This is a genomic window from Faecalibacterium prausnitzii, from assembly GCF_003324185.1.
Taxonomy (GTDB): domain Bacteria; phylum Bacillota; class Clostridia; order Oscillospirales; family Ruminococcaceae; genus Faecalibacterium; species Faecalibacterium prausnitzii.
In genome coordinates this window covers 1-54,401 of the sequence record NZ_PXUP01000009.1, presented here as the reverse complement: position 1 = coordinate 54,401, position 54,401 = coordinate 1, and the positions used below count along the sequence as shown (strand labels likewise).

General features: G+C 59.6%; 55 protein-coding genes, 1 tRNA gene and 1 other annotated feature (1 of these 57 running past the window's edge). Of the genes, 31 read left to right on the top strand and 25 right to left on the bottom strand.

Annotated features, from left to right (window positions below; genetic code table 11):
• Both gpr and spoIIP read left to right on the top strand, forming a co-directional pair.
• Positions 1-116, top strand: partial view of a GPR endopeptidase gene (gpr, locus tag C7J97_RS07550; RefSeq protein WP_044960555.1) — the 3' end only. It extends 670 nt beyond the left edge of the window; 116 of the gene's 786 nt are visible here — the last part of the coding sequence; its start codon lies off the left edge, out of view; the stop codon is at positions 114-116.
• 17 nt (positions 117-133) lie between these two features.
• The gene (gene spoIIP, locus C7J97_RS07545; protein ID WP_113992479.1) at positions 134-1,258 is read left to right on the top strand and encodes a stage II sporulation protein P; all 1,125 of its coding nucleotides are present in this window, start codon (positions 134-136) and stop codon (positions 1,256-1,258) included.
• Positions 1,259-1,435: 177 nt separating this feature from the next.
• On the opposite strand, the gene C7J97_RS07540 is transcribed toward spoIIP, so the two are convergent.
• The gene (locus C7J97_RS07540; RefSeq protein WP_236131566.1) at positions 1,436-1,984 is read right to left on the bottom strand and encodes a hypothetical protein; all 549 of its coding nucleotides are present in this window, start codon (positions 1,982-1,984) and stop codon (positions 1,436-1,438) included.
• A gap of 146 nt (positions 1,985-2,130) precedes the next feature.
• Positions 2,131-2,392, top strand: a binding site (T-box leader).
• Between the two features lie 45 nt (positions 2,393-2,437).
• Between C7J97_RS07540 and asnS the strand changes: the two genes are divergently transcribed.
• The 6 genes from asnS (at position 2,438) to C7J97_RS07510 (ending at position 8,075) form a co-directional block, all read left to right on the top strand.
• On the top strand, positions 2,438-3,826 hold the full coding sequence (asnS, locus tag C7J97_RS07535; protein WP_113992478.1) for an asparagine--tRNA ligase: 1,389 nt from the start codon (positions 2,438-2,440) through the stop codon (positions 3,824-3,826).
• Positions 3,827-3,912: 86 nt separating this feature from the next.
• The gene (gene mutY, locus C7J97_RS07530; RefSeq protein ID WP_113992477.1) at positions 3,913-4,956 is read left to right on the top strand and encodes an A/G-specific adenine glycosylase; all 1,044 of its coding nucleotides are present in this window, start codon (positions 3,913-3,915) and stop codon (positions 4,954-4,956) included.
• A gap of 241 nt (positions 4,957-5,197) precedes the next feature.
• Positions 5,198-5,392 carry a phosphatase gene (locus C7J97_RS07525; protein ID WP_113621577.1) on the top strand — a complete coding sequence of 65 codons (195 nt, stop codon included), beginning with the start codon at positions 5,198-5,200 and terminating at the stop codon, positions 5,390-5,392.
• 112 nt (positions 5,393-5,504) lie between these two features.
• Positions 5,505-6,806 carry a murein hydrolase activator EnvC family protein gene (locus tag C7J97_RS07520; protein WP_113992476.1) on the top strand — a complete coding sequence of 434 codons (1,302 nt, stop codon included), beginning with the start codon at positions 5,505-5,507 and terminating at the stop codon, positions 6,804-6,806.
• Positions 6,807-6,933: 127 nt separating this feature from the next.
• Positions 6,934-7,584: a zf-HC2 domain-containing protein gene (locus C7J97_RS07515; RefSeq protein ID WP_242983465.1), complete on the top strand. Its 651-nt coding sequence runs from the start codon at positions 6,934-6,936 to the stop codon at positions 7,582-7,584.
• A gap of 5 nt (positions 7,585-7,589) precedes the next feature.
• Entirely contained in the window at positions 7,590-8,075 is a 486-nt protein-coding gene (locus C7J97_RS07510; RefSeq protein ID WP_113992474.1) for an RNA polymerase sigma factor, read from the top strand.
• A gap of 190 nt (positions 8,076-8,265) precedes the next feature.
• Here C7J97_RS07510 and ptsP read toward each other — a convergent pair whose 3' ends face one another.
• From ptsP to C7J97_RS07490, 4 genes are all read right to left on the bottom strand, one after another.
• Entirely contained in the window at positions 8,266-9,909 is a 1,644-nt protein-coding gene (gene ptsP, locus C7J97_RS07505) for a phosphoenolpyruvate--protein phosphotransferase (protein WP_113992473.1), read from the bottom strand.
• A 102-nt stretch (positions 9,910-10,011) separates the two neighbouring features.
• The gene (locus C7J97_RS07500) at positions 10,012-10,275 is read right to left on the bottom strand and encodes an HPr family phosphocarrier protein (RefSeq protein WP_112091379.1); all 264 of its coding nucleotides are present in this window, start codon (positions 10,273-10,275) and stop codon (positions 10,012-10,014) included.
• A 282-nt stretch (positions 10,276-10,557) separates the two neighbouring features.
• Positions 10,558-11,211, bottom strand: coding sequence for a DUF4830 domain-containing protein (locus tag C7J97_RS07495; RefSeq protein ID WP_113992472.1), 654 nt, complete (start codon positions 11,209-11,211; stop codon positions 10,558-10,560).
• Between the two features lie 127 nt (positions 11,212-11,338).
• Positions 11,339-12,778: a GH25 family lysozyme gene (locus tag C7J97_RS07490; RefSeq protein ID WP_113992471.1), complete on the bottom strand. Its 1,440-nt coding sequence runs from the start codon at positions 12,776-12,778 to the stop codon at positions 11,339-11,341.
• A 391-nt stretch (positions 12,779-13,169) separates the two neighbouring features.
• Here C7J97_RS07490 and C7J97_RS07485 point away from each other — a divergent pair, with 391 nt between their 5' ends.
• The 9 genes from C7J97_RS07485 (at position 13,170) to C7J97_RS07440 (ending at position 24,031) form a co-directional block, all read left to right on the top strand.
• Positions 13,170-14,228 (top strand): PTS sugar transporter subunit IIC, encoded by a 1,059-nt coding sequence (locus C7J97_RS07485; protein WP_113992470.1) that lies wholly within the window; start codon positions 13,170-13,172, stop codon positions 14,226-14,228.
• Between the two features lie 662 nt (positions 14,229-14,890).
• Positions 14,891-16,123, top strand: a complete 1,233-nt coding sequence (locus tag C7J97_RS07480; RefSeq protein WP_113992469.1) for an argininosuccinate synthase — start codon at positions 14,891-14,893, stop codon at positions 16,121-16,123.
• Between the two features lie 134 nt (positions 16,124-16,257).
• Entirely contained in the window at positions 16,258-17,658 is a 1,401-nt protein-coding gene (gene argH / locus C7J97_RS07475) for an argininosuccinate lyase (RefSeq protein WP_113992468.1), read from the top strand.
• Complete coding sequence (gene argC, locus C7J97_RS07470) at positions 17,655-18,596, top strand: N-acetyl-gamma-glutamyl-phosphate reductase (protein ID WP_113992467.1); 942 nt, start codon at positions 17,655-17,657, stop codon at positions 18,594-18,596. The genes argH and argC overlap by 4 nt, the downstream gene beginning before the upstream one ends.
• A gap of 33 nt (positions 18,597-18,629) precedes the next feature.
• Positions 18,630-19,859 carry a bifunctional glutamate N-acetyltransferase/amino-acid acetyltransferase ArgJ gene (gene argJ, locus C7J97_RS07465; RefSeq protein ID WP_113992466.1) on the top strand — a complete coding sequence of 410 codons (1,230 nt, stop codon included), beginning with the start codon at positions 18,630-18,632 and terminating at the stop codon, positions 19,857-19,859.
• 16 nt (positions 19,860-19,875) lie between these two features.
• Positions 19,876-20,730, top strand: a complete 855-nt coding sequence (gene argB, locus C7J97_RS07460; RefSeq protein ID WP_113992465.1) for an acetylglutamate kinase — start codon at positions 19,876-19,878, stop codon at positions 20,728-20,730.
• A 319-nt stretch (positions 20,731-21,049) separates the two neighbouring features.
• Positions 21,050-22,252, top strand: a complete 1,203-nt coding sequence (locus C7J97_RS07450; protein WP_113992464.1) for an aspartate aminotransferase family protein — start codon at positions 21,050-21,052, stop codon at positions 22,250-22,252.
• On the top strand, positions 22,249-23,163 hold the full coding sequence (gene argF, locus C7J97_RS07445) for an ornithine carbamoyltransferase (protein ID WP_113992463.1): 915 nt from the start codon (positions 22,249-22,251) through the stop codon (positions 23,161-23,163). Before C7J97_RS07450 ends, argF begins: the two co-directional genes overlap by 4 nt.
• Before the next feature lie 631 nt (positions 23,164-23,794).
• Positions 23,795-24,031: a hypothetical protein gene (locus C7J97_RS07440; protein WP_112121438.1), complete on the top strand. Its 237-nt coding sequence runs from the start codon at positions 23,795-23,797 to the stop codon at positions 24,029-24,031.
• A gap of 187 nt (positions 24,032-24,218) precedes the next feature.
• Here C7J97_RS07440 and C7J97_RS07435 read toward each other — a convergent pair whose 3' ends face one another.
• From C7J97_RS07435 to C7J97_RS07425, 3 genes are all read right to left on the bottom strand, one after another.
• Positions 24,219-24,512 (bottom strand): GIY-YIG nuclease family protein, encoded by a 294-nt coding sequence (locus tag C7J97_RS07435; RefSeq protein WP_113992462.1) that lies wholly within the window; start codon positions 24,510-24,512, stop codon positions 24,219-24,221.
• Positions 24,496-25,326, bottom strand: a complete 831-nt coding sequence (locus tag C7J97_RS07430) for an MYG1 family protein (protein WP_113992461.1) — start codon at positions 25,324-25,326, stop codon at positions 24,496-24,498. Before C7J97_RS07430 ends, C7J97_RS07435 begins: the two co-directional genes overlap by 17 nt.
• 335 nt (positions 25,327-25,661) lie before the next feature.
• Positions 25,662-26,297 (bottom strand): phosphoribosyltransferase, encoded by a 636-nt coding sequence (locus tag C7J97_RS07425; protein WP_055186688.1) that lies wholly within the window; start codon positions 26,295-26,297, stop codon positions 25,662-25,664.
• Between C7J97_RS07425 and C7J97_RS14835 the strand changes: the two genes are divergently transcribed.
• Together C7J97_RS14835 and C7J97_RS07420 are read left to right on the top strand one after the other, a co-directional pair.
• Positions 26,287-26,640, top strand: coding sequence for a hypothetical protein (locus tag C7J97_RS14835; protein ID WP_147232753.1), 354 nt, complete (start codon positions 26,287-26,289; stop codon positions 26,638-26,640). The two genes, C7J97_RS07425 and C7J97_RS14835, sit on opposite strands and share 11 nt — an antisense overlap.
• 39 nt (positions 26,641-26,679) lie before the next feature.
• Positions 26,680-28,047: an MATE family efflux transporter gene (locus C7J97_RS07420; RefSeq protein ID WP_113992460.1), complete on the top strand. Its 1,368-nt coding sequence runs from the start codon at positions 26,680-26,682 to the stop codon at positions 28,045-28,047.
• Between the two features lie 55 nt (positions 28,048-28,102).
• On the opposite strand, the gene C7J97_RS07415 is transcribed toward C7J97_RS07420, so the two are convergent.
• The 4 genes from C7J97_RS07415 to C7J97_RS07400 form a co-directional block, all read right to left on the bottom strand.
• Positions 28,103-29,374, bottom strand: a complete 1,272-nt coding sequence (locus tag C7J97_RS07415; protein ID WP_113992459.1) for an ATP-grasp domain-containing protein — start codon at positions 29,372-29,374, stop codon at positions 28,103-28,105.
• Positions 29,375-29,502: 128 nt separating this feature from the next.
• Positions 29,503-30,261 carry an esterase family protein gene (locus C7J97_RS07410; protein WP_113992458.1) on the bottom strand — a complete coding sequence of 253 codons (759 nt, stop codon included), beginning with the start codon at positions 30,259-30,261 and terminating at the stop codon, positions 29,503-29,505.
• 41 nt (positions 30,262-30,302) lie between these two features.
• Positions 30,303-31,073: an alpha/beta hydrolase gene (locus C7J97_RS07405; RefSeq protein ID WP_113992457.1), complete on the bottom strand. Its 771-nt coding sequence runs from the start codon at positions 31,071-31,073 to the stop codon at positions 30,303-30,305.
• Between the two features lie 171 nt (positions 31,074-31,244).
• Positions 31,245-32,324: a branched-chain amino acid aminotransferase gene (locus C7J97_RS07400; protein WP_015537652.1), complete on the bottom strand. Its 1,080-nt coding sequence runs from the start codon at positions 32,322-32,324 to the stop codon at positions 31,245-31,247.
• A 252-nt stretch (positions 32,325-32,576) separates the two neighbouring features.
• Here C7J97_RS07400 and C7J97_RS07395 point away from each other — a divergent pair, with 252 nt between their 5' ends.
• A complete protein-coding gene (locus C7J97_RS07395; protein WP_113992456.1) occupies positions 32,577-33,230 on the top strand; it encodes an HAD family hydrolase in 654 nt (217 codons plus the stop codon).
• A 52-nt stretch (positions 33,231-33,282) separates the two neighbouring features.
• On the opposite strand, the gene C7J97_RS07390 is transcribed toward C7J97_RS07395, so the two are convergent.
• The 7 genes from C7J97_RS07390 to C7J97_RS07360 all read right to left on the bottom strand — a co-directional run bounded on the left by C7J97_RS07390 (position 33,283) and on the right by C7J97_RS07360 (position 39,551).
• Positions 33,283-35,235 carry a bifunctional metallophosphatase/5'-nucleotidase gene (locus tag C7J97_RS07390; RefSeq protein WP_113992455.1) on the bottom strand — a complete coding sequence of 651 codons (1,953 nt, stop codon included), beginning with the start codon at positions 35,233-35,235 and terminating at the stop codon, positions 33,283-33,285.
• A 260-nt stretch (positions 35,236-35,495) separates the two neighbouring features.
• Complete coding sequence (locus tag C7J97_RS07385) at positions 35,496-36,446, bottom strand: ROK family glucokinase (RefSeq protein WP_242983464.1); 951 nt, start codon at positions 36,444-36,446, stop codon at positions 35,496-35,498.
• 150 nt (positions 36,447-36,596) lie between these two features.
• Positions 36,597-37,481 (bottom strand): fumarylacetoacetate hydrolase family protein, encoded by an 885-nt coding sequence (locus C7J97_RS07380; protein WP_113992453.1) that lies wholly within the window; start codon positions 37,479-37,481, stop codon positions 36,597-36,599.
• Positions 37,482-37,496: 15 nt separating this feature from the next.
• A complete protein-coding gene (locus C7J97_RS07375) occupies positions 37,497-38,048 on the bottom strand; it encodes a DJ-1 family glyoxalase III (protein WP_113992452.1) in 552 nt (183 codons plus the stop codon).
• Between the two features lie 74 nt (positions 38,049-38,122).
• Positions 38,123-38,416: a YerC/YecD family TrpR-related protein gene (locus C7J97_RS07370; protein WP_112121429.1), complete on the bottom strand. Its 294-nt coding sequence runs from the start codon at positions 38,414-38,416 to the stop codon at positions 38,123-38,125.
• Positions 38,417-38,526: 110 nt separating this feature from the next.
• The gene (locus C7J97_RS07365; protein WP_055186462.1) at positions 38,527-39,021 is read right to left on the bottom strand and encodes a GNAT family N-acetyltransferase; all 495 of its coding nucleotides are present in this window, start codon (positions 39,019-39,021) and stop codon (positions 38,527-38,529) included.
• An 8-nt stretch (positions 39,022-39,029) separates the two neighbouring features.
• Complete coding sequence (locus C7J97_RS07360) at positions 39,030-39,551, bottom strand: nitroreductase family protein (RefSeq protein WP_113992451.1); 522 nt, start codon at positions 39,549-39,551, stop codon at positions 39,030-39,032.
• Between the two features lie 225 nt (positions 39,552-39,776).
• On the opposite strand from C7J97_RS07360, the gene C7J97_RS07355 reads away from it, so the two are divergent.
• The 4 genes from C7J97_RS07355 to nagA all read left to right on the top strand — a co-directional run bounded on the left by C7J97_RS07355 (position 39,777) and on the right by nagA (position 44,153).
• Positions 39,777-40,367, top strand: a complete 591-nt coding sequence (locus tag C7J97_RS07355; RefSeq protein ID WP_005925429.1) for an RICIN domain-containing protein — start codon at positions 39,777-39,779, stop codon at positions 40,365-40,367.
• Between the two features lie 192 nt (positions 40,368-40,559).
• A complete protein-coding gene (locus tag C7J97_RS07350; RefSeq protein WP_005925435.1) occupies positions 40,560-41,069 on the top strand; it encodes an NUDIX hydrolase in 510 nt (169 codons plus the stop codon).
• Positions 41,070-41,355: 286 nt separating this feature from the next.
• Positions 41,356-42,822 (top strand): PTS transporter subunit EIIC, encoded by a 1,467-nt coding sequence (locus C7J97_RS07345; protein WP_113992450.1) that lies wholly within the window; start codon positions 41,356-41,358, stop codon positions 42,820-42,822.
• Between the two features lie 203 nt (positions 42,823-43,025).
• Positions 43,026-44,153 carry an N-acetylglucosamine-6-phosphate deacetylase gene (gene nagA, locus C7J97_RS07340; protein ID WP_113992449.1) on the top strand — a complete coding sequence of 376 codons (1,128 nt, stop codon included), beginning with the start codon at positions 43,026-43,028 and terminating at the stop codon, positions 44,151-44,153.
• A gap of 120 nt (positions 44,154-44,273) precedes the next feature.
• Here the strand turns inward: nagA and C7J97_RS07335 are convergent, their stop codons facing one another.
• Complete coding sequence (locus C7J97_RS07335) at positions 44,274-44,786, bottom strand: PTS sugar transporter subunit IIA (RefSeq protein ID WP_015537663.1); 513 nt, start codon at positions 44,784-44,786, stop codon at positions 44,274-44,276.
• A 381-nt stretch (positions 44,787-45,167) separates the two neighbouring features.
• Between C7J97_RS07335 and C7J97_RS07330 the strand changes: the two genes are divergently transcribed.
• Complete coding sequence (locus C7J97_RS07330) at positions 45,168-46,403, top strand: DUF3048 domain-containing protein (RefSeq protein ID WP_005925456.1); 1,236 nt, start codon at positions 45,168-45,170, stop codon at positions 46,401-46,403.
• Positions 46,404-46,415: 12 nt separating this feature from the next.
• Complete coding sequence (locus tag C7J97_RS07325) at positions 46,416-47,492, top strand: DUF3048 domain-containing protein (RefSeq protein WP_113992448.1); 1,077 nt, start codon at positions 46,416-46,418, stop codon at positions 47,490-47,492.
• A 207-nt stretch (positions 47,493-47,699) separates the two neighbouring features.
• On the opposite strand, the gene C7J97_RS07320 is transcribed toward C7J97_RS07325, so the two are convergent.
• The 3 genes from C7J97_RS07320 to C7J97_RS07310 all read right to left on the bottom strand — a co-directional run bounded on the left by C7J97_RS07320 (position 47,700) and on the right by C7J97_RS07310 (position 49,677).
• Positions 47,700-48,305, bottom strand: coding sequence for a hypothetical protein (locus tag C7J97_RS07320; protein WP_015537666.1), 606 nt, complete (start codon positions 48,303-48,305; stop codon positions 47,700-47,702).
• A 92-nt stretch (positions 48,306-48,397) separates the two neighbouring features.
• Entirely contained in the window at positions 48,398-49,072 is a 675-nt protein-coding gene (locus C7J97_RS07315; protein ID WP_015537667.1) for a histidine phosphatase family protein, read from the bottom strand.
• Positions 49,073-49,110: 38 nt separating this feature from the next.
• The gene (locus tag C7J97_RS07310) at positions 49,111-49,677 is read right to left on the bottom strand and encodes a leucine-rich repeat domain-containing protein (RefSeq protein WP_113992447.1); all 567 of its coding nucleotides are present in this window, start codon (positions 49,675-49,677) and stop codon (positions 49,111-49,113) included.
• Between the two features lie 416 nt (positions 49,678-50,093).
• On the opposite strand from C7J97_RS07310, the gene C7J97_RS07305 reads away from it, so the two are divergent.
• From C7J97_RS07305 to C7J97_RS07285, 5 genes are all read left to right on the top strand, one after another.
• Positions 50,094-50,789, top strand: a complete 696-nt coding sequence (locus C7J97_RS07305) for a helix-turn-helix domain-containing protein (RefSeq protein ID WP_055186477.1) — start codon at positions 50,094-50,096, stop codon at positions 50,787-50,789.
• Positions 50,790-50,905: 116 nt separating this feature from the next.
• Positions 50,906-51,523 carry a twin-arginine translocation signal domain-containing protein gene (locus tag C7J97_RS07300; RefSeq protein ID WP_097785767.1) on the top strand — a complete coding sequence of 206 codons (618 nt, stop codon included), beginning with the start codon at positions 50,906-50,908 and terminating at the stop codon, positions 51,521-51,523.
• Between the two features lie 173 nt (positions 51,524-51,696).
• Positions 51,697-52,185 (top strand): twin-arginine translocation signal domain-containing protein, encoded by a 489-nt coding sequence (locus C7J97_RS07295; protein ID WP_113992446.1) that lies wholly within the window; start codon positions 51,697-51,699, stop codon positions 52,183-52,185.
• Positions 52,186-52,220: 35 nt separating this feature from the next.
• Positions 52,221-52,760: a twin-arginine translocation signal domain-containing protein gene (locus tag C7J97_RS07290; RefSeq protein ID WP_113992445.1), complete on the top strand. Its 540-nt coding sequence runs from the start codon at positions 52,221-52,223 to the stop codon at positions 52,758-52,760.
• A gap of 198 nt (positions 52,761-52,958) precedes the next feature.
• Positions 52,959-53,049: transfer RNA gene (locus tag C7J97_RS07285), tRNA-Ser, on the top strand.
• A gap of 74 nt (positions 53,050-53,123) precedes the next feature.
• On the opposite strand, the gene C7J97_RS07280 is transcribed toward C7J97_RS07285, so the two are convergent.
• Positions 53,124-53,561, bottom strand: a complete 438-nt coding sequence (locus C7J97_RS07280; RefSeq protein WP_113992444.1) for a YaiI/YqxD family protein — start codon at positions 53,559-53,561, stop codon at positions 53,124-53,126.
• Positions 53,558-54,226, bottom strand: a complete 669-nt coding sequence (locus C7J97_RS07275) for an alpha/beta hydrolase (protein ID WP_113992443.1) — start codon at positions 54,224-54,226, stop codon at positions 53,558-53,560. Before C7J97_RS07275 ends, C7J97_RS07280 begins: the two co-directional genes overlap by 4 nt.
• Between the last annotated feature and the right edge of the window lie 175 nt (positions 54,227-54,401).

Sequence of the window (54,401 nt, the reverse complement as noted above, 5' to 3'; positions counted from 1 at the left end):
CGCCCCGCGCACTGGACAGCGTCATCGCCCACGGCGCGGCTCTGCTGGCGGGCAGCGTCAACCGCGCCTTGCAGCCCCGCCTTACCGTGCAGCAGCTCTGCTGGCTGACGGGGTGAAGAAAGGAGGTCTTGCCATGCGCAGCAGAGAGCCTTGGCGTCTGCCTGCGGGGCAGAGCAGAGCAGTGCCCTTTTTGCAGGCTGCGGTGCTGTTTGCAGCGCTGTGCATCTTTGCCCGCAGCGCCGCGCTGGTGCTGGCGGCCTTTCTGGCAGCGCCGGTGCCTGCCGCGCAGACTTTGCTGCATCTGGGACAGCAGGCCGTGGAGAGCCGCGCTGCGGCATCTGCGGAAAGCGTGCCGGAGGACGTGTCCGCGCCCTCTCCGGCGCAGGAAGCTGCCGTCCCGGTGCAGACCGGAGTGGAGCGGTATTTTGTGGCGCTGCAGCCGGACGAAGCCCGCCCCGCCGATGCAGGTACGGTGACGGAGCAGCAGTTTGGGCACGGCAGCGGCGAAAAGTACATTCCCTGCGGTGCGGGCAGCATCAAGAATAACACCCGGCAGACGGCGGCAGACATTGCCGCCGAGGCGGCGCAGCCCCTGCCCTTTGCCATCGAAAAAGACAGCGCCGCGCCGCAGGTGCTCATCATGCACACCCACGCCACCGAGGACTACCGCCTTTCTGCCGGGCTGTGGTTCACCCCCGGGGACGGGGCGCGCAGCACCGACCGCAGCATCAATATGTGCGCGGTGGGGCGGGTGATGGCCGATACCCTCAACGCGGCGGGGATCTGCACCCTGCACGACGAGACCCTGAACGACTACCCCAGCTACACCGGCAGCTACGCCAACAGCCGGGCGGTGGTGCAGCAGTATCTGGCGCAGTACCCCAGCATCAAGGTGGTGCTGGACGTCCACCGCGACGCCATCGAGCGGGAAAACGGCACCCGCTGCGCCCCGGTATGCACCATAGACGGACGGCAGGCGGCGCAGGTGATGATCATCTGCGGGTGCGACAACGGCACCAGCGTGCAGCTGCCCGCATGGCGGCAGAACCTGCGCTTTGCCGCTGCGTGGGAGCGCAGCATGGAAGCAAAATACCCCGGCCTTACCCGCCCGGTGCTGTTCAGCTACCGGTTCTATAATCAGGACCTGACCACCGGCAGTCTGCTGATCGAGATCGGCGGGCACGGCAACAACTTAAATGAGGCCCTGTACGCCGGATATCTGGCAGCACAGGGCCTCGCGGAAACATTATTAGGCTGAGGCAACACCGCACAATTCCCGCCTTACGGCTTAAGCACCACTCCGGCGGCTGCGGCACGGCATCTGCGTTGCCAAAATGCTCGATAATACACAAAGTATTATCTGTGCTTTTGGCTTAGCATCTGCCGCACCTCACTCGCCGTATCGGCACTTAGAATTATGCGGTATTGCCCTGAATCAGCCGCCAAGGCTGGAGATCATGCTGCTCTTGGCAGACTGATAGTAGCTCCAGGCCTGATCGGCTATGGTCTCGGGCTGGTTATACTCCCGCAGCACACTGCGCATCTCGCTGACCACCGAGGAGACGGCACTGTCGTAGGTGCTCTCCACCGAGGAAAGATGCTTGTAGGCGATGCTGACTTTATTGGCAAAGGTCCGCTGAGAGGCGGGCAGAGCGTGGTATTCATCCTTTGCGCTCTGGATGGCACTGCTGACATCCGACCGTGCAGAGGACTCCAGCGAGTACAGCTCGCTCATCAGCGACGAGATCTTGGCGTCGCACTCGGGGTTGGGCTCGGCGTAGACGTGACCGGAGTCCCCCGATGCGGAACCTTCCGCAGCGGTGGTCTCCCCGGCGCTTGGGGGAGAGGGGAACCAGTCGCCGAACAAAAACTCGTTGTACCCGGCAATGAATTCCTCTTTGGTGCAGCCGCTCAGCAGGGCGGCCAGTGCGCAGCTGACCACAGCGAGGGTCAGCAGACGGATGATGCGGTGTGTGTGCTTCATGATCTCCTCCAGAATCTGTTTTTGCGGAATACCGCTTTTTCCCATTTTATCAGAGAAAAGGCGTTCTGACAAGAAAAAACACAGAATTTTCCCCGATGCCGCGCGGTAAGGTTGACAAAATGCCGCCAACGTGCTATTTTAAAACAGCAAATGCAAGGAACGGGAAAAGTAGCGCGGGCCGTCCGGCCCAGAGAGTGCGGCACAGCTGAGAGCCGCGCCCGTGCGCCGCGTGAACGAACACCCGGGAGCAGCAAACTGAACACGGCAGTGTGTCTGCCGTTAAGTAGGTGCGCCGCAGGTCCAGCGTTACAGGGACAGCGCTTAAACAAAGAGCGCGTGAGCGACCGGACACTTCCGGTAATTCAGGTGGCACCGCGGACATTACAAGACAGCTTGTTCGCCCTGAACTTTCAGGGCAAAAGCTGTCTTTTTTGTTTATAAAGGAGAACTACTATGGAACGTACCGAGATCCTTTCGCTGTTCAAGAACACCCCGGCAGACGGCACCGAGATCACCGTCTGCGGCTGGGCAAAGAACATCCGCGACTCCAAGAACATCGGCTTCATCGCCCTGTCGGACGGCGGCTGCTTCAAGACCCTGCAGGTCGTGCTGGAAGCCGGTAAGCTGGCAAACTACGATGAAGTCATCCACACCGGTCTGTACAGCAGCCTGCGCATCAAGGGCAAGCTGGTGCTCACCCCGCAGGCAAAGCAGCCCTTTGAGCTGAACGCCGAGAGCGTGGAGATCTTGGGCGACTGCCCCGCCGACGAGTACCCCCTGCAGAAAAAGAAGATGAGCATGGAGTATCTGCGCACCATGCCCACCCTGCGTCCCCGCACCAACACCTTCAACGCCGCTTTCCGCGTGCGCAGCGTGGCTGCCTATGCCATCCACAAGTTTTTCCAGGAGAACGGCTTTGTCTACGCCCACTCTCCGCTGATCACCGCCTCCGACTGCGAGGGTGCAGGCGAGATGTTCCGCGTGACTACACTGGATCTGGACAATGTGCCCAAGACCGAGGATGGCGCTGTGGATTACAGCAAGGACTTCTTTGAAAAGCCGGTCAACCTGACCGTTTCCGGTCAGCTGGAAGCCGAGGCCATGGCGATGGCCTTTGGCAAGGTTTACACCTTTGGCCCCACCTTCCGCGCCGAGAAGAGCTTTACCACCCGCCACGCTGCGGAGTTCTGGATGATCGAGCCGGAGATGGCCTTCTGCGACCTGAACGGCTATATGGACAACGCCGAAGCTATGATCAAGTACGTCATCCGCTATGTGCTGGACAACTGCCCGGACGAGATGGCCTTCTTCAACCAGTTCATCGACAAGGGTCTTGTCGAGCGTCTGGAGCTGGTGGCAAACAGCGAGTTCGGCCGCATCAGCTACACCGAAGCCATTGAGATCTTGGAAAAGAACAACAAGAAGTTCCAGTACCCCGTGGAGTGGGGCGTGGATATCCAGACCGAGCACGAGCGCTACCTGACCGAGGTGGTGTTCAAGAAGCCGGTCTTTGTCACCGACTACCCCAAGGAGATCAAGAGCTTCTACATGAAGCAGAATGCCGACGGTAAGACTGTGGCAGCAGCAGATATGCTGGTGCCCGGCATCGGCGAGCTGATCGGCGGCAGCCAGCGTGAAGAGGACTACGGCAAGCTGGTGGCTCGCATGGACGAGCTGGGCATGGACAAGACCAACTACGAGTGGTACCTGAATCTGCGCAAGTTCGGCGGCGTGGAGCACGCAGGCTACGGCTTGGGCTTTGAGCGCATGATCATGTACCTCACCGGCATCCAGAACATCCGTGACGTGCTGCCCTTCCCCCGCACCGCATACGGCTTCTGAGAAGCACGCATACTGTAATCAAGAAAGCCGCCGCCTTTGCGGCGGCTTTCTTAGTTCTTTATTTTTCAACAAGGAGCACAAAACAAGTGGAAAACATTTCGCCTGCCCTGCTGGAGTGGTTTTACAAGAACCGCCGCAGCCTGCCCTTCCGGGAGGACCCCACCCCCTACCATGTGTGGCTCAGTGAGGTGATGCTGCAGCAGACCCGAGTGTCGGCGGTGCTGCCGTATTACTACCGCTTTCTGGAAGCGCTGCCGGATATCCCGGCGCTTGCCGCCTGCGAGGAAGAAAAGCTGCATAAGCTGTGGGAGGGGCTGGGCTATTACAGCCGGGTGCGCAACCTGCAAAAGGCCGCAAAGCTCGTCTGTGCGCAGTACGGCGGGCAGCTGCCCGCCGACTACGCCGCCCTGCTTGCTTTGCCCGGCATCGGGGAGTACACCGCCGGAGCCATCGCATCCATCAGCTTCGGACTTCCCGTGCCCGCCGTGGACGGCAATGTGCTGCGGGTGTTTTCCCGTCTGTATAATGACCCGGGTGTGATTACAGAACCGGCGGTAAAAAAGGCCTTTACCGCCCGGGTCATGGAGCATCAGCCGCCGGAAAAGGCCGGGGACTACAATCAGGCGCTGATGGAGCTGGGTGCGCTGGTCTGCGTACCCAACGGCGCACCCCTGTGCGGACAGTGCCCGCTGGCGGCGCTCTGCCTTGCCCGGGCGGCGGGCACCACCGCCCAGCTGCCCCAAAAGGCAAAGCCAAAGCCCCGCAAGATTGTGCCGGTAACGCTGGCACTGGTGGAAAGCCCGGCGGGCTTTCTGGTGCAGCAGCGGCCGGAAAAAGGCCTGCTGGCCGGGCTGTGGCAGCCGGTCTTGTGGGAGGGCGAGCATCTTTTGCAGGCCGAGGTGCTGGCGCGGCTTGCGGCACTGGGGCTGGACACCGGCACGGCAGCTCCCGCCGCCCTGCCCGCCGCAAAGCACATCTTTACCCACATCGAGTGGCTCATGTCCGGGGTACAGCTGCACGTTCCGGTGCAGAGTGCCCCGGCAGGCTATGTCTGGGCAAGCCGGGAGCAGCTGCGCACCACCTACACCCTGCCCGGGGCGTTCCGAGCATATAAGCCGCTGCTGCTGTGATATTGGCATTCTGCCGAAAAGCACCGCGCCAAAACCGGCACACTGCCCAAACTGCGCCCCGCAGCACTTTCGGGGCGTGAAAATTGGGGTGCAACGGTTGTAATTTTGGGCGGGAACGGGTATAATAAAAGCTACAAAGCGGCGCTGATCGCCGTTTGCATCAAGATCCTTTTGCGGGACGCCCGCTGGAAAAATCAAGCTGAAACAACGTTTCAACTGCAAAAAGGAGTGTACTGAATCTATGAAAAAATCTTGCTTGGTCGCTGTGATCGCCGTTCTGGCTGCTGTGGCTGGTGCGCTGGCTGCTGTGGCACTTTACCTGAACCGCCGCGAGAAGGAGCTGGACGAATACGAGCGTCTGCTGTTCGGCGAGGATGACGCAGAAACCGTAGAGCCGGAGGAAGCCGCTGCCGAGGACGAGACCGACGCAGAATAATTCCCTGAAATACCGGAAACTGCCGGGAAGATGAGCACATCGGGGCGCACGGAGCAGTCTGTCTGAACGGACTTGCCCCGGTGCGCCCTTTTTGTACATAAGGAGAAGGAACATGAAGCGTTTTTTGCTCTGGATCATCAGTGTGGCGCTGGGTGTGGTGGTGCTGCTGGCGGCTGTGATGGGGGTAAGCTATGCCTTTACCACCGAGGGCGGCTGTCCGGACGGTGCGGCACAGTTCGGCGGGCAGGCGCTGGAAGCCAACGGCTCCTGCTGGCAGGTGCCGTTGCTGGGTGGTCAGCTGGATAAGGTGTTCGCCAGCCCCGCCACCCTGAGTGTGCAGAAGCTGGGTGTGCTGTACACCGCTCACCCGGAACTTGCCTTGCCGGAGTGGACCTGCTACACCGCCCTGACCATCCAGAATGCGGCGGGGGATGTGCTGTTTGCGGGCAGCGCGGGGGAGTACCAGAACTTCCTCTTCCCTGCGAACGGCGAGTATAAGGCGGAGCTGACCGCGTGGCGTGTGCCCAAGGGCGGGGTCATCACCCAGTTCGAGGGCGGCAGCACCGGACAGCTGCGCAAAAACTTAGGTCTGGAGCGCCCCGCAAAGCCCACCGGCTGGTACCGGTACAGCTTCCGGTTCACCCTGCAGGCCAGTGCGGAGGTGGAGCTTTCCGCCGAGCGGGTGGAGCAGGGCGGCACGGTAGGCGTGCGCATCTCCGGCATGACCGGAGACGCCGTGCCCACCATCGAGACCGACCTTGGCAGCGTGCAGTGCGTGCGCGCCGCCGAGGGCTGGCGCGCCTATATCCCGGCAGCCTATAACGCCTCCTCCGGCGGGCACGAGATAAACATCACGGTGAACGGCGAGACCATCACCCGCACCCTGACCGTGCTGCCGAAGGACTTCGGCACGGTGGAGGTGGAAGCCGAAGAACCGGCTGCGGAGAGCGCCAACGCCCAGTTCCGCAGTGCCATCTGGCCGCTGTACGAGGCTGCCGTCACCGCCAAGCAGTGGCAGGGCGGCTTTGTGCCCCCGGCTGAGGACTCCATGACCTTGGTGGACTACGGGCAAATCAAGGTAACGAACGGCCAGCAGGGCAGCCGCTCCAACTCCACAAAGCTGTACACCATCCCGGGCGCGCCCTGCCGCGCCGCAGCCAACGGCACGGTGGTGTTTGCGGGCAGTCTGGAACTTACCGGCAACACGGTGGTCATCGACCACGGCTGCGGGCTGCGCAGCTACCTGTACGGCTTGCAGGAGCTTTCGGTCAGCAGGGGACAGACCGTGGAAAAGGGACAGGCTGTGGGCGCACTGGGCGAGGAGCTGACCATGGACTTCAAGCTGGGCAGCAGAAGCGTGAACCCGCGCCTGCTGTTCCAGACCTCCGGCGGGCTGTTCTGGAAGGAAAACTGAACAAACTCCCTCAGTCTTCGCTTCTGCGTGGCTGGGGGAGTTTTTTGAAAAAACCTGTAACGTTTTTCCTCTTTGTGCGTTATTGGGGTGAAAGGGCGCACGAAAGCCCGCAAAGGAGGAAATGACCATGAAGCTGGAATGTGACGTGATCCGCGACTTACTGCCCCTGTACGCCGAAAAGCTTGCCAGCCCCGCCAGCAGTGCGCTGGTGGAGCAGCACCTTGCAGCGTGCCCTGCCTGCCGTGCAGAGCTGGAACAGATGGAAAAGCCGGTGCCGGTGCAGCCGGAACCCCAGCCGGATGCACCGCTGAAAAACATCCGCAGCAGCCTGAACCGCCGCCGTCTGCGCACCATGCTGTGCAGCTTTGCGGCAGCGCTGGCGCTGGCGGCGGTGTGCGGCTTTGGCTGGTACGGCTACACCGCCTGCGACCGGGTATCCTTTTTTGATGCACGATTGCAGGCTTACTACCAGCAGGCGGAAAACGGTGCAAACGGTTGGGTGCTGGAGACCCGCGCCGAGGACGTATACCTGAAGCCGACCCATGCCGACTGGCACTACGAGGCCATCCGCTACCGCATCCCGTGGGTGCACGATACCCTTGACAAGCTGTTGAAAAAGGACACAGACCTGCTCCGTAGCACCGGATGGATGCGCACTGACCACTCGGCGGTGGTGGATGCAGCGGACATGACGGCGGCGTTCAACGGTCAGGACGGTACATGGTATGCAGTGGGCAGCGAGCCTGCGGCATGGGATGAGGTCGAATGGCCGGAGTGATGCCTATGGACATTGAAACCATCTATCGGCTCTACTTCCGGGACGTCTGCCTGTTTTTGCAGGGACTTACCCGCAGCGAAGCGCTGGCCGAGGAGCTGACGCAGGAGAACTTTTTCCGGGCACTGGATGGCCTGAAAGACTATGACGGCAAGCAGGATGTGCGGGCGTGGCTGTTTACGGTGGCGCGCAACGCCTACTACGACCACTGCCGCCGCGCAAAGCACGCAGCCCCGCTGGAAGATGCCGAAACAAAAGCCGCCGACAGCCCGGATATCGCGCAGCTGCTGGTGGACAAGGATGCCGCCTTTACGGTGCATCAGTGTCTGCACGCGCTGGAAGAGCCTTACAAAGAGGTGTTCAGCCTGCGGGTGTTTGGCGAGCTGCCCTTTGACCGCATCGGGGCGATTTTCGGCCACAATGCCGCATGGGCGCGGGTGACCTATTACCGCGCCAAGACCCGCATCCAGACCATGCTGGAACAGCGGAAATGATTGGGTATGCGCATTGCGCGAACCCTCTCAGTCACGCCTTACGGCGTGCCAGCTCCCCCGAAAGGGGGAGCTTTTTTGTGTGGCGGCAAGGTTTGCCTGTCCGGGAGTTACCCCTTCTGTGAAAAAAGTGGCTCAGAAACGCCCGCAGGCGTTTCGGAGCCACAAATTATAATAATATTTTTTCCGCGGTTCAAGCCTTCTCAGAGGGCTTGCTCAGGTCTACGCTGCGGATGATCTTGCGCACCGGCAGGATGCTCTTGGCGTTCATGGACAGCTCGTCCACGCCCATGCGCAGGAAGGTCTCGGTCAGGGCGGTGTCAGCGCCCAGCTCGCCGCAGATGCCCACCCAGATGCCGTGGCGGTGACCGGCTTCAATGGTCATCTTGATGGCGCGCAGCACGGCGGGGTGATGGGGGTTGAAGAAGGGCTCCAGCTTTGCGTTCTGGCGGTCCAGCGCGCAGGTGTACTGGGTCAGGTCGTTGGTGCCGATGGAGAAGAAGTCGCACTCGGCGGCCAGCTCGTCCGCGATGAGCACGGCGGCGGGGGTCTCGATCATGGTGCCCACTTCAATGTTCTGCCCCATCTTGACGCCCTCGGCGGTCAGCTCGGCGCGGCACTCTTCCAGAACAGCCTTTGCGTCCTGCAGCTCCCGCAGGCTGGTGATCATGGGGAACATGATGCTCATGTTGCCGTAGGCGGAAGCCCGCAGCAGTGCGCGCAGCTGGGTCTTGAAAAAGTCCTTGCGGGTCAGGCAGATGCGGATGGCGCGGTAGCCCAGTGCGGGGTTGTCCTCGTGGTCCAGCTTCATGTAATCCACGGTCTTGTCTGCGCCGATATCACAGGTGCGCACCACCACCTTGCGGGGTGCAAGGCTTTCCACCACCTGCTTGTAAGCCTCGAACTGGTAGTCCTCGGTGGGGAAGTCCTTGCAGTTCAGGTAGACGAACTCGGTGCGGAACAGACCTACGCCGCCGGCGTCGTTCTGCTGCACTGCGCCCACGTCGCCCATGCCGCCGATGTTGGCGAACACATTGATGGTCTTGCCGTCCAGCGTGGTGTTGGGCTTGCCCTTCAGCTCCTGCAGCAGAGCCTGCTTTTTCTGGTCCTCCTGCTGGCGCTTTTTCAGGCTCTTGAGCAGGTCGGGGGTGGGGTCCACATACACACAGGCGTTGTAGCCGTCCACCACAGCCATCTTGCCGTCCCAGTCCTCCTGAATATCCTTGCACTGGATCAGGGCGGGGATGTTCATGCTGCGTGCCAGAATGGCGGTGTGGCTGTTGGAGCTGCCCTCGCGGGTGATAAAGCCCAGCAGCAGGCTCTTGTCCATGCGCACGGTCTCGGAGGGAGCCAGATCCTCGGCTACCAGAATGCTGGGCTCGGTGCCCTGCAGGGAAGCGTTGTCCACCCCCTGCAGAATGTCCAGCATGGCCTGCGCAATGTCCAGCACATCCGCGCTGCGGGCCTGCAGATACGGGTCGTCCATGGCAGAGAACACCGCAGCCTGATTGTTGCCGGCGGTCTTGACGGCGTACTCGGCGCACATCTTCTGCCCGTTGATGATCTCCTTGATGGCATCCACAAAGTCGTCGTCATCCAGCATCATGGCGTGGATGTTGAACACCTCGGCGATGTCCTCACCGGCCTCTGCCAGTGCCTTTTCGTACAGGGCGGTCTGCTGCTCAATGGCCTTCTGGCGGGCAGCTTCAAAACGCTCCAGTTCTGCGGCAGTATCTGCCACAGGAGCGGTGGAAATCGCGGTATCTTTTTTCTTATAGATCTTCAGCTTGCCAATGGCGATGCCATTGAGCACGCTCTTGCCGGTGCCTACCTGCATAGCACGTTCTCCTTCCACTTACAGCCGGGCGTGCAGCGCCCGGCGTTTTGTCAAAAAAGCCCCCGCAGTTTTCCCGCGAGGGCTCGGCTTTTAAGCCGCGGCTCAGACGTTCTCGCTCAGGAACTTCTGGATGGCCTCTGCGGCTGCTTCTTCATCATCGCCTTCGACCTTGATGGTCACGGTCTCGCCCTGCTTGACGCCCATGCCCATCAGAGCCATCAGCTTGCGCATATCGCAGCTCTTGCCGTCCTTCTCGAGGGTAGCGGTGCTTGCAAAGCCCTTCACGGTCTTGACCAGCAGACCGGCGGGACGGGCATGGATGCCGCAGGCATCCTTAACAGTGTACTGAAATTCCTTCATAATCATTTTCTCCTTACTTGATCCCTCTGCCCGGACTGCACATTCAGCCCCGGAACATGGCTTTGCCAATGGGGATTGGTATACTACTATTATAAACCCGTCCCGGTATTTTTGCACCGTTTCATATTGCCGATTTTTACAAGAATTTTTTGTTATATTTGAACATACGGATGCTACAAAAATCCGTGTTTTGCCTAATTTTTGCCGAATCGTTTGTAAAAACTAGGCAGTTTGTGCAACTGCCGGACAAGAGCTTAAAAAAGGTCGTTTTTCCCCCGGATGCCGTCCCTATTCCACGGGGTAGCCTTCTGCGTCCAGCGGCAGCTCGGTGTAGGGGGCTGCCTGCGGGGCGGCTTCGGGCTCTGTCTCCGGTTCGCCGGAAGTCTGCTGTGCGGTGCTGTTGGTCAGCTGCTCGTCGTGCCGCTCGCCCCAGTCGCCGCTGTAATCCTCGCCGGAGGTCTGCTTTGCCAGCTCGTTCTGGGCGTCCTGCAGCCCCAGCACCGTGCCGGAGGGCTTTTCCAGCAGATACGCGCCCACGGCTTTCTTTTTGTACACCAGCAGCACCCCGTAGCGGCTGGTCTCGCCGTTGCTTGCCGCCGGGAGCAGCGCCGACCATTTTTCCACCGTTTTGCCCTTGTAGCGGGCAAGATCCATGCCGCTTTGCTGCACCACCCCGTTGAAAGCGGAAAAGCTGTCGTCCCACCTGCGGGGAATTTTGACCTTATCCGCCGTGATGGACGCGCCGTCCACCTCCAGCCCGTAGCCGGTGAACCATGTCTGGATGTCCTGTGCGCTCTCGATACGGTTCACCGGGGCAGCCACCGCCACCGTCCGGGTACTGATGAACCGCCCCAGCATGGCGCTGAACACCACCAGTGCGCAGCACGCCGCCCCTGCTCCCAGTTTTTTCAGGCTCGTCTTGCTCAGTGTTACCACAAACATATCCCCATGCCTCCCCGCCATTTGCGCTTGCATACTCTGCCACCAGCTTATGCACAAAAACAGGGAAGTATGATAAAAACACCCCCGGTCAGGGCTTGCGCCGCTGACCGGGGGTGTTTAGTCTCTTTTACCCGATATAGCTGATATTGGCGTCCAGCTCGCCGCTGTAACCGTTGATGCGGGCTTTCTCGGTGCCCTGCCACAGATCGCAGCCGATGGGGCTGGAAGAGACGCCGTAGTGGGCGTTCCAGATGGTGTAGCGGCTGCGCAGGGTGTTATAATCCACCCGCTTGCGGTACCATGTGGTGGAAGCGTACACGCCGGGCTTGTAGCCCAGTTCCTTTACCCGCTCGCAGAAGGCGATGGCGCACTTGGTGCGGTCCTCAGCGCCCAGACCGTCGGCGCGGCCGGTGCCGCCCGGGGCGGTGGAAGCCTCGGTGTCATAGAAAATGGGGTAGTCCAGCATCCGGCCGTTCAGCGCCCAGTTGCAGCCCTCGGCCTCCTCCTGCGCTTCGGCCTCGTTTACGGCCTGCGTAAAGAAATACACGCCAACCTTCAACCCCGCGTTGCGGGCATTGGTGAAGTGCTCTTCGAACATGGGGTCCTTGACCAGGTTTCCCGCAGCACCGTAGCCCCGGTAGCCGATGCGGATGATGACGAAGCTCACGCCGGATTTTTTGATCTTGTTCCAGTCCAGCCCGGACTGATACTTGGACACATCGATGCCAAAAGTCACATTGTCCTGTTTAACGCCGTTGGCATCGAAATAATACAGCTTGCCGTCAATGGAGCGCAGCCCGGTGACCTTTTTGTTGGTGTCCTGCGCGTAGTAGTAGGTCTTGCCGTTCTCGGTGCGCCAGCCGGAGTACACCGGCTCTTCTTCCCTGTCTTTGGTGCCGAACAGCCAGTTGAACAGCCACCGGAAAAAGCCGTTTTCATCGGTCAGGTCGATGCACTGCGCTTCGGCATCCTCCAGCGCGCCGGAATCCAGTGCCTGCTGGATCTGCTCCGGGGTCAGCAGCACGCTGCCCTCCGGGGTGTGCTGGCTGGCGGTATCGTTCTGGGCGGTGCCGTCCGCTGCGGGAGCCTGCGGGTCCTGTGCGGCCAGCTCCGGGGTCTCCTCCAGCAGCCGTGTGGGAGAGTTTTCCTCTTCCAGGGCGGTATCCTCAGCGGGCTGTGCCGGTGTTTCCGGCGTTTCAACAGCTTCTTCCGGTTCAGACGGGGCGGTTTCAGTGGTTTCCGGCTTTTCTGTCTGTTCCGGGGCGGGCGCAGTCTGCTGCGGCTGTGCGGCGCTTTCTGCTGCCGGCTCCGGGGCGGCGGTCACTATGCTCTCGGCTTCCGGGGCGGTGCAAACCTCCCGGTCAGCCGCTGCCGGGCTGCTTGCCTGCGGCGTCCCGGCGGTGATGTGGGGCACGACTGCGCCCACGGTCAAAGTTTCCGGCTGTGCAGACAGCAGGGTCGCTGCCCCTGCGCCGCCCACAGCCAGAACCAGCGCCATGGTCAGCGCTGCAACGGCTGCCGCCGCTTTGCGGCGGGCTGTGCCGGATCGGTCAAATCGTTTTTTCATCTGTCGTCTCTGCCTCCGAATCTCCCGGTGGTGCAGCGTAGCGCTGCCCGGGTCTTTGCCCCCTTGCCCGGGGCGGGCCTGCTTTTATTCCACGCCGCCCATGGATTCAGGATAAAAAGGACGGCGGATGATAACTTTACGTTTCCTCTAGTATACACCCGCACGCGGGGAGCAGTCAACGGCACAGCGGGCTTCTACACAAATTCTCCACCGGGGCAGTGTGTCGGAAAATGTTCCAAATGGAATACGTTCCGGTGGGGCAGAACATTGCACAAAGCCGAAATTTCACATTTTTTCCAGCAACCCCTTGCTGTCTTGACAGGTGTATGGTATGATACAGGGCATACGTTCGTAACTTTAACGATCTGTTTTGGATAGAAAGGCAAGTTTTATGTCGAAGCTGAAAGAATTTTTGGCGCGGAAGGATATCGTCATCTCTCCGCAGCGTTACCTCATTGACGCGCTGGGCGCAATGGCACAGGGTCTGTTCGCCAGCCTGCTGATCGGCACCATCATCAAGACGGTGGGTCAGCAGACCGGTCTTGCCCTGCTGGTGGATCTGGGCGGCTACGCCACTGCCATGAGCGGCCCCGCCATGGCCTGCGCCATCGGCTGGGCACTGCATTGCCCGCCGCTGGTGCTGTTCAGCCTGATCACCGTGGGCTACTCGGCCAATGCGCTGGGCGGCGCAGGCGGCCCGCTGGCTGTGCTCATCATCGCCATTGTGGCGGCAGAGCTGGGCAAGGCCGTGAGCAAGGAGACCAAGGTGGATATCCTTGTCACCCCGCTGGTGACCATCTTTGCGGGCGTCGGGCTGTCCATGCTCATCGCCGCCCCCATCGGTGCAGCCGCAAGTCAGGTGGGCACCCTGATCATGTGGGCCACCGAACAGGCTCCGCTGGTCATGGGCATTCTGGTGTCGGTCATCGTGGGCGTGGCGCTGACCCTGCCCATCTCCTCCGCTGCCATCTGCGCCGCACTGGGTCTGACCGGCCTTGCAGGCGGCGCTGCCGTGGCAGGCTGCTGCGCCCAGATGGTGGGCTTTGCCGTGATGAGCTACAAGGAGAACGGCGTGGGCGGCCTTGTCAGTCAGGGTCTGGGCACCAGTATGCTGCAGATGGGCAACATCATCAAGAACCCCCGCATCTGGATCGCCCCCACGCTGGCCAGTGCCATCACCGGCCCGCTGGCTACCTGCCTGTTCCACTTTGAGATGAACGGCGCAGCGGTCTCCTCCGGCATGGGCACCTGCGGTCTGGTGGGTCAGATCGGCGTTTACACCGGCTGGGTCAGCGACATTGCCGCCGGTACCAAGGCCGCTATCACCCCCATGGACTGGGCTGCCATGGTGCTGCTGTGCTTTGTGCTGCCCGCCGTGCTCAGCGTGGTGTTCTGCGCGGTGGAGCGCAAGCTGGGCTGGATCAAGGAAGGCGATTTGAAGCTGAACTAAATAGTTATAGTAAAACCACCGGAGCGTCTGCGGATGCTCCGGTGGTTTGTTTGTGGGGGGATGAACTCCCCCAGTCACGGCTGCGCCGTGCCAGCCCCCTCTGGGATGGGGCCTTTGGCATGGCGGCACAGTTTCCGGCTAAACCGCAAAGTTTGCCGCTACCGCTGAAGCCTTCCCCCCTTGGGGGGAAGGTGGCGCGCAGCGCCGGATGAGGGGTAATTTGCCGTAAGCTGCTGCTTGCCTGCGCCCTCATCCGTCTGCTCACTGCGTTCGCATCCACCTTCCCCCGACCGGGGGAAGGCTTTAGCGCACCCATAAGATTTATGGTTTGACCGCAAACTTTACCGCCGCGCCAGAGGCTCCCTCCCCGAGGGAGCTGGCAAAGCCGTCAGGCTTTGCCTGAGGGAGTCCCCGCAAAATCCCATGAAAAAATACACTCAGATTGCATAAAATACGCATATATTTAAAAATATTTGCATAAAGATACAGATTAAACCAAAAGAAAAGCGAAACGGGCGCTATGTTTGGCAGTTTTTAGCATTGACGGAAAACCCGCGCTGCGTATAATAAAAGCATCAACCGCAAACGAAAGACAGAGGATGCGAAGGGAAATGCGCATCAGAGAACAAAAGTGTATTTTTATTAAAAGGAGCGCGTTTATCATGAAAAAGGAAAACATCAAAAAAGTTGTGCTGGCTTACTCCGGCGGTCTGGATACCTCCATCATCATTCCCTGGCTGAAGGAAAACTACAATAACTGCGAGGTCGTTGCTGTTTCCGGTGACGTGGGTCAGGGCACCGAGCTGGACGGTCTGGAAGAAAAGGCCAAGGCTACCGGCGCATCCAAGCTGTATGTGCTGGACCTGAAGAAGGACTTTGTGGAGAACTACATCTTCCCCACCCTGAAGTTCGGCGCTAAGTACGAGGACTACCTGCTGGGCACCAGCTTTGCACGTCCGTGCATCGCCAAGGCACTGGCTGATATCGCCATCAAGGAGGGTGCAGATGCCATCTGCCACGGCTGCACCGGCAAGGGCAACGATCAGGTGCGTTTTGAGCTGACCCTCAAGGCACTGTGCCCGGATATGGCCATCATCGCTCCGTGGCGTGAGTGGGACATCGAGAGCCGTGACGAGGAGATCGACTACGCCGAGGCGCACAACATCCCCCTGAAGATCAACCGTGAGACCAACTACTCCAAGGACAAGAACCTGTGGCATCTGAGCCACGAGGGTCTGGATCTGGAGAACCCCGCCAACGAGCCCCAGTACAATAAGCCCGGCTTCCTGGAGCTGGGTGTCAGCCCCGAGCAGGCACCCGATGTTCCCACCTATGTGACCATTCACTTTGAAAAGGGCATCCCCACTGCCGTGGACGGCAAGGAGATGGGCGCTGTGGAGCTGGTGGAGTACCTGAATAAGCTGGGTGGTGCAAACGGCATCGGTCTGCTGGACATCGTGGAGAACCGTCTGGTGGGCATGAAGAGCCGCGGCGTGTACGAGACCCCCGGCGGCGCTATCCTGTACAAGGCCATCGACGTGCTGGAGACCATTACGCTGGATAAGGAGAGCGCTCACTTCAAGGCACAGCTGGCACAGAAGTACGCCGACATCGTGTACAACGGCCAGTGGTTCACCCCGCTGCGCGAGGCACTGGATGCCTTTGCCGACAGCCTGGAGAAGACTGTGACCGGCGATGTCAAGCTGAAGCTCTACAAGGGCAACATGATCAACGCCGGTGTGACCTCTCCGTACACCCTGTACGATGAGCAGACCGCTTCCTTCGGCGTCGATAAGGATTACGACCAGTCCGATGCCACCGGCTTCATCAACCTGTTCGGCCTGTCCATCAAGGAGCGCGCAAAGCTGTCCAAGAACTGGCCGGAGGTCAAGTAATCGCAACATTTTCGACTGCGTGTGTTTTCACACTTTCACACGCGGGTTCTCACACCGGCATCGTTGCCGGCGGCACCGCCGCAGGAGCGTTTTCCCCTGCGGCGGCTTTGCCGTTTTTATAAGGAGTTTATATTATGGCAGAACAACTCTGGAAGGGTCGGTTTTCCAAGGCGGTGGACAGCCGCGTCAACGACTTCAACTCCTCCATCCGCTTCGACCAGCGGATGATCGCGCAGGATATGCGCGGCAGCGGCGTCCATGCCGCCATGCTGGCACGGCAGGGCATCATCTCGGAGCAGGACTGTGCGGACATCCTCAGCGGTCTGGCTTCCATCGCGGACGACCTGTCCAGCGGTGCGCTGACCATCGACCCCGCCGCCGAGGACGTGCACACCTTTGTGGAGCAGACCCTGACCGCCCGCATCGGGGATGCGGGCAAGCGGCTGCACACCGGCCGCAGCCGCAACGATCAGGTGGCGCTGGATATCCGCCTGACTTTGCGGGATTACAGCAAGACCCTGCAGGCTTACATCGTGGAGCTGGTGCGGGTGCTGTGCAAAAAGGCTGCGGAGAATACCGCCGCCGTCATGCCCGGCTATACCCACCTGCAGCGCGCCCAGCCCATCACCTTTGGTCACGCGCTGATGGCCTACGCTTCCATGCTGCTGCGCGACCTTGACCGCTTTGCGGACGCCACCGCCCGCATGGACAGCCAGTGCCCGCTGGGCTCTGGCGCTCTGGCAGGCACCACCTACCCGCTGGACCGGGATTTCACCGCCGAAAAGCTGGGCTTTGCCGCCCCCTGCGCCAACAGTCTGGACGGCGTGTCTGACCGTGATTTCTGCATCGAGCTGGCAAGCGCCATCTCCATCTGCATGATGCACCTGTCCCGCCTTTCGGAGGAGATCATCCTGTGGTGCAGCTGGGAGTTCAAGTTCATCGAGCTGGACGATGCCTTTACCACCGGCTCGTCCATCATGCCCCAGAAGAAGAACCCCGACGTGACCGAACTCATCCGCGGCAAGACCGGCCGGGTGTACGGCGACCTGAACACCCTGCTGGTGATGATGAAGGGCCTGCCGCTGGCCTACAACAAGGATATGCAGGAGGACAAGGAAGCCATCTTTGATGCAGTGGATACCTTGGAACTCTGTCTCAAGACCATCACCCCCATGCTGGATACCATGAAGACCCTGCCCGCCAATATGCGCCGCGCCGCCGCAAAGGGCTTTATCAACGCCACCGACTGCGCCGACTACCTGACCAAGAAGGGAATGCCCTTCCGGGATGCCTACAAGCTGACCGGCTGCATGGTGTCGGACTGCATTGCCGCCGACAAAACGCTGGAAGAGCTGACCCTGACCCAGTTCCAGACCTACAGCCCGCTGTTTGAGGACGATATCTATGATGCCATCGACCTTGTGCACTGCTGCGAGGGACGCACCAGCTACGGTGGCCCCAGCGCCGCCAGCGTCCAGCGCCAGATCGCGCTGGCAACGGCGCGGCTGGACGCATGGGAGGAGGAAAACGCATGAAGGTAAAGGTATTTATTGATGGCTCTTCCGGCACCACCGGCCTGCGCATCGCCGACCGTCTGGCAGTCCGGCCGGAGATCGAGCTGCTGTCCATCTCTGCCGAAGGGCGCAAGGACGTGCACGAGCGGGCAAAGGTCATCAATTCTGCCGACCTTGCCTTCCTCTGCCTGCCGGATGCGGCTTCTAAAGAAGTCATGCCCCTGCTGCGCCCGGACGTGAAGGTGCTGGACACCTCCACCGCCTTCCGCACCGACGCCGCATGGGACTACGGCTTCCCGGAGCTGAAGGGACAGAAGGAAAAAATTCAGAACTCTTACCGCGTGGCAGTGCCCGGCTGCTATGCCAGCGGCTTTATCAGCATTGCCCGCCCACTGGTGGAGCTGGGGCTGGTGGCAAAGGACTACCCCTTTAGCTGCACCGGCATCTCCGGCTACTCCGGCGGCGGTAAAAAGATGATCGCGGACTACGAAAGCCCCGACCGCCCAGCGCACAGCAAGCTGGATGCGCCCAAAAGCTACGGCCTGAGCCTTGGCCACAAGCACCTGCCGGAGATGCAGAAGATCAGCGGCCTTGCGCACACGCCGATGTTCGTGCCGGTGGTGTGTGACTACTACTGCGGGATGCAGGTGCTGGTGCCGCTGGATCTTGGCCTTGCGGGCACCACTGCCGAAGCCGTAGCTGCCGCCCTTGCGGACTACTACAAGGACGCCGCCACCGTCAAGGTGCACGGCCTGAACGAGCCGCTGCCGGAAAACGGCCTGTACTCCAATGCCATGGCGGGCACCGACCGCATGGAGCTGTACCTGACCGTGAACGCCGCCGGAGATCAGATGATGCTGGTCTCGTTGTTTGATAATCTGGGCAAGGGCTCCTCCGGTGCCGCCGTCCAGTGCATGAATCTGATGCTGGGTCTGGAAGAGACCAAAGGGTTGGAATAAACTTGTTTTTCTTTGTGGGAAAGGAAAATCGTTATGCAGTATAAGAAAGTTGCGGGCGGCATCTGCGCGCCCAAGGGCTTTGCCGCCGCCGGTGTCCATTGCGGCATCCGGGCAAATCACAGCGAAAAATACGATCTGGCGCTCATCAAGGCCGAGGTGCGCTGCGCTGCTGCGGGCGTGTACACCACCAACAAGGTCTGCGGTGCGCCCATCAAGGTGGACCGCGCCCATCTGGCCGATGGCTATGCACAGGCCATTGTGGTAAACAGCGGCAACGCCAACACCTGCGCCGCCAACGGCGTGGCGCTGGCTGAGGAGTGCTGTGCCCTGGTAGGCAAGGCGCTGAACATTGACGAAAAGGACGTTCTGCCCGCCTCCACCGGCGTCATCGGTCAGCCCATGGTCATCGACCCCTTTGCCCGGGGAATCCCGGCGGCGGCGGAAAAGCTGGCTGCCACCGCGCAGGGCAGCACGGACGCCGCCACTGCCATCATGACCACCGACACCCATAAAAAGGAGTACGCCATCCAGTTCGAGCTGGGCGGCAAGGTGTGCACCGTGGGTGCCATCGGCAAGGGCAGCGGCATGATCGCCCCCAACATGGCTACCATGCTGGCGTTCTACACCACCGACGCCGCCGTCTCGCCCGCGCTGCTGGAAAAGGCGCTCAAGACCGTTGTGCCCGGCACCTATAACCAGATGAGCGTGGATCTGGACACCTCCACCAACGATACCCTCATCATCATGGCATCCGGTCTTGCGGGCAACCCGGAGATCTGCGAGGAGAACGCGGACTACGCCGCCTTTGTGGCAGCGCTGACCGCCATTGCAGAGCACATGTGCGCCGAGCACGCCGGAGACGGCGAGGGTGCCACCCACCTGATCACCTGCGAGGTGACCCACGCGCCCGACCTGAAAACCGCCCGCGCCGTCAGCCGCAGCGTGGTCTGCTCCAACCTGTTCAAGGCAGCGGTCTTTGGCCGCGATGCCAACTGGGGACGCATCCTGTGCGCCATCGGCTACACCCCCGGGGATTTCTCCATTGATAAAGTCTGCGTCTGGCTTTCCAGCAAGGCGGGCGAGGTGTATGTGTGCGAGAACGCCGCCTACCACCCTTACAGCGAGGACGAAGCCGCCAAGGTGCTGGCTGAGCACGATATTCTGGTCAAGGTGGATATGGGCACCGGCGATGCAAGCGCCAAGGCATGGGGCTGTGACCTGACCTACGACTATGTGAAGATCAACGGCGATTACAGAACCTGACAGGAGCGCGAAACAGATGAAAAACGAAGAAATGGCGCGGCTTTTTTCGGAAGCCACCCCTTATATCCAAAAGTACCATGGCAGGACCATGGTCATCAAGTACGGCGGCAACGCCATGATCAACGAGAGCTTGAAAAACGCCGTGATGAACGACCTTGTCACCCTGACGCTGCTGGGCGTGCGGGTAGTGCTGGTGCACGGCGGCGGGCCTGCCATCAACGAGATGCTCAAGAAGGTGGGCGTGGAGAGCCACTTTGCGGGCGGTCTGCGGGTGACGGACGATGCCACCATGGAGATCGTGCAGCAGGTGCTGGCCGGTAAGGTGAACAAGGACCTTGTGGCAAAGCTGCGCGGGCGCGGCGTGGGTCTGTGCGGCATGGACGGACAGATGCTCCGCTGCACCGAGCTGGACCCCCAGCTGGGTCATGTGGGCGAGATCGTCCATGTGGACGCCACCCTGATCGAAAGCCTGCTGGACGGCGGCTTTATCCCGGTCATCGCCACCGTGGGCATGGATGACCTCGGGCAGGCGTACAACGTCAACGCGGACACCGCCGCGGCGCAGATCGCTATTGCCCTCAAGGCCGAAAAGCTGGTGTCCATGACCGATATCGCGGGTCTGCTGCGGGATAAGGAGGACGAGACCACCCTCATCCCCGAGGTGGAAGTGACCGAGATCGAGGGCTACAAGTCCGCCGGCATCATTGCGGGCGGCATGATCCCCAAGATCGGCGGCATGGCGGATGCCATCTATCAGGGCGTGCACGAAGCAGTCATCATTGATGGCCGCGTGCCACACTCCATCCTGCTGGAACTGTTCTCCGACCGCGGCTCCGGTACCCGCTTCTACCGCCGCAGCCACCGCGAATAAAAAGATTGCGCAATCGCCGGCGGAAAGTTATAATAAAGGCAACGAGCCCGATCCGCTGCTGCGCGGCGGTTGGCATAATGCTGATGCTTTTATTTTAGCGGGCTCGCCCTCTCAGTCATCGCTGCGCGATGCCAGCTCCCCCAAAGTGGGAGCCCTTGGCAGTCCACGCAAGGTTCATCTTTTTGCCAAGGCCTCTCCCTTTGGGAGAGGTGTCACCGTAGGTGACGGAGAGGGCGAGGACGCTGCCCGTGTGCAGCAATGTTCCGAGCGTCAGCCGCAAGGCTTTGCGCAATCGCTCCATGTTACAGGAGGTACACCTATGGATTCTGAAAAAGTCATCAAGCGGGACAACGAGTACGTCCTGCACACCTATAACCGCAGCCCCATCGTGCTGGAAAAAGGCCACGGGCTGTACGCCGAGGGCCCTGAGGGACAGAAGTATCTGGACTTCACCAGCGGCATCGGGGTAAACAGCCTTGGCTACTGCGACCTTGCTTGGGCAGAAGCCGTGTCCCAGCAGGCACACAAGCTGCAGCACACCTCCAACCTCTACTATACCGCGCCCTGCGGCAAGCTGGCGAAAAAGCTGTGCAAGCGCACCGGCATGAGCAAGGTGTTCTTCGGCAACTCCGGCGCCGAAGCCAACGAGGGCGCCATCAAGGCCGCCCGCAAGTACAGCGTAGACCACTATGGCAAAGACCGCTACAACGTCATCACGCTGGTCAACAGCTTCCATGGCCGCACCCTTGCCACCCTGACCGCCACCGGGCAGGAGGTGTTCCACAACTACTTCGGCCCCTTCAACGAGGGCTTCCAGTACGTCCCGGCGGGGGATATCGAGGCGCTGCGGGAACTGGTAGACCGCCACACCTGCGCCGTGATGATGGAGCTGATTCAGGGCGAAGGCGGCGTGATGGCGCTGGACCCGGAGTATGTGCAGGCCGTGCGCGCTTTGTGCGACGAAAAAGACCTTGTGCTCATCGTGGACGAAGTGCAGACCGGCGTAGGCCGCACCGGCACCTTCCTGTGCTGTGAGCACTATAACCTCAAGCCGGATATCGTCACCCTTGCCAAGGGGCTGGGCGGCGGCTTGCCCATCGGCGCGGTGCTGATGAATGAAAAGGTAGCCGAGGGCATGGGCCCCGGCACCCACGGCTCCACCTTTGGCGGCAACCCGGTGGTCTGCGCCGGTGCCAACGTGGTGGTGGATCGTCTGGACCAGAGCTTCCTTGCACAGGTCAGCGAGCGCGCCGTACAGCTGCGCACCGGTCTGGCAAAGCTGCCCCACGTCAAGAACATTTCCGGCATCGGCCTGATGGTGGGCATCGAATTCTTTGACGTGCAGGCTGCGGATGTGCTGGCTGCCTGCCGCGAAAAGGGCTTGCTGGTGCTTACTGCAAAGACCCGGCTGCGTCTGCTGCCGCCGCTGACCGTCTCCGAGCACGAAGTAGACATGGCGCTGGAGGTGCTGGCCGAGGTGCTGGGCACGATGGAGCCGACGGCTCCGAAGGAGCAGGCATGAAAAATCTGCTGAAAATGAGCGACCTTTCCCCCGCCGAGCTAACCCACATTCTGGATGTGGCAGACCAGCTGAAGGCGGACTGCAAGGCGGGCCGCACCGAGCCGCTGCTGGCGGGCAAAAGCGTGGCGTTGCTGTTCTCTAAAGCGTCCACCCGCACCCGCACCAGCTTTGAGGTGGGCGTGTACCAGATGGGCGGCCTTGGCAACTACATGAACACCGCCGAGCTGCAGGCCGGGCGCGGCGAGCCCCTGCGGGACACTGCCCGGGTGCTGGGGCGCTACTACGACTGCGCCGTCTGGCGCACCTACCGCCAGCGGGACTTGGAGGAGCTGGCGGAGCTTTCCGGCATTCCGGTGATCAACGGCCTGACCGACTACGCACACCCCTGTCAGGTGCTGGCTGACCTGATGACCATTCGGGAGCGCCGGGGCACGCTGGCAGGGCTGAAGCTCTGCTTTGTGGGTGACGGCAGCAACATGGCCAACAGCCTGATCGTGGGCGGCCTTTTGGCGGGGATGCAGGTATCCTGCGTCTGTCCTCCGGGCTACCGCCCGGCAGCGGATGTGCTGATGTTTGCCCACAAATACGGCGATGCCTTCCACCTGACCACCGACCCCGCCGAGGGCCTGCGGGATGCGGATATCGTGGCCACCGCCGCGTGGAACACCACCGCCCCCGGCACTGCCGAGAGCGAGCAGCGTCTGCGGGATTTTGTGGGCTTCCAGCTCACCGGCCGTCTGCTGGAAAACGCAAAGCCCAACGCGCTGGTGCTGCACTGTCTGCCCGCCCACCGGGGCGAGGAGATCTCCACCGCCCTGTTCGAGCAGCATGCGGACGAGATCTTTGACGAGGCGGAGAACCGTCTGCACGTCCAGAAAGCCGTGCTGGCGGTGCTGCTGGCGGGCAAGTAAAACGATTTTGAATGCCCGCCGCTATCGGGTTGCGGCACCCAGCATCCGCATCGTGCCTTGGGCGGCACGCGCGTCTTGCTGGCCGCTGCCCCAACAACTCCTCCCTGTTTCCGCCGCTGGCGGCGGTCGTCGTTGCACTTTGGGCATAAAGAGCGGAAAGAGTATTTTTTATTTGCAGTTCCGAAACGCCTGCGGGCGTTTCGGAACTGCTTTTTTATGGGAGAGATTGCGGTGGAAAGCCTCTCAGGCGCACATTCGTTTGCAACCCTTTTTTTGCGTCCCAAAAGGGTGCGCAAGGGCTTTTTTGGGGTTTTTCAGGGCGATTCGATGCATTTCAGGGGCCATTCACGCAGAATTGCTCTACTTTTGCCGCCGTTCGTGGTATACTACAGACACAGAGCAGTGCTCTGTTCAATATGCCATTCCCGTAATTCCTATAGAGCAGAAAACCGTCCGGTAACCGCAAACCGGGCGGTTTTCTGTTTTTTGCGGGTGCGTGTGGTGCACCGGGTCGTTTCAGCGCATTTGCGGGGCGATTCGTGTCCAAAACCGTCCAAAGCGGGCAAAACGTGGTACACTGGGTACAACAAAAGCGCCCGGCTTGGAGGGCGCTTGAGAAGGAGAGAATCTTATGCAAAAACGGCTCATCAGCATGGTTCTGGCGCTGAGCATGGCACTGACCGCAATGCCGCTGCCCGCCCTTGCCCAGAGCGCCCCGCCCGACACCGCCAAGGCAGCCCGCTGGGCTGTGGAGGCCGGGCTGCTGCCCGACATGGGCGAGGGCGCCTTTACGCCCGGCAAGCGTGTGACCAAGGTACAGGTCATCCGCGCATGGAACCGGCTGAAAAAGCTGGGTCTGGCGAAATAACAATTGCCATCTCCCGATCGATCCTTTCCAATAAGCGCAGCAAGGCCGTCCGGCATTCGCCGGACGGCCTTGCTGCATTGCCCCACCCGTGAAAATGGGATAGCGGAGCGTCCGCAGACGCTCCGCTATCCCGAAAATTAAAATAATTCTTCCGCTGAATATGCCCAAAGCGCAGCGGAGGGCATTTTCAATCGTTCTCCACCCCGGGGCACCCGGCGGTGCGCCATGCGGCGCACAGTACCTCTTTTTCCGGCTTGGAGAGCTTTTTCAGGGCGGCTTCCCGGCGCAGGGCGGTGCGTTTGTCCGCGCAGCGCTCCAGATAGGCAAAGCCTACCGCGCCGTGGGCGCGGGTGTAGCGGGCACCCTTGCCGCTCTGGTGCGCTTTCAGCCGGGCGGCGGGGTGGTTCGTCCAACCGGTGTACAGCTGCCCGCCGGTGCAGCGCACCATATAGACGTAGGCGACGTCAGGCAAGGCGTCCATTGTTTTTCAACACCTGACGGCAGGCGGCAAGGGCGGTCTCCTTGTCCTTGGCGGTGATGAGGAAGCGGCTGGCGTGGCAGAAGCTGATGCCCGGGATGCCACTCTTCTGCTCGATGACCTCCTGCGGCTGCCCCGCCCAAGACTGGGGAAAGGGCAGCTTGGACTTTTTGGTCTTGTGGTCGGTGACGCACTGGGCGCTCCACCCGCCGCGCTGGCTGGGGTACACCACAAACAGAGCATCAGTCTTGTACAGGCCGTTTTTCCACGGCAGATAGCAGGGCAGCACCACGATGCCGTCGCGGGAGCTGCGGTAGGCCTGCTGCACTTTTTCGTCCGCGCGGTTCACGGCGTTGGCGCTGTCGATCTGGTTTTCCAGGATCTGCTTTGCCACAGCAACCGCCTTGAAAAAGCAGCTGTCCTGATCCTCCTTGGAGTCCCACACCGGGTTGAAAAAGCCAATGGCATCGCACAGGCTGTTCTGCTCGCCGGTGTTGTCGTTCAGGTCCAGCGGCTGGATGAAGTTTTCGTCAATGAGCCGCGCCTGCCGCTCGCCCACAAGGCCGGGGCCCAGCACCCGCCACAGCAGGCCAAAGGCCGCGTAAGGCACGCCGTTGGCGCGGTACTCCCGGGGCTCCTGATGGTGGTCGAACATCCCAAAGCCGATATCGTACACGATGCCGTAAAAATCGTCAGGCACGGTAAAGCCGCGGGTGATCTTGATATCCGGGCGCAGAATTTGCAATAGCGCCGTAGCAAACACGTCATCGGCATGGAACTTGCCGGCGTGGGTAAAACCGTTTGCGGGAATTTTCATGGACTTGATACCTCGTTCTCCTAGTTTCGTCTGGTATCAGTATAGCACAATCCCGCCCATGGGACAACAAAAAGGAACGGCGGCGCTGCCGTTCCTTTTGTGTGGGACGATTTGGAATGCGCTTCCACTGGAAGCGGCGTTGTAGATGCCGTTTGCCTTTACGACCCCTCCCGTGAAAATGGGATAGCGGAGCGTCCGCAGACGCTCCGCTATCCCGAAATAAAAATAATATTTCCGCTGAATATGGCTAGAGCGAAGCGGAAGCCATTTTTGATCGTTCTGCAACAAAAAGGCTGCTGCACAGCGGTTTGTGCAACAGCCTATAACAGTTTTGCTTACAGCGCCGAGTAGCCGAAGCTGTTCACCAGCGCGTCAATGTGCTGCCCGGCCTTGCACAAGGGGCAGTCGCGGGAGTCGAAGCTGGCGTAATCCGGCAGGCTGGTGGGGTCGAAGATAGAGGTGACCGGGTAGCCAAGGCACTCGTGGGTGGTGGCAAAAATCGCCGAAAGCCCAGCCACGATGCCGCCGTAGTAGTTTACGGCTTCCACGGCTGCCTGAATGGTGTAGCCGGTGGTGATGGATGCGGCCAGAATGAGGACGTGCTTGCCCTTGACCATGGGAGCAAGATTATCCCGCAGAATGATCTGGCTGCCGGAGGTGTATTCCGGCGTGACGATGTAGATGGTCTTGTGGGCGTTCATATTGGTAAAGCCGTCCTTGGTCAGCTCGTTGGCAAGGCAGGTGCCAATGACCTGCGTGCCGTCCAAGCAAAGCACGGTATCCACGATGGTGCTGTGCTGATAAGCGCTGACCAGCTCCTTTGCCACGGCTTTTGCCTCGGAAAGGCGGGTCTTTTGGGTGGTCACGTCGATGTAATAGTTGATGTGGCTGTGGCTGGTGGCAAAATGTCCCTTGGCCACCCGCAGGAACAGTTCGCTTTTGCTGGTGGGAAGCTTGACCATGTTGATCATTGTACAGCACTCCTTTTTTCACCGGGCGCAGCTGCGCCGCAAAATACAAAACAGCGCGGCAACCCGTTCCGGTCGCAGCGCTTATTTTTCTTCTCTGCCTCTTTATTGTACTGAAAAATGCCGCTGTGCACAAGACACAAACCTGACGAAAAACCTTGCTTTTTTACAGACATATCGCCGAAAACTTGGATGCAAAGGCCGCTGCCGCCCGGAATGCCGCACCGCAAAGGGGGCACAGCGGCAAGCCCGGCGCTATGACAGGGGAGAAGTGTGCCTTTTTGCGCAACACGGAAAATTTTGCAAAAAGGGACTGGTATTTTTGCGGGTTTTGAGTATAATATAAGAGATAGTTCAAATTTGAAGTAAAAGGAGAATCACATCCATGGCACAGGCAAAACAGGATATGGGTTCCGGCAGCGTAAAAAAGCTGATGCTGCAGCTCATGATCCCGGCGGTCGTTGCACAGGTGGTCAACCTGCTGTATAACATCGTGGACCGCATTTACATCGGACATATTGCCGGCATCGGCGCGGCAGCGCTGACCGGCGTGGGACTGTTCACCCCCATCCTTATGCTGCTGAACGCATTCGCCATGCTGGTGGGCGCGGGCGGCGCACCCCGCACCGCCATTGCGCTGGGACAGGGCGACAAGGAGCAGGCGGAGAAGATCATCTCCAACAGCTTTACCATGCTGCTGCTCTTTTCGGTGGTGCTGACCGTGGTGTTCTACGCCGGAGCACCCACCCTGCTGCGGCTCTTTGGTGCCAGTGACGCCACCCTGCCCTATGCGCTGAGTTACAGCCGCATCTACATTCTGGGCTCGGTGTTTGTGCTGCTGGTGCTGGGCATGAACCCCTTCATCACCACGCAGGGCTTTGCCAAGACCAGTATGCTTACCACCGTCATCGGTGCGGTCATCAACATTATTCTCGACCCCATCCTGATCTTTGGTCTGGGTCTGGGCGTGCGGGGCGCTGCCATTGCCACCGTGCTCAGTCAGGCTGTGGGCGCGGTGTGGATCCTGCACTTCCTCACCGGCAAAAAGACCATCCTGCGCCTGCGCAAGGACTATATGCGCCCGGAAAAGAAGGTCATTCTGCCGGTGATGGCGCTGGGCGTCTCCACCTTTGTGATGATGTCCACTGAGAGTCTGCTGTCCATCAGCTTCAGTTCCAGTCTGGCGCGGTACGGCGGCGACGTGGCTGTGGGCGCCATGACCGTCATCACCAGCGCTTCCCAGCTGTGCACCCTGCCCATTCAGGGCATCTGTCAGGGCGGTCAGCCGGTGATGAGCTTCAATTTCGGCGCGGGCAAAAAGCTCCGCGTCAAGGAGGCGTTCCGCTTCCAGCTGCTGCTGTGCAGCTGCTACACCTGTCTGTTCTGGCTGCTCATGATGCTGGCGCCGGGGGCTGTGGCGGGCATCTTCACCTCGGATACGGCGCTCATTTCCTACACCACATGGTCCATGCGCATCTACATGGCCGGTATCTTTGCCATGGGCTTCCAGATCGCCTGTCAGCAGAGCTTTATGGCGCTGGGTCAGGCCAAGGTCAGCCTGCTGCTGGCCTGTCTGCGCAAGATCATTTTGCTGATCCCGCTCATCTTCATCCTGCCGCACCTGCTGCCGGACCCGGTATTCGGTGTTTTTCTGGCAGAGCCGGTCAGCGATATTCTGGCAGCCACCATTACCACCATCACCTTCTTCTCCCGCTTCAACGGTATTCTGGAACGGGGCGCTGCGAAGGTGTAATGAAATAGAACAAGCCCGGAAAGTCTGCGGACTTTCCGGGCTTGAATTTTTGGCTTTAAACGGCCTCCGGCTCACCAAGAGCCAGTACTTTCGTCAGCTCGGCCTGCACCTTTGCGTTGGTGGCATCGGTGACGGCCAGCACATCGGAATAGAACTTTTCCATCTCGTCACGGGTGGAGAAGGTGGCCACATACATCTGGTTGCCCATGGCACCGGACAGGGCCTCGGGGATGCGGTCTACCATGCGCATGTTGTCCTGATACTTCTGCATCAGCTGCTCGTGGCTGTAAACGAAGCTCTTGCCGTCCCGGCGGCCGGCAAAGGCGCAATAGTAGTGCTCACCCACCGGCATATCGGTGCCGCCGAAGGCAATCATGTCCGCCCAGATCTTGTACACGTTGGTGGAGCGGGCAAAGTCGATCATGTCCGGGGTAAAGCCGCCGCAGGGACGCATGTTGACTTCCAGCGCCACGATTTGACCCTTTTTGCCCATGCTGGACTGATTCTCGGTCATGCGGAAGAACTCGAAGTGGACAAAGCGGCTCTTCACCCCAAAGCTCTTGACGGCGGCACGGCCCGCAGCGCGGGTGTCCTCCGGCAGATCTTTGATGATGTAGTAGATGGAGTTATCGTCGTTGTTCACGATGTCCATGATGGATACCGGGCTCACGTTGCCCGCCTCAAAGATGGGGTTGCCGTGGGCGTCAATGATGGCATCGTAGCTGTTCACCTCGGCACGGACGAACTCCTCCATGATGTAAGCCACATCCGGGTGCTCTTTTTCCTTGTAGGTCAGAAATGCCTCCAGCTCCTTGTCGCTGGAAAGGCGGTGGGTATCCGAAGCGCCCACGCCATTGTCCGGCTTGACCACCACCGGGTAGCCCACCTGTTCCACAAAGGCCTTGCAGCCTGCAAGGTCATCCACCATGTGGTAGCGGGCGGTGGCGATACCGGCCTTCTGATAGTACTCCTTCATCTTGCTCTTGTACTTGATGCGGGGCATATCAGAGGTCTGGAAGCCGCTGGTAATGTGGAAATCGGTGCGCAGGGCGGCATCTCGCTCCAGCCAGTATTCATTGTTGGACTCCAGCCAGTCGATGCGGCCATACTTGAAGGTGAAAAAGGCCACGGCGCGGTATACCTCGTCGTAGTTTTCCAAGCTGTTCACCTTGTAGTACTCGTTCAGGCTTGCCTTCAGCTCCGGCTTCAGCTCCTCGTAGGGCTGGTCGCCGATGCCCAGCACGTTCAGGCCGTTGTTTTTCAGCTCCCGGCAGAACTGCCAGTAGTTCGTGGGGAAGTTGGGGGAGATAAAAATAAAGTTCTGCATAGTATTTGTTGATTCCTCTTTCCGTTACCTCTATGATTGCAATGCCCCTGCGGGGCGGGACAGATTTTAATATTGGGAAACAACGGCGCGTCCATGGACGCGCCGTTGTGCCATTTTCACAGGATGGGTCACTGCTGGCCCAGAACGTAGGGCATATAGTAGGCCACCTGCTTGTACCACCAGTTCCAGTCGTGGTTGACATCGTGACCCCACAGGTCTACCCAGATGGGGATATGCTTTGCCTCAAAGATGCGCTTGAGCAGCCATGTGGTGTCCGGCTGTTCCCAGTCGCCCTGACCGCAGCAGATAACGGCCTTCTGGCTGCGGAACAGCTGCATATAGGGGTGATCCTCCGGGAAGTTCTTCATGTAGTCCACGGGGGAGTTCATGTACACCAGCTCGTCCATATAGTCGCCAAAGCCGTAGTGAGCAGTGTAGATGCCGCTGAGTGCCAGACAGCCGCAGAAGATATCCGGGCGGCGCAGGTACAGGTTTACCGCGTGGGTGGCGCCCAGACTGCACCCGAAGGCGATGATGCCGGGCAGGTCGCTCCAGCCGTTGCGCTGCTGCGCCAGATGCTGAAGCATCGGAGCGACCTCGCGGGTGATGTAGCGCAGCCACTGCTCATAGCGGCGGATGCGCCAGTAGGGGTTGCCCTGCGCGTCCGACCAGGTTTCCTGATCCATGGTGTCGATGGAAAGCACCATGATCTGCCCGGACTCGATCCACGGGGCAAGGGCATCGGTCATGTGGAAGTTTTCAAAATCGAAGAATCGACCGTCCTGACAGGGGATATACAGCATCGGGCGGCCTGCATGGCCGTAAAGCTTGCACTCCATATCCCGTCCCAGTTCCGGGCTGTACTCCTTGAAATACTGCATCTCCATGGTGTTTCCTCCTTTGGTGTGGTGATGGTGTCACCCTTCTTTTATTCCTCCACCTCATACAGCAGGGTGTGGAACACGAAGGGCAGCTGTTTTTCCCAGCTGGCCTCGCAGTGGGTGCCGCCGGGCACGATGCGGCTGGTCAGGTGGATGCCCCGGGTCATCAGCTTGCCGCTCAAGTTGGAAAACTCCCGGCGGATGCCATCGTGGTTGCCCATCTCCCGGGAGCCGTAGTCCATGTACAACACCGTGCCGGGGGCAAGTTTTGCGCGCCCCACAAGGCCGGAAAGCTTATCCGGTGCCACCCAGATAGAGGGCGACAGCGCTGCGGCGCGGCTGTAAGTATCGTTATATTGCAGCAGGGCGTACAAGCTCATCAGTCCGCCCATGCTGCTGCCGCCGATAAAGGTATTTGCCCTGTCCGGCAGGGTGCGGAAATTCTGGTCGATCAAAGGCTTGAACCGGTGGACGAACCAGCTCATGGTGGCCTGTCCCTTGCCGTCAAAGTGGCCGTAGGTGGGGTCATCGAAGCGGTAGGGGGAATACTCCACCAGACGCTCGTTGTTCGCCCCGGCGTTGCACTCGATGGCCGCCACGATCAGCGGGGTGTCGGTATAGTCCAGATAATCTGCCACGCCCCAGCTTTTGCCGTAGGTGGCATCTTCGTTGAAAAACACGTTCTGCCCATCGAACATATACAGCACGGGAAACCGGCGCTCCGGCTGTGCCTCGTACATGGTGGGCAGATAGACATACGCCCGGCGCTGTTCGGTGCCGTTGACCGCCGGGTAACTCATGCTCCATTTTTTGATCATGGTGCTTCTTTCCTCTCAAATCTTCCTGCAAGGGGCACAGGCGGCAAGCCCACGCCCTTTATAGGTAGTGTAGCACCATGCGGCGGGAATTGCAATGATTATAGAGCAAAGGGACTGCTGCCCCAGACGGTGTGCAACAGTCCCTTTAAAAGCCGTAGGGTGACAGGCGGCTCAATATTTCTTTTCCACAGGCACGATCCAGCCCTTGGTATCGGGGATCTTGCCCCACTGCATACCGGTCATGGTGTCGTACAGCTTCTGGGTGACAGGGCCGATCTTGCCGTCACCGATGAAGGCGTGCTCGCCCTTCCAGACCAGCTCCTTGACGGGGGAGACGACAGCAGCAGTACCGGTGCCGAACACCTCTTCCAGCTTGCCTTCGCGGGCAGCAGCCATGATGTCGGCAATGGCGATCTTGCCCTCAACGACCTCGTAGCCCCAGTCCTTCAGCAGCTCGATGCAGCTGCGGCGGGTGACGCCGGGCAGCACGGTGCCTACGGTAGCGGCGGTGTACACCTTGCCGTCGATCTTGAACATGATGTTCATGCTGCCAACTTCTTCAACGTACTTCTTCTCCACGCCGTCCAGCCACAGCACCTGTGCGTAGCCCTGCTCCTCGGCCAGCTCGCCGGCCTTGATGGAAGCTGCATAGTTGCCGCCGCACTTGGTAAAGCCGGTCAGGCCCGGGGCGGCGCGGATATACTCATCTTCCACGTAGATGCGCACGGGATTGATGCCCTCGGCGTAGTAAGCACCGGAGGGAGCGCAGATGATGCAGAAGATATAGTGCTTGGAAGCGTGCACGCCCAGACCCACATCATTGGCAAAGATGAAGGGACGGATGTACAGGGAAGCGCCGTCGGTGTGGGGCACCCAGTCGCGGTCCACGTCCACCAGAGCCTCAACAGCCTGAATGTAGTCCTCTACCGGGATCTTGGGGATGCACAGACGGTCAGCAGAATCCTGAAAACGCTTGGCGTTGCAGTCCGGGCGGAACAGCTGCACGGTGTCGTCGGCGGTGCGGTAGGCCTTCATGCCCTCAAAGATCTCCTGTGCGTAGTGGAACACCACGGTAGCGGGGTCCAGCTCAAAGGGGCCATAGGGGACGATGCGGGCATCGTGCCAGCCCTCGCCCTCGGTGTAATCCATGACGAACATGTGGTCGGAGAACTTTTTGCCGAAGCCGAGCTTCGTCTCATCGGTGGGCTTTGCCTTGGGCGTAGCCGTGCGGGTGATCTTGATATCCAACATAGTGAGTTTCCCTCTTTCCTTTTATGCGCGTGCGCACGATTTCCGGCGCTTTATGACACAAATGTTGGTTTCTATTATAATATTCCGGAGCGGTTTTGCAAGGAATCAAAAAATGTTTCATCTTTCCACCGGTAAAGTTGCACCAGATTGTGAGCACAATGGTGTGCAAACTGCCAAATCTATGGTACAATAGGGGCACAGAGCACTTTTGCGGAGCACAGCTCCGCTTTTCTACGGAAGGAGCATACTGCCATGATCGACAGCGTTATTTTTGATATGGACGGTCTGATGTTTGACACCGAGCGGGTCTGGGCTACCCTGTGGGAGCCTGCACTTGCCACCCTTGGGCTTTCTTATAAGGAAGGGCTGGACGTTGCCGCCCGCGGCACGGCAGGGGACACCATGCGGGCGGTGCTGCGCCGCTTCTACGGGGAAAACTGCGACACGGACGCCATCATCGAGGCGCTGCACGCACAGGCGGAAAAGGCGTTTCAGGCACCGCCGCCCAAAAAGCCCGGACTGGACGAAATTCTGACATGGCTGGACGCGCAGCACATCCCCATGGCAGTGGCCTCCTCCAGCCGGATGGCGTCTATCCGGCACCATTTGGACGGCTGGGGCTTGACCCACTACTTCAAGGTGATCGTCTCCGGCGAGCAGTTCTCAGCCTCCAAGCCCGACCCGGAAATTTTTTTGCGGGCAGCGGAGGCGCTGGGCACCCAGCCCGGCCGCACCCTTGTGCTGGAGGACAGTTACAACGGCGTGCGCGCCGGTGCCGCCGGGCACTTTGTCACCGTGATGGTGCCGGACATGGCCCCCGCCAACGACGAGATGCGCCGTCTGTACACCGCCGAGTGCTGCGACCTGTACGAGGTGCTGGAAGGCTTGCAGAAGGGGAGATTCTGATTGTGAAAATACAATGCCGGACAGCCCGCAGGCTGTCCGGCATTGTGCTATTTTAACGTGCTTTTTTTCTGCGGCGGAGTTTGCGCACCAGCTTACGGAGCAGCAGCACAAGGCACACCACCAGCAGAATGACGGTGAGGATCAGACCAAGGAGGATAAAGGTAAAGCGGTTGGGCTTTTTCAGCAGCGCGGAAAGGCTGCGGCTGTCCTCTACCTTTTTGCGGTCGTGCAGGGTGCTGTAGTAGTCCGGCACGTTGCCGATGCCGTCGCCGTCGGTATCCTCGAACGAGGCCATGTACCGCGCAATGGCGTCCCAGCCCTTCAGCTCTTTGCCGTTTTCGGTCAGGATCACATCCTCAAAATCTTCGATGGGAGTGCCGTCGGCGTACTTCGGCACGATGGACAAAATGCCGTAGGACATATCCGTCACAGCGCTCAGCATCTGCCCGCTGTAAAGGTCTGCTACGATGCGGTACAGCTTGTCGTCCTGCAGCTCCACACGCTGACCGTCCTTGACCAGATAGACGTCCGTCACCTTGTTCAGCAGCAGACGGTGGGGGTTGTAGGTAAAGTTCAGGCCGCTGCAATACAGTCGCGCGGTGGTCATGAAATCCGACACGGAAGCGTCGATCTCGGCGGCGGTGCGCAGTTCCTTGCCGGTGAGGTAGACTTCGATGAGAGGATAGCCCGGCACGCCGTCCGCGCCGATGCCCAGCGAGAAGGAGTTGAACACCTGCTCCACCGTGATATCGCCCCGGGCGTAGGTGTCGCGCACGGTGCCGCTGGGCACCACCGCCAGATCTACCGGCACGCCGTCATAGTCGGCGGCGTTCTCCACCGCGTACACATAGGCATCCGCGATGAGATCGCCCAGATTGTGCTCGGTGTGCACCTTGCCCAGATCTTTCAGGTTGGAGAAAACAACGTCATTTTCCGCCAGAACCTGATCCTTGGTGTAGCCGAACTGCGCCAGATAATCTTCGTCCACTGTGTCCATAAAGCGGTCGATGACCTCTTGCGTTTCCACATCGGCGGGAATATCGGAAGTGATGGGGATCAGCTGGTAATCGGTCACCTGCCAGCGTCCGTCCGCTTTTTGCGCCATGGACAGGCTGCCCAGATTTTTGCCGTATTCGCCGCAGGATACCACATAGGTGTCCCCGTGCCGGATGGGTTCCTGAATGCGGCTGTGGGTGTGGCCGCTCAGGATAAGGTCGAGCTCAGGCACACCTTTAGCCAGCAGCTCGTCCTCAGACTTTTTGGGGTCGTCCCATGTGCCGCTGTGGGAAACGCAGACGATCATGTCCGCGGTTTCGTTCGCCTTGATCTCTGCCACGGTGGCTTTTACCGCCTGTACCGGGTCCTTGAATTTCAGTTCACAGGTGGGCGCGCAGGAGAGGGCATCCTTGCCGAAAACGCCCACCACGGCAATGCGCACATCGCCCTTCTGCACCACGGTGTAGTCCTGCACGCCATAGGCGGCAAAGGCGTCTTTGAGCAGCTGCTGACCCTCAGTGAGGCCGGCGGCCTCCATGGCATCCCAGTCCACATTGCAGACCACGATGGACGGGACGGCATCGCCGGAGGTGCGGGCGCTGGTAAGCATATTGGCAAGACCCTTGGAGCGGTAATCGAACTCGTGGTTGCCGAAGGTGGTCACATCGTAGCCCATGTAGCCCAGCATCCGCAGCTCTGCGGCCTGCGTTTCAAACACGGTCTGGATCAGGGTGCCCATGGAAAAGTCACCGCCGTCGATCACAAGGGTGTCCGGGTCTTTGGCGCGCTGTGCCTTGATGAGGGTGTTGGCGCGGGCAAAGCCGCCGATGTCCGTTTCCTCGTCCTCCACAACGGTGGTGAAGGCGTTCAGGTGGGAGTGGGTGTCGTGGCTGAACAGGATGTCCAGCGTTTTGCCTGTCTCCGGTGCCTGCCCATAGGCGGCGGGAATGCCCAGCAGCACTGAAAACAGCAGCAGCACGGCCACCGTCATGGCAAAAAGTTTTTTCATGGCGTGTTCTCCTTTGTTGCGTCCTTATTTTTTCGGCTCAGCCGAATTTTTACAGCATCAGAAAAAGTAATACCACTCTATAAAAATCAACTATCTGCACGCTATTTTAGCATAAATGCACAAAATAAACAAGACGGCAGTTGCCTTTTTGCGCCGATATGCAACGCTTTTGGAAAATCAGACTTGTTTTGTCTCCTGTAAAAACAAAACCAGCCAAGCCCGCAGGCTTGGCTGGTTTGAAAGCGATCGCTATTCCCTGATCAGGCACCCACGATCAGGCGCACGGCACCGTAGATGCCGGCGTCGTTGCCAAGGCTGGCGGCCTTGATGGGGGTCTCCTTGCAGGACTGGAAGGCGTACTCCTTGTAGTGGCGCACCAGCGGGTTGAACAGGACTTCCCCGGCGCGGGCCACGCCGCCGCCGATCATGAACATTTCGGGGTCGGTGGTGGCGGCAATGTTTGCCAGTGCCATGCCCAGCGTGGAGGCCATCTCGTCCACCTCACGGGCAGCCAGTGCGTCCCCGGCGCGGGCGGCGTCGAACACGTCCTTGGCTTCAAAGTCCTTGCCGCGCAGGGTGCAGGCGGTGTCCGGGTTTGCGTCCAGCAGTTTCTTCATGCAGCGCACAACGCCGGTGGCGCTGGAGTACTGCTCAAGGCAGCCGTGCTTGCCGCAGCCGCAGACGGCGGTCTCGTGGGGGTTGACGGTGATGTGGCCGATCTCGCCGCCGGCACCATGAGCGCCGTCGATGACCTTGCCGTTTACGATGACACCGCCGCCCACGCCGGTGCCCAGCGTGACCATGACGGCGCTGCGGCAGCCCTGTGCCGTGCCCATCCAAATCTCGCCCAGCGCAGCCACGTTGGCGTCGTTGCCCACCAGCACCCGGATGCCGCCCAGCAGCTCGCTGAGCTCAATGGAGACGTTGCGATTGCCCCAGCCGCCAAGGTTTGCACACACGATGGGCACAATGCTGGAATCCAGCACCGGGCCGGGCACACCCAGACCGACACCCTCGACCTCGTCTGCGGACAGACCCTTTTCCTGCATCTTCTGCTGCACGGCAGCAGCCAGATTTTCCAGAATGTGAGCACCGTTATTAGAGGTATCGGTGCTTACCTCCCACTTTTCCAGCAGCTTGCCGCTGGTGGTGAACAGGCCGACCTTGGCGGTAGTGCCGCCCAGATCGATGCCAAATGCATATTCCTTCATGTCATTTACCCCTTTGATGCGGATGCGCCGCATTTTTTATCAGTATTTTATAGTATACCATATTTTTCCGCAAAAGAGCAGTACTGCGGCGGCATTTCGTGCAATCGGACTGAAATCTGTGTAAAATTTTGGGCAGTTCCACAAGGGAATTCAGCGCACGGTGTTGGTCAGCGTGCCAATTCCTTCGATCTCGCACTGCACGGTGTCGCCCGGGTGCAAAAATTGCGGCGGGTCCATGCCCATGCCCACCCCGGCAGGGGTGCCGGTGGCGATGATGGTACCGGCTTTCAGGGTCATGCCCTGCGAAAGCTCGTGGATGACATGGTCGATATCAAAAATTTGCAGCTTGGTGTTGGAATCCTGCCGCAGCTCGCCGTTCACCCGGCTGCGGATAGGCAGTGCGGGCGGGTAGGTGTCAAATTCATCGGCCGTGACGATGCAGGGCCCCATGGGGGTAAAGCCGTCCAGACTTTTGCCGAAGTACCACTGCTTGTGGGCGGTCTGCACGTCCCGGGCGGAGACATCGTTCAGGATGGTGTAGCCGAACACATAGTCTTTGGTCTGCCCGGCGGGCACATCCTTGGCATCCTTGCCCAGCACCACAGCCAGCTCACACTCGTAGTCCAACTTCTGCACAAGGTCGGTGTGCGCCTCGATAAAGCCGCCGTCCGGTACCGCGCGGCTGACCCGCTTGGAGAAGTAGATGGCGTCCTGATGCTGGGTGGAAAAGGCATCCGCAGAGTATTTTTCGGCTTCGTCCGAGTGCGCCATATAGTTGATGCCCAGACAGACCACGTCCTGCGCGGGGCAGGGGATGGGGCTTTGCAGGGTGACGGCCTCCACCGGCAGTGCGGGGATGCCGCTGATGGCCAGCTGCAAACCGAACCGCACCTGCGGGGTGAGAAAGGGGATGGCGTCAGACAGGGTCTCGTAGGAGAGCCCCAGCCAGCTCAGCGGCCAGACCTGTGTGCCGTCCTGCGAGAGGATGGCGGGGTCCTCCACACCGTCCGGCAGGCGGCAGGTGACAAAACGCATATAGTCTCCCTCCCCTCAGTGCCGGTAGGCGATGGCGCTGCGGATGCGGTCGGCTTCCGCTTCTCCCGCCAGCTGGCGCACCAGCTCCAGCGCAAAGGGGATAGCGCCGCCCAGACCGTAGCTGGTGGTGATGTTGCCGTCCACCACGACCTCGGTGTCCAGCACATGGGCGCCGGCCAGCTTGTCCTGAAATGCGGCGTGAGCGGTGGCGTTTTTGCCCTCCAGCAGACCCAGTGCTGCCAGCACGCTGGGTGCGGCACAGATGGCGGCTACCTTTTTGCCCGCCTTTGCAAAGGCGATGCAGGTGTCGGTCACCGTCTTGTTGGCGGCAAGGTTCGGCGTGCCGGGAATGCCGCCGGGCAGCACCACCAGATCCACATCGGAATAATCGACCTCCTCTGCCAGCGCATCGGCGGTGATGTGCACCTTATGGCTGCTCAAAATCTCCCGGCTGCCGGAAGCACTGGCCACCAGCACCTCCACCTTGGCGCGGCGGAGCAGATCCACCACCAGCAGTGCTTCGCACTCCTCGGTGCCCTCCGCAAAAAATACAACAGCTTTTGCCATAAGAAAAACCTCCTGTTCAAATCTTAAAAAGAAAAGCCGCGTGCCGCAGCTTTGGGCGGTACGCGGCTTTTGTATCAGTCAGCGGACTTTTTTTCAGCTTCCAGCAGCGCACGCAGCACACTGTCGTCCGCGCTCAGCACCCGGCTGACCCGGCTGATGATGGCGCTGGACGCGCCGGTCTTGTCCATGATCTCGGTGTAGATGCACTTGTCGGCCAGCAACTCGGCAATGTTGTAGCGCTGCTCCATTGCGCTGAGCTCCGAATAGCTGCACACGTCCTGCAGAAAACGATAGCATTCCTCCGGGGTCTTGAGCTGCAGAAAAGCCCGGTACAGGCCGGAGTTGCCGGTGGGATGATCTTTCGCCATGATAGTCTCCTTTTTGCACAGAATGCCCGCAAACAGCGGCTTTATTACACTACATCAGTGTAGTACAAACGCGGATAAATTTCAATGGCTATTTTGTGATTTTTCGGAAATCAACTCAGGGTGTGCTCATACACCAGCTCGTTGCGGGGCACGGTGCCGTTTTCCTGCTCGGCGGGGCGCAGTTCACGGTAGCGCAGTGCCTTGAAGAACTGCTGCACCGGCAGTGCCTTGGCATGGATGGTGCACCACACCCGGCCTTTGCCCTCGCCCTTGGCCAGCCGCTCACAGGTCTGCACGATATCCCGGCCGATGGCTTTGCCGCGGTATTCCGGCTTGAGGTACAGGTGCATCAGGTGCAGGGCGGTGTTCTCCATCTTCCACGCAAAGTAGCCGATGAGCTTGCCCCCCAGAAACACCAGAAAATAGTTCACGTCATTGTCGATGTCCGCTTCAATGGCATCGGCACTTTGCAGCTCCTCCACAAGGGTGTCCAGCTGCTTTGCGGGGTAGTAGCGCTTGTAGACCTCGTGCCACAGCTCGCTGGCAAGGTCGGCGGTGTTGTGGATGTATTTGGCCTTTGCGACCAGCTTGTAATCAGGCTTCATAAAACTCCTTATACTTTTACGATGTAATTTGGCTTGCGGGGCGCGGCGGGCTTGGGCGCGGCGGCGGGGTAGCCCAGAATGCAGTGGCCTACGCCGATCCAGTCCCCCTCGATGCCCCACTTTTTCAGCAGTGCCTTGCCCTCGGCGGAGTCGAACTCCTCCCGGGCACGGTTGATCCAGCAGCTGCCCAGCCCCAGCGATGCAGCAGCCAGCATCAGGTTGCCCATAACAAGGCTGCCGTCCTGCACGGCGCAGTTTGCGTGTGCATCGGCCAGCACCACCAGAATGGTGGGTGCGCCGTACATGGGGTCGCTGTCGGTGCCCATGACGGCGGCGTTCATCCGGGTCAGCTGGGCGCGGGTGGCGGCATCCTGCACGACCACGATCTTAGCGCTCTGGCGTCCCATAGCGCTGGCGGCGTAGGTGCCGGCCTCCAGTACGGCGTCCAGCTCTGCATCCGTGATCTGCCGGGGCTCGTAGGCGCGGCAGCTGCGGCGGCTGCGAATGGTTTGTAAAGTCTCGTTAGTCATGAAAGATCCCCTCCTTAATAGTGGATGGCTTTATTGTACCACAACCTGCGCCGGAGTGCAAAGTGCCCGCCGGTAAAAATCATGATCGGCTTCCGAAAACGTTTGCGCTGCAAAAACACGACAGAATGCACAAAAAACAAAAGAAAGATTATGGAAAAGCATTCTTGTTGCCAGCGGACAAATCGGGTATAATAGGGCTACCATAGCGGAAAGGAGTTGTGCTCTATGGCAAAGGCATCGCAGGTCGTCATTATGGAGGGGGAATACTACATTATCAAGTCCCCCAACGGGAAGGTACTGGAAGTAAAGGATTTCAACACGGAGAACGGCGCCGGCATCCAGCTGTGGAGCTATGCGGGTCATCCGTGGCAGCAGTGGCAGTTTGTGGACGCGGGCGAGGGACGCTGGCGCATCCAGAACCGCTTTACCGGCAAGATGATCGATCTGGCACTTGGCGGCGTGGTGGAGGGCACATGGCTGCACCAGTGGAGCCGCACCAGCGGGCTGAGCCAGTGCTGGGCGCTGGAGCCCACCCGCAGCGGGCGCACCCGCATCCGCAATGTGCTGGCGGATAAATACATCGACCTTGTGGGCATGAACACCGCCAACGGCGCACAGGCGCAGATCTGGAACTATGTGGCGGGCGGCAATCAGGAGTGGACGCTGGAACGCATCGACCCCGATGCTGCCCAGACCGGCAAGCGCGCCGGCGAGGCAAAAGACCCCCAGCCCACCCCCAGCCAGCGCAAGCACCAGAACGACTTGGTGCGCAAGCTGAACAGCGCAGGCAAGGGCCGCGCCGGGCGCAAGGCATAAATCGAAAAACGCTTCCGCTGCTTTGTGGGCATCCGCAGCGGAAACACTTCCCAAAGGGCTGCTGCACAGCGTTTCATGCAGCAGCCCTTTCTTATGAAAAAAGATACGCGTATGCCGCCGCTGCGCGGCGGCATACGGTAAGCATTCTCGCCCTCTGGCGAAAAAACATCGGACAAAAAAGGAGAACGACCCATGAACTTAGGCGCATTTATGGACCCGGAATTTCCCATCTTCAGCACTACTCTTTGCTATCTGGAGCGGGAGGACGCCTACCTGATGCTGCACCGCATCAAAAAGCAGGACGACTACAACCACGACAAATGGGTGGGCGTGGGCGGCAAATTTGAGCGGTTTGAAAGCCCGGAGGACTGCCTTGTACGGGAGGTGCGGGAGGAGACCGGCCTTACCCTGACGCGCTACCGTGCCCGGGGACTGCTGACCTTTGTGTGGGGCAACATGACCGAGTTCATCCACCTGTACACCGCCGACCGGTGGGAGGGCGAGATGATCCGGGGCGATGCCTGCGCCGAGGGAGAACTGCAGTGGGTGCAAAAGTCTGAGGTGCAAAAACTGCCCATCTGGGAGGGGGACAAGCTCTTTTTCCGTCTGCTGGAGGAAGAGCACCCCTACTTTTCCCTCAAGCTGGTGTATGACGGCGACACCCTCAAACAGGCCGTGCTGGACGGAAAACGCATCGTATAAAAAGGTGCAAAATATATGGACTTATGGTGGGATGCAACCCTTTGGACAAAATAGACATAAAAAGAAAAGATTTTTCAGCACTTAAATCAGGACGCGTGCAGAAAAAACAAAAAATACTGACAGATGTGCCATCGAATAAGGACTTTTGACGCATTTTAATAGAAAAAAGAAAAAACCACTTTCTTTTTTTGCAAAAATATGTTACTATTCTGTTACGGAACTGTGGACAGCCTACAACCAGAGACTGTCTGTAAACACAAACATTTCTTAAGGAGGAATGTGTCTTATGATGAAGTATCTCCAGAAACTGGGCAAAGCGCTGATGCTTCCCGTCGCTGTGCTGCCGATCTGCGGCATCCTGATGGGTCTTGGTTATGCCCTCGCTCCGGGCGTTATGGGCGTTCCCGGTGCTGCAACCTCCGGTGCAGCTTACACCGTCGGCTTCCTGCTGGTCAAGGCAGGCGGCGCTCTGATCGATAACATGGCATGGCTGTTTGCCATTGGTGCCGCTGTCGGCCTGGCTGACAACGACGGTACCGCAGGTCTGGCCGGTCTGGTCAGCTACCTGATGATGCAGCAGCTGCTGAGCCCCGGCGTGGTCGGCATGGTGCGCACCCTGGAAGAGGGCACCGCTACCTACATCGCTTTCCAGAAGGTCGCCGGCAACTCCTTCATCGGTATTCTGGCCGCTGTTGTGGGTGCTGCCTGCTACAACAAGTTCAAGAATACCCAGCTGCCTGACTGGCTGGCATTCTTCTCCGGCAAGCGCTTCGTTGCAATCGCTACCGGTCTGATCTCCATTCTGGTGTCCGTTGTTCTGCTGTTCGTCTGGCCCGTCATCTTCGACGCTCTGATCGCAATCGGCAACGGCATCGCTGACATGGACGGCATCGGCGCCGGCATCTACGCCTTCCTGAACCGTCTGCTCATCCCCACCGGTCTGCACCACGCTCTGAACAACGTGTTCTGGTTCGATACCATCGGTCTGGGCGACCTGACCCACTTCTGGGCAGGTGAGACCAGCGCTGATGTGGGCTGGAGCCTTGGTATGTATATGTCCGGCTTCTTCCCCTGCATGATGTTCGGTGTTGCCGGTGCTGCTCTGGCTATGGTCAAGACCGCTAAGAACAAGAAGGCCGCCATCGGTCTGGTTCTGTCCGCTGCAATCTGCGCATTCGTCTGCGGCGTTACCGAGCCCTTCGAGTTCGGCTTCATGTTCCTGTGCTTCCCGCTGTACGTTGTGTACTCCGCTCTGTACGGCATCTTCACCATCATCACCTACTACTCCGGTTTCCGTGCTGGCTTCTGCTTCTCCGCAGGTGCTACCGACCTGATCTTCTCTGCATCCCTGCCCGCAGCTGCTAAGACCTGGATGATCATTCCTCTGGGCATCGCAGCATTCCTGGTGTTCTACGCAGTGTTCTACTTCGCTATCACCAAGTTCGACCTGAAGACCCCCGGCCGTGAGGATGACGACGAGGAAGCTGAGAAGAAGGTTGTTCTGGCTAACAACAACTACACCGAAGTCGCTTCTGCTGTTCTGGCTGCTGTCGGCGGCAAGGAGAACGTGAAGGACGTTGGTTACTGCGCAACCCGTCTGCGTTTTGAGGTGAAGGATAACGCTAAGGTCGATGAGAAGGCTGTCAAGGCTGCCGGTGCTGCCGGTGTCATCCGTCCCAGCAAGAACGCTTGCCAGGTCATCATCGGCACCAAGGTGCAGTTCGTCTACGACGAGCTGAAGAAGATGCTGTGATCCTGCACTTCTGAAAAAGAATGAACTGCAAAAGTCTGGTTGATTTTGCAGTATGAACCGGGCCGCCGGGGGCGGGGTGCACAGCGCCCCCTTCCGGCGGCCCGATTTTTATGCACGGCGGTACAATGTTCACACAAAAGGACTTTTGAAAAAACACCCGGCGTGCTATACTGGGTGAAAAGAAGAAAAAACGAGGTGTTTTTATGATCCTTCAGAATGCACTGGTCTATACCCCGCGCCACACCTTTGAGCGCGGCACCATCGTCATCCGCGATGGCCGCATCGTGCCCTTTGCCGCCCCGGAAGAGGGCGAGGAGGTGCTGGACGCCGAGGGTCTGTACGCCCTGCCGGGCCTTGTGGATATCCACTTCCACGGGGCAATGGGCAAGGATTTCTGCGACGGCACCGAGGAGGCCATCCAGACGCTGGCAGATTTTGAGGCCAGCAAGGGCGTGCTGGCCATCTGCCCTGCTACCATGACCTACCCGGAGGAGTTTCTGAACAAGGTGATGGACGCCGCTGCCGCCCATAAAAACGGCAAGGGTGCCGACCTTGTGGGCATCAACATGGAGGGCCCCTTCATCAGCCCCAAAAAGGTGGGCGCACAGAACCCGGAGTATGTGCAGGGCGCAGACGCCGCCATGTTCCGCCGCCTGCAAAAGCGTGCAAACGGTCTGATCAAGCTGGTGGACGTTGCCCCCGAGGAGCCGGGCAATCTGGACTTTATCCGGGAGTGCCATAACGAGGTGCGCATCTCCATCGCCCACACCTGCACCGACTACGACACCGCCGTCAAGGCCTTTGAGGCCGGTGCCACCCACATGACCCACCTGTACAACGCCATGCCCGGCATCACCCACCGTGCGCCCGGCCCCATCATTGCGGCCATGGAGCACGACGCCGAGGTGGAACTCATCACCGATAACGTGCACATCCACCCCGCCGTGGTGCGGTTCACCTTCAACACCTTCGGGGACGACCACGTCTGCCTGATCGCAGACAGCGCCATGTCCTGCGGCCTGCCGGACGGCCAGTACAGTCTGGGCGGACAGGCTATTACAGTCAAGGGACCCCGCGCTACCCTGACCGAGCACCCGGACACCATTGCAGGCAGCAACACCTGCCTGTACGACTGCATGAAGCGTGCTGTGCTGGAAATGAACGTGCCGCTGGAAAGCGCTGTCCGCGCCGCCAGCGAGACCCCCGCCAAGAGCATCGGCGTGGATAACGACTACGGCAGCCTTGCCGCCGGACGCTACGGCAACGTCATCCTTGCGGACAAGGAACTGAACCTCAAGGCCGTCATCCAGAAGGGCGTCCGCATCGTCTGAGCTTTGTAAAAAAGTGATGCCGGGCAGCCGCAGACTGCCCGGCATCACGCTGTAAAAAGATGCTTTCTGCAAAAAGAGGCCGCTGCGCAATTGCAGCGGCCTCTTTTGTGATGCAGAAAATCAGACCTTGAACAGCGGGGTGCCGGGAGCGACATCGCCCTCTGCCAGCATCTTCACTTCGTCGCCTGCACCATCGGTCACGATGATGGCGGTGGCGGTGGGGTGGCCGGCGGCGCGGATGGCGTCCAGATCCACCTTCAGCAGCGGGGTGCCGGCGGTGACCTTCTGGTTCTCCTTGACCAGAACGGTAAAGCCCTGACCCTTCATGTCCACGGTGTCCATGCCGACGTGGATCAGCAGCTCGATGCCGTCGTTGCTGGTAATGCCCACAGCGTGCAGGGTGGTGGCGATCTGGGTCACAGTGCCGTCAAAGGGGGCGTACACGGTGTCGCCGGTGGGCTCAATGCCACAGCCGGGGCCCAGAATGCCCTGTGCAAAGGTCTCGTCCGGGATGTCGGCCTGTGCCAGCACCTTGCCCTGCAGCGGGGTCAGCACGGTCTTGCTCTGGTTGGTGAACTTAGCGGTGTTTTCGTCCTTGGACTTGCCGCCAAAAAGCTTGTCAAAAAAACCCATAAGTATCATTCCTTCCTGTCATCATGCAAGGGCGGCAAAGGTAACAAAATGTTTGCCGACCCTGAATGGTTTACCTGTATAAAAGATACCATACCGCGCACCAAAATGCAAGAAACGCGGGGACTTTTTCTCCGGGACTTTTTCTCCATGCTATCATGGCAGAGGATTCTGCCTTTTTGCCGGGGGCTGCCCCGGAAGGGTCACTTCCCGGCGGTGACCCCTCTTCTACGCTGCCGCTAATTTTCACTTTACAAACGCCGCAAGAACCGTTACAATTACAATCAAAGCAGTGCCGAAAGGCCGTTCGTTTTCATCCACCGCGCGCAACCGTTCCGACAGCGCCGGGGCTGCGCAAAACGCTCTTATCAGGAGGTTTTTTGCATGAAAAAGATCACGCGTCGTACCATTCTCCGTGCCTCGGGGCTGGCAGCCGCCTCGCTGGCTCTGTCCGGCTGCGCGCCCGCCGGCAGCGCCTGTGTGGGCAACGGTTTTTCCGACTGGCTGAAGCAGACCTTCGGGAAGGACAGCGCCGCCTCTTCTGAAAGCGCAGAGGCCGCAGCCCCGGATGCAGGAACCCCGGACGCCGGAGCGGCGTCTGAACCCCCTGCGGAAAGTGCCGACACCAGCCTGCCCGCCTACAACGCCGACCCCCTTACCGGCGAGCCGCGCCGCAGCAACGGCCGCATGGTGGGCGTGATGGTGAACAATATCAGCAACACCCAGCGGCAGAACGCCCGCCCGCAGCGCGGCATCGGTTCTGCCGACCTGCTCATCGAGAGCAAGGTGGAGGGCGGCATCTCCCGCTTCTGCGCGGTGTATTATGACGCCAACGCCATCCCGGAGGTGGGCCCGCTGCGCTCCGGCCGTGACCAGTTCCTGCAGCTGCTCATGCCGTGGCAGGCGCTGTACTACCACGATGGCGAAAGTGCCCCCTGCACCAAGTTCATCAACGTGTACAACTACTCCGGCCTGAACATCGGCGGCAAGAGCTACTTCAACACCCCCACCCATCCACATGTGGCGCACCGCGACAGTCGCGGCCGCAACGTGGCTTACGAGCACACCGAATTTACCTCCGGTGCCGAGATCCGGAAAGCTGCCGCCAACGCGGGGATCGGGCTGCAATACCCTTATGAGAGCACCTTCTTCCGCTTTGCGGACTACCGCACCGGCGCAGAGAACAAGATGTCCGGCGCTGCCGCCGCCAAGACCATCAACATCGTGCACTCGGACAGCTACAAGACCACCTTCAGCTACAACCGCTGGGATCACCTTTATAAAATGTCCATGTACAGCCGCGCCGCCGGTGCCTTTGAAAACACCGTGGACGAGCTGACCGGCAAGCAGCTTGGCTTTACCAACCTGCTGGTCTGCTTTGCGGGCATCGCAGACTACCCCGGCAACTCCGGCGGCGTGCAGCAGGTGGACTATGTGTCCGGCGGCGAGGCCTATTTCTTTACCCGGGGCGCAGTGCAGCGCGGCACATGGCAGAAGGCCTCCCCGGAGCACCCGCTCAAGGTCTACGCCGCCGACGGCAGCGAGATCTGCTTCAACCGGGGCAAGACCTATCTGGCCATCGTGGACGATGACGAGTGGCAAAACTTCAACTATCAGTAAGGGGAGAAGCCCATGAAACGCAAATGGAGTCTGCGCCTTGGTGCAGCCGTGCTGTGCGCGGTGCTGCTGGGCAGCTGCGGGAGCACCGCCGCTGCGCCCGCAGAAAGCACCGCCCCGGCAGATCCGCTTACCGGGCAGCAGCTGCTGTACCCGGAGCAGCGGGCGGCGGCGGTGGTCATTGAAAACACCACCGACAGCACCACCCAGTGGGGCATCGGCAGCGCCTCGGTGGTGCTGGAAGCAATGACCGAGAGCGGCAGCTCCACCGAGCTGTGTCTGGTGTACCCCGCCCTCAGCGCCATGCCTGTGGTAGGGCCGGTGACGCGCGGGCAGGACTTATACTGGCGGCTGCTCAGCGGACAGCAGGTGCTGCCCATCCAGTGCGGCAGCAGCGCCTATGCCAAGCGGTATCTGGAATACTATAATCTCCGCGCGGTGGACGCGCAGGAGGTGGGACGCAATGCCTTTGTCAGCACCGGTTACAGCTGGGACAACACCCCTTTGTGGCGCACCAGCGGCAAGGCGGTCGCCTCGGTGCTGGACAGCCTGAGCATCTCCACCGCCGTGAACCAGAGCGCTTCCGGCAGCGAGAGTGAAACGGCAGGCGTTCTGCCCGCCCTGCTGCCCCAGCGGGACACCGGCCATCTGCCGGACGCAAACGCCGCCGATGCGGTAAAGGCGACCGTGAATTTCCAGTCCGGCGGTGCCACCGGCTTTGTCTATGACGATGCCCTTGCCGCCTACGGGATGCTGCACGCCGACGGCACCCCCCAGCTGGATGCCAACACCGGCACACAGGCGGTCTTTGACAACCTGCTCATCCTGTACAGCGGCTCCTCCCTGCGGGACGATGGCCGCACGCTGGACTACGACCTTTCCATGGGCGGCGGCGTCTGGCTGAATGGCGGGCACCTGTGGCAGGTCACATGGACGCAGGGCACCCAGAGCACCCTTGCCCTCTACGATTCCAATGGCAAGCCGCTGGAGCTCCCGGCAGGGCGCAGCTACATCGCCCTGCTCTCCAGCCTTACGGGGCAGGAGCTGCTGGTGCAAAGCAGCACCGGCGAAGCGCTGGTGGGAGCCGGTTGATCTCCGGCAACGGGACGATTTTGAATGCGCTCTGCGTTGCTTTGCGCATATTCAGCGGAAAATTTATTATCATAATTTGCGGCTCAGAAACGTCTGCGGACGTTTCTGAGCCGCTTTTTCACGGGAGGGGCCACAGCGGCGAACGGCATTTGCTACAAAAAAAGAGCCATTGCACGCAATTTGTGCAATGGCTCTTTTGGTATGCTGTTACAGATCCACCACGCTGCCGACCTCGGCGGGGGTGGTGGGCACGGGGCCCAGAGCGGCCTCGTCGGCATCGCGGCGCACCGTAAAGATGGCGCTGCGTCCGGCGGCAAAGTCCGGGTGCCATGTCAGCGCAAGGGTCTGCCAGTCCTCCGGCACGGCGCAGAAGCAGTGCAGCAGCGCACCGCGTCCGGCGGCAAGGTTCAGGGTGAACACCGAGGCGTCCGCCGCGTTCTCGTTGTACAGCGGGGCGGCAAAGCTGCCGCAGGGCACGCTCTGGCCGTTGCAGGCAGCGGTCACGCCGGTGCCCATGCTATACAGCTGCTCCCGGGTACGCAGACCCCGACTTTGCAGGTAGCTGGTATCCACCGGCAGGCTGGCTGCCGAGAGGTTTTCCACCGAGAGGTACACCAGCACACCGCCCAGCTCCGGTGCCGGGGCATAGCCCAGCAGCTCCACGGCGGCTTTGCCGTCCAGCAGGGCAGGCTCGCCCGCAAGACACGGCTGCTGCGCCGCAGCACAGACCCCGGTAAGCAGGGCAGCCGCAAGGCTGACCGCACCGGAACCGGCACATTTCAGGAATGACCGGCGGGAGATGGATTGGGACATGACAGCGTTCCTCCTGTATATGATACAATACACTACCCTTTAACAATAAAGGATTCTGCGCGTTCTGTCAAGGGGCGGCGGGAAACTGTAACTTATTCGTAGGCCTCGTTCTCCTCGGCTTCGGCCTGCCCCTGCAGGGTGTCGGCGTAGCCAAAGGGTACGATGTCGATGGCCTCTACCAGCTTGTCCCGCATCCACAGCTGTACATCGGTCTGCACGGTGTAGCCGCAGCCCGGGTCTGCCATCCACTGCTCGGGGCGGCGGGTGGGTACGGCGCGCTGGCTGAGCATACTCATGATCACACCGCCGTGGGTCACGCAGGCGGCCTCGGTAACGTCCATGCGGATCATGTACTCAAACAGCTTCATAAGGCTGTCGGCACAGCGGGCGTGGAACTGCTCGGTGGGCTCAGCGCCCTCCGGCAGATAGCCGGAGCCCGGGGTGATCCACTTTTTGAAGTCCTCGTCGTGGACGAGATCCTTCACCGGGCGCCCCTCAAACTTGCCAAAACCGGCCTCCCGCAGATCGTGCACCGTAAACTGGTGGGCAGCCCCGGGGAACAGGATGTTGGCGGTCTCCACCGCACGCAGCAGGGGGGAGGAGAAAACAGTATCTACCTGCGGGTAGACGAACCGCTCTTTCAGCTCGGCAAGCTGCGCACGGCCCTCGTCGCACAGGGGCAGGTCGGTGCCGCTGCCGATGTACAGGCCCTGCAGGTTGCCCGCGGTCATGCCGTGGCGGATGAGATGAAGCTTGAAGGTTTTCATGGATCACACCTCTTTTGGTTTAAAGTTCCGGATAGGGCTTAGCCCTCGGCGTAGTTGACCTCCACGGTAGCGGGGAACACATTCATGTCCAGACGGCAGTTGTCGCGGATGGTCACGCTGGTCAGGGCGTTGCAGTCCTTGAAAGCGCCGGTCTTGATGTAGCCCACGCTCAGGGGGATGTTGACCTCGGTCAGGGCGGTGCAGCCGTTGAAAGCGCCGGCCTCGATGTACTCCACACCGTCGGCGATGTTCACGGTGGTCAGGGCAGTGCAGTCCTTGAAGGCGGTAGCGCCCACGCTGGTAACGGTGCCTTCCACCTCAACGGTGGTGATCTGGTCGGCCTGATCAGCCCAAGGAGCCGGAGCGTCCTTGGTGAAGTTGGTCATACGGCCGGTGCCGCTGATGGTCAGGGTGCCGTCAGCCAGTGCCCAGGTCACACCCTCGCCGCAGCTGTTGTTGGTGGCAGCAGCGGTGGAAGCAGCCACAGAAGAAGCGGCTGCGGAAGAAGCAGTGGTCTTGGAGCCGCCGCAGCCGGTCAGGGCGATGGCGGCGATCAGGACGGCAGCGGCAGCGCTGCACAGACGGACTTTGCGCTCGAGTTTCATGATGAAGTTTCCTCTTTCTTATTCTTGGTATATTACCTTTTATAGCGTCTGCCTTGCCCTTCGCGGATTTGTGCGCCGGTCAAGAACAGTCGCCAAAAAGAGATTATAGCACAAACTGCAGAAAGATGGAACCACCTCTTTGAAAAAATTTTGTTTCGAAAAAGACCTGCTTTCACTACGCCTGTCGTTTTTTTGCCGCAGCGGAAACACAAAATCTATGTGTTAATACCCATAGTTTAGCATAGATGTGGGGTCTCCGGCAAGACTTTTGACAATAATGACGAAAAAAGACGAAAAATATCGGCATTTTTCTTGCTTTACAAGCCGTTTTCCAATGTGTATAATCAACCTGTTGTAAACCAAAAACAAGGATGTTACCAAAAAACAGATCCTGCGGACATTGAGGAGAGCACACCATGGAGTTCAATCGTATCATCAAGCTGCTGCGCAAGGAGCGCGGCATTACCCAAAAGCAGGCGGCAGAGGATCTGGGGGTCTCTCAGGCGCTGCTGTCCCACTACGAAAAAGGCATCCGCGAGTGCGGATTGGACTTTGTGGTGCGGGTGGCAGATTACTATAATGTTTCCTGCGATTATCTGCTGGGGCGCAGCGCCGAGCGCAACGGCATGATGCTCTCTGCCGAGGATCTGCCCAACCCCGAAAAGATGAAGGACAACGTCTACCACGGCAGCGTACTGCCCACCATGAACAAAAAACTTATCTCTAACAGCCTGAACGTGCTCTACGCCAAGATCGGCCAGTGCCACAGCAAGGCGTTGACCACCGAGGTGAGCGCCTACCTGATGATGGCGGTGGCCAAGATGTTCCGGCTGCTCTACTCTGCGGAGCCGCACAACGCCTCCAGCATGTTCAGCATTGAGCCCCACCGCTGGCACGGCTATTCCGATGCGGTGATGCGAATGGCGGAAGCCAACGTGGAGGCGCTGCTGGACGGGCAGGACGTGAACGGCGGCGAGGGCGTCAAGGACCCCGCCTGCCTTGCCATGACCACCGAAAGCCTGACGCGGGAATTTCCGCTGTACACGCCCAGCCTGTTAAATCTGGTCAAAACCAGCGAGACCCATGTCAAGGGGCTTTCGCCGCAGGAGTGACCCGGCTTGTGAAATTGTTGTAAATAATCAGCCCGAGCTCTTGCATCTGTGCGCCGGAAACGGTATAACCAGAGAAAGAAGAAAAAGAAACTGACCCTTCAAGGAGGATATACCTTATGTCTACTGTCATTTCCCGCCGCAGCTTCCTCAAGTGCACCGGTGCATCTGCCGCCGTACTGGGCGCAGCCAGCCTGCTGGGCGGCTGCAAGTCCAACGGCGACGACACCGTGGTGGAGGTCAAGGTCGGCGATACCGTCCGCAACTGGAACGGCTTGGGCGTGCAGCTGACCAGCGTGTTCCACCTGACGCAGGACCCCGTACAGCCGGCAGGCTACGAGTATCTGGGCGTGCGGGTGACCACCGTCAACCGCAGCAAGACCGAGAGCTACGCCATCGGCGCACAGGGCATTGACGCCATCAACGAGGCCTACCCCGTGCCCCCGCTGGAGAACGTGGACGCAAACTTTCAGGCCATGGCCGCCGCTACCCCGGACTTTACCGCCGTCTGCGATGGCCAGCCCGCAGCCTGCTGCGCCAATATCTCGTTGTATAACGCCAATTCCCAGAGCTTTTCCGATGTGGAGAGCCTGCCCCCGCAGGGCAGCGCCTACATCGTGCTGATGCTCATGGTGCCCAAGGACTGGAAGCAGCTGAAGGTCACTTATGTGCCCACCTTCCTGGAGGGTAAGAGCCTGACCTTCGTCATGAATGCCTCTGACGTGATCCGCAGCTGACAAAATCACCAGAAAAATCACTTAAGCTTCGTCTAAAATGCGCGATGCTGCCACAAAATCTTCACATTTGTTTTGTGAAAAATCATTGACATTTTTCTCTGTTTCGCCTATTGTATAGGTAGTGCCTTATGGCAGAATCTGTATTATTGATGTGTCCCAAAGGAGGAACGAATATGACTGGGGAATTTTCCCGCCGCTCTTTCCTGAAATATACCGCCCTCACCGCTGTGGCTGTGGCGGGCAGCAGCCTGCTGACCGGCTGCTCCGGGTATGCCCCGGTACAGCACGCCGTTGGCACCAGCAACAAGGTGCTGAAGGTCGTATCCACGCTGGAGCAGGTAGAATGCACTGCAACTTTCACCACCTTTAAGTTGGTGGTGAAAAACGGCCGCAATAATGCGCTGGACGTGACCAGAGCAAACTTTGCCGTGAAGGCAGACGGATATCTGGCCTACCAGAACGACAAGCTGCAGGTGACCAGCCCGGATGCGCTGAGCCATCAGGTCAAAAAGGGCGAGACCGTTACTTATTATGTGACCGCAAAGGGTCTGAATGCACGGACGGACGGTCCGGTGACCCTTACCTTCTATCCCGATCTGGAGTACAGTGAGTTCAACGCGAACTGGGAACTGACCGCAGACGCTTTGAAGTCTACGACCTGAGCCCTAACATTCTGGTAAAAACGGAGGAATAAGCCATGTCTTATACATTTTCCCGCCGCGCATTCCTGAAGTATTCGGCAGCCACCGCAGTGGCTGTAGCCGGTGCCAGTCTGCTGGGCGGCTGTGAATATCAGGACCCCCAAAACCCGGTGAGCAAAAAACTGCCCAGTGCGATCACCAGCGAGCTGCAGGTCATTGCCGGCCTGAAGACCATGAAGATCGCCGGCGGCACCTGCACTCTGGAGGTGGACATTGAGTCTGCCCGTGCAAACCCCATCCCGCTGGATCCCTACCGCTTCTCTGTTGCCGTCAAGGGCACCGAGGACAAGCCGGTCTACTTCAGCGATAACTGGGGCGGCGTGCGCATTCTAGACGCTGAGAACAGCCTGATCCAACAGAAAAAGCCCATCACCATCCATCTGGCCGCCGACCACTTCCCCACTCTGGAAGAAGGTCAGACCGTGGTGTTCAAGTTTATGCCCATCCGCGAGAACTCCGAGTATTCCATGACTTGGGAGATCACCAAGGAAGTGTACGAAGAGTTCATCGCAAATCAGAGCACCAGCAAGAACTGAGCATATCATAGCTGAACTATGACCGCAGGCTGCTGCACAAGACTTTGTGCGGCGGTCTGTTTTTGTGTGCAGGCCGTTTTGTACTGTGTGCGGATGATTCAGGCACAGCACCCGGCGCTGCACCGCGCTTTGCGAGGCACTTGGAGAAAAGTGTTGACGGCAGCAGGCTTTTTTGTTATACTGTATAAGGTTTATTATGGAGATGTATCGAAGCGGTCGTAACGAGAACGACTCGAAATCGTTTTGTCCTTAATCGGGCACGTGGGTTCGAATCCCACCATCTCCGCCAACAAAAAGCACCGGCTCAGGCTGGTGCTTTTTTGCATATCCAACCGGATTTTTCCAGCCTTCCAAAAGTATGTATCAATGGTTGTAGTTCAAGATTTTCTCAAGCGTGTCCGCAAACCTGACATCCTGCTCCTTCGTCCGCTTTGGGCTCCCCTTGGGGTGCTTTCCGGCACGGAGGAGCTTTTTGTTTTCATACCGCCGCAGCATGAGAGCGTCTATGTTGTCGGCGGTGTATTCCAGACCATTCTGGTTCAGCACCCGGGCGCACTTGGCAAGGCACATACTCGCCAGCCCGTAGTCCTGTGTTACGACCACATCCCCCGGTTTGACCCGGTTGACCAGCGCAAAGTCCACGCTGTCCGCTCCTTTGTCGAACACCAGCGTCTGCGCACCTTCTCGCTCGATTTGGTGAGAGGTGTCGCACAGGATGATGACCGGAACGCCAAACCGCTTTGCAATCTGCAACGTCAGATTAACGACTGGGCAGCCGTCGGCATCGACCAAAATATTCATCGACTTTCCTCCATCACCCACCGAAAGGCTTTCGCCGTGCGCAGGTCAGCGTCTTTGAAATGCCCGCCGCTGTTCCATTCAAGGGTGCAGTCTGTGCCACGCTCTGCAAGCCGACTGTGCAGGGCGCGGATGTTATCGCCCACCGCAGCCATGACGGTGTTTTTCGTGTGTTCCTCCTTGTCGCCAAGGCTCAGATAAATGTGCTGTGCCTGTATCGGGCACTGCTGTTCAAACTCCATCCAGCCCGGAAACCAAACAGAGGGCGAGGCGGCAGCGATACCGTAGAACAGATCAGTCTGGGTGGATGCCCACAATGCAAACAACCCGGCCAGCGAGTAGCCGCCCAGAATGATTTTGACGTCCTCCGGGAGATGAAACTGCTGCTTCAGTGTGGGAACGACCTGTTCTGTCAGAAAGCGCAGGGTTTCCGCAGCATTGCCGCCGAAGCCTTGTTTTCCCCACACTGCAGGAGACTTCCACGGAGAAAGTGCATCGTTCCAGCTTTCCACGGGCACGGCCGCAAACAGAAAGTGGTGCGCACTCTGTGCAATAGCGGCAACCTCGCTGTCCATGCTTTGCAGCTCGTGCTCGCCGGTCATTTGGAGCAGTAGGTATTCTGCATGGGCTTCGCCGTAAATACGGCAAGGCCTGTTCCCGATTTGCATTATCTGTGCAGTCACTGCGGCATCCTCCCGAAAAAACTTTGATAAGCCCAGTATAGCAACTGAAAAATCATTTTGCAATTCAAAAGGCTTTCATAGCCGTAGACCAATTAAGCAAAGTCAATAGTACGTGTGGCTGATAAGAACAAAATCGAACGGTTTGTGTTCAGTATTCACC

What these genes read in the sequence shown, in the direction of transcription:
- C7J97_RS07515 (WP_242983465.1), top strand. Translation starts at nt 6,934, where the DNA reads ATGAAGCTGGAATGTGACGTGATCCGCGACTTACTGCCCCTGTACGCC.
- argB (WP_113992465.1), top strand. Translation starts at nt 19,876, where the DNA reads ATGAAAAACGAAGAAATGGCGCGGCTTTTTTCGGAAGCCACCCCTTAT.
- C7J97_RS07290 (WP_113992445.1), top strand. Translation starts at nt 52,221, where the DNA reads ATGTCTTATACATTTTCCCGCCGCGCATTCCTGAAGTATTCGGCAGCC.
- C7J97_RS07310 (WP_113992447.1), bottom strand. Translation starts at nt 49,677, where the DNA reads ATGAAACTCGAGCGCAAAGTCCGTCTGTGCAGCGCTGCCGCTGCCGTC.
- C7J97_RS07335 (WP_015537663.1), bottom strand. Translation starts at nt 44,786, where the DNA reads ATGGGTTTTTTTGACAAGCTTTTTGGCGGCAAGTCCAAGGACGAAAAC.
- C7J97_RS07400 (WP_015537652.1), bottom strand. Translation starts at nt 32,324, where the DNA reads ATGTTGGATATCAAGATCACCCGCACGGCTACGCCCAAGGCAAAGCCC.
- argF (WP_113992463.1), top strand. Translation starts at nt 22,249, where the DNA reads ATGAAAAATCTGCTGAAAATGAGCGACCTTTCCCCCGCCGAGCTAACC.
- C7J97_RS07345 (WP_113992450.1), top strand. Translation starts at nt 41,356, where the DNA reads ATGATGAAGTATCTCCAGAAACTGGGCAAAGCGCTGATGCTTCCCGTC.
- C7J97_RS07510 (WP_113992474.1), top strand. Translation starts at nt 7,590, where the DNA reads ATGGACATTGAAACCATCTATCGGCTCTACTTCCGGGACGTCTGCCTG.
- C7J97_RS07275 (WP_113992443.1), bottom strand. Translation starts at nt 54,226, where the DNA reads ATGCAAATCGGGAACAGGCCTTGCCGTATTTACGGCGAAGCCCATGCA.
- C7J97_RS07330 (WP_005925456.1), top strand. Translation starts at nt 45,168, where the DNA reads ATGAAAAAGATCACGCGTCGTACCATTCTCCGTGCCTCGGGGCTGGCA.
- C7J97_RS07540 (WP_236131566.1), bottom strand. Translation starts at nt 1,984, where the DNA reads ATGAAGCACACACACCGCATCATCCGTCTGCTGACCCTCGCTGTGGTC.
- argJ (WP_113992466.1), top strand. Translation starts at nt 18,630, where the DNA reads ATGCAGTATAAGAAAGTTGCGGGCGGCATCTGCGCGCCCAAGGGCTTT.
- ptsP (WP_113992473.1), bottom strand. Translation starts at nt 9,909, where the DNA reads ATGCAGGTAGGCACCGGCAAGAGCGTGCTCAATGGCATCGCCATTGGC.
- C7J97_RS07305 (WP_055186477.1), top strand. Translation starts at nt 50,094, where the DNA reads ATGGAGTTCAATCGTATCATCAAGCTGCTGCGCAAGGAGCGCGGCATT.
- C7J97_RS07325 (WP_113992448.1), top strand. Translation starts at nt 46,416, where the DNA reads ATGAAACGCAAATGGAGTCTGCGCCTTGGTGCAGCCGTGCTGTGCGCG.
- C7J97_RS07485 (WP_113992470.1), top strand. Translation starts at nt 13,170, where the DNA reads ATGTCGAAGCTGAAAGAATTTTTGGCGCGGAAGGATATCGTCATCTCT.
- C7J97_RS07350 (WP_005925435.1), top strand. Translation starts at nt 40,560, where the DNA reads ATGAACTTAGGCGCATTTATGGACCCGGAATTTCCCATCTTCAGCACT.
- C7J97_RS07500 (WP_112091379.1), bottom strand. Translation starts at nt 10,275, where the DNA reads ATGATTATGAAGGAATTTCAGTACACTGTTAAGGATGCCTGCGGCATC.
- C7J97_RS07365 (WP_055186462.1), bottom strand. Translation starts at nt 39,021, where the DNA reads ATGAAGCCTGATTACAAGCTGGTCGCAAAGGCCAAATACATCCACAAC.
- C7J97_RS07405 (WP_113992457.1), bottom strand. Translation starts at nt 31,073, where the DNA reads ATGATCAAAAAATGGAGCATGAGTTACCCGGCGGTCAACGGCACCGAA.
- C7J97_RS07420 (WP_113992460.1), top strand. Translation starts at nt 26,680, where the DNA reads ATGGCACAGGCAAAACAGGATATGGGTTCCGGCAGCGTAAAAAAGCTG.
- C7J97_RS07480 (WP_113992469.1), top strand. Translation starts at nt 14,891, where the DNA reads ATGAAAAAGGAAAACATCAAAAAAGTTGTGCTGGCTTACTCCGGCGGT.
- nagA (WP_113992449.1), top strand. Translation starts at nt 43,026, where the DNA reads ATGATCCTTCAGAATGCACTGGTCTATACCCCGCGCCACACCTTTGAG.
- C7J97_RS14835 (WP_147232753.1), top strand. Translation starts at nt 26,287, where the DNA reads ATGTTGATCATTGTACAGCACTCCTTTTTTCACCGGGCGCAGCTGCGC.
- C7J97_RS07355 (WP_005925429.1), top strand. Translation starts at nt 39,777, where the DNA reads ATGGCAAAGGCATCGCAGGTCGTCATTATGGAGGGGGAATACTACATT.
- asnS (WP_113992478.1), top strand. Translation starts at nt 2,438, where the DNA reads ATGGAACGTACCGAGATCCTTTCGCTGTTCAAGAACACCCCGGCAGAC.
- C7J97_RS07385 (WP_242983464.1), bottom strand. Translation starts at nt 36,446, where the DNA reads ATGAAGGAATATGCATTTGGCATCGATCTGGGCGGCACTACCGCCAAG.
- C7J97_RS07360 (WP_113992451.1), bottom strand. Translation starts at nt 39,551, where the DNA reads ATGACTAACGAGACTTTACAAACCATTCGCAGCCGCCGCAGCTGCCGC.
- C7J97_RS07395 (WP_113992456.1), top strand. Translation starts at nt 32,577, where the DNA reads ATGATCGACAGCGTTATTTTTGATATGGACGGTCTGATGTTTGACACC.
- C7J97_RS07520 (WP_113992476.1), top strand. Translation starts at nt 5,505, where the DNA reads ATGAAGCGTTTTTTGCTCTGGATCATCAGTGTGGCGCTGGGTGTGGTG.
- C7J97_RS07410 (WP_113992458.1), bottom strand. Translation starts at nt 30,261, where the DNA reads ATGGAGATGCAGTATTTCAAGGAGTACAGCCCGGAACTGGGACGGGAT.
- C7J97_RS07280 (WP_113992444.1), bottom strand. Translation starts at nt 53,561, where the DNA reads ATGAATATTTTGGTCGATGCCGACGGCTGCCCAGTCGTTAATCTGACG.
- argC (WP_113992467.1), top strand. Translation starts at nt 17,655, where the DNA reads ATGAAGGTAAAGGTATTTATTGATGGCTCTTCCGGCACCACCGGCCTG.
- C7J97_RS07425 (WP_055186688.1), bottom strand. Translation starts at nt 26,297, where the DNA reads ATGATCAACATGGTCAAGCTTCCCACCAGCAAAAGCGAACTGTTCCTG.
- C7J97_RS07320 (WP_015537666.1), bottom strand. Translation starts at nt 48,305, where the DNA reads ATGTCCCAATCCATCTCCCGCCGGTCATTCCTGAAATGTGCCGGTTCC.
- spoIIP (WP_113992479.1), top strand. Translation starts at nt 134, where the DNA reads ATGCGCAGCAGAGAGCCTTGGCGTCTGCCTGCGGGGCAGAGCAGAGCA.
- C7J97_RS07525 (WP_113621577.1), top strand. Translation starts at nt 5,198, where the DNA reads ATGAAAAAATCTTGCTTGGTCGCTGTGATCGCCGTTCTGGCTGCTGTG.
- C7J97_RS07375 (WP_113992452.1), bottom strand. Translation starts at nt 38,048, where the DNA reads ATGGCAAAAGCTGTTGTATTTTTTGCGGAGGGCACCGAGGAGTGCGAA.
- C7J97_RS07390 (WP_113992455.1), bottom strand. Translation starts at nt 35,235, where the DNA reads ATGAAAAAACTTTTTGCCATGACGGTGGCCGTGCTGCTGCTGTTTTCA.
- C7J97_RS07380 (WP_113992453.1), bottom strand. Translation starts at nt 37,481, where the DNA reads ATGCGTTTTGTCACCTGCCGCCTGCCGGACGGTGTGGAGGACCCCGCC.
- C7J97_RS07300 (WP_097785767.1), top strand. Translation starts at nt 50,906, where the DNA reads ATGTCTACTGTCATTTCCCGCCGCAGCTTCCTCAAGTGCACCGGTGCA.
- C7J97_RS07430 (WP_113992461.1), bottom strand. Translation starts at nt 25,326, where the DNA reads ATGAAAATTCCCGCAAACGGTTTTACCCACGCCGGCAAGTTCCATGCC.
- C7J97_RS07440 (WP_112121438.1), top strand. Translation starts at nt 23,795, where the DNA reads ATGCAAAAACGGCTCATCAGCATGGTTCTGGCGCTGAGCATGGCACTG.
- C7J97_RS07315 (WP_015537667.1), bottom strand. Translation starts at nt 49,072, where the DNA reads ATGAAAACCTTCAAGCTTCATCTCATCCGCCACGGCATGACCGCGGGC.
- C7J97_RS07370 (WP_112121429.1), bottom strand. Translation starts at nt 38,416, where the DNA reads ATGGCGAAAGATCATCCCACCGGCAACTCCGGCCTGTACCGGGCTTTT.
- argH (WP_113992468.1), top strand. Translation starts at nt 16,258, where the DNA reads ATGGCAGAACAACTCTGGAAGGGTCGGTTTTCCAAGGCGGTGGACAGC.
- C7J97_RS07490 (WP_113992471.1), bottom strand. Translation starts at nt 12,778, where the DNA reads ATGAAAAAACGATTTGACCGATCCGGCACAGCCCGCCGCAAAGCGGCG.
- C7J97_RS07450 (WP_113992464.1), top strand. Translation starts at nt 21,050, where the DNA reads ATGGATTCTGAAAAAGTCATCAAGCGGGACAACGAGTACGTCCTGCAC.
- C7J97_RS07415 (WP_113992459.1), bottom strand. Translation starts at nt 29,374, where the DNA reads ATGCAGAACTTTATTTTTATCTCCCCCAACTTCCCCACGAACTACTGG.
- C7J97_RS07435 (WP_113992462.1), bottom strand. Translation starts at nt 24,512, where the DNA reads ATGGACGCCTTGCCTGACGTCGCCTACGTCTATATGGTGCGCTGCACC.
- C7J97_RS07495 (WP_113992472.1), bottom strand. Translation starts at nt 11,211, where the DNA reads ATGTTTGTGGTAACACTGAGCAAGACGAGCCTGAAAAAACTGGGAGCA.
- C7J97_RS07295 (WP_113992446.1), top strand. Translation starts at nt 51,697, where the DNA reads ATGACTGGGGAATTTTCCCGCCGCTCTTTCCTGAAATATACCGCCCTC.